Origin of the sequence: Dehalobacter restrictus DSM 9455, from assembly GCF_000512895.1 — a bacterium.
In the GTDB taxonomy this organism is placed as follows: domain Bacteria; phylum Bacillota; class Desulfitobacteriia; order Desulfitobacteriales; family Syntrophobotulaceae; genus Dehalobacter; species Dehalobacter restrictus.
Genome location: NZ_CP007033.1, coordinates 2,603,866 through 2,661,536 on the forward strand (window position 1 = coordinate 2,603,866; position 57,671 = coordinate 2,661,536).

Genomic DNA, 57,671 nt, shown 5'->3' on the forward strand with positions numbered 1-57,671 from the left:
ATTTGAGTATTTGTAGCGCTTAACGAGTTTTTATAGCTTTCTAATTGATTATTAAAAGCAATTACACTACTATTAGTTACGATTCCTAATTTTTTCTGCAGTTCTAAAACTTCTTTCTTTTTGCTATTTGTGTCGATTGAATTCTGTATGTCTTGTTTTTGTATCTGGAGTAAATAATAACTCAAAAAAATATCATCCTGAAAACTCTTTACATTAACGTAATTATTTTTCTCTGTTGTTAATTCTGCACTCTCAATTGTATAATCAACATCATTGTTTGAACTCGTTGAATCATATTGTACTGCTTGAGAGTTATTTGTAAGCCGTAATTGAGTAGCATTATAACTGTATAAATTTTTTATTAAAGTAAGATTATTGTTTAGCAACGCCAAGACGTTTGCTGGAATCCCTGCATCACTATATTGAGGAGTATTTGCGACAGAAGCTAGGTTGTTAATCTGTTGGCCAGTCTGTGCTATTTGATTTTCGAGCTGGTCTGTTGTATCTTCAGAATTTGATTTTAGTAGCTTAGTAATTGCTAACGCTTCATTTTGAATTCGAACACTTGGACTTCTATCAAGGACTTCCTTTTGTATATCTTTAAATTCTATTTTATTAATAGGCATAGGATCAGGGGTTTTCAAATCAGCTCCGAAGCATAGAGCAGGCAACAATAACACAAATGCTAAAGATATATTAAGTACCTTTCTCATGATTAACCTCTTCTTTCTAAAATACATAATGTTAAATTGATATTACCCCCATCTGACTCATCAGTCAATACTAAAAGAATAATTGCTTTACATTATAAATTTTCCATGCATTATCTTCGAATTGAGCATATATTACAATTTGAGATCGATATAGATTATCTAATTTTACTTTGTTATTTTCAAGATATGCTTGGGATGCAGATGAATATTTTAAATCAAACGTATATAATAGCCTACATAATGTCATTTCCTGATTAAACCAAATTTTTGGAGTTATATTTTCCGATTGACCTATATAGTGACTAATTATTTGGTTATCCTGTAACTGTTTGTTAAATTTATCGATAAATTTATTTTCCGTGAATGTTTTTTGTCTTTCCATGGTATATAATTTCAAGCTTTTTTCGCCGTTATTACTTTCTTTATAAGATACATTGTACATGCTTGAAATAAAGGTATCCGCAATTGTGATCAAGGAAGTCACATTATTATCTTCTGCCTTTAGAAATTTTGTTTCCTTTGGCTTCACATAACCATCCGCTACTCTGTCAAAGAATTTATATACTTCTTTAATCTTAGAATCTTTTTCATCTTGGCTATTTTTTTGCGATTGTTGATTTACAGGTTCATTGTCTGTACTATTTTCTTTCATGGGGTCATTTACACCCATTTTACTGTTATCTTCGTCTTTTTGTTTAGATTGACTATTGTCTACATTCCCATCCGTGGTATTTTCCTGGGGTACTATTATCTGAAAGTCTGTCTTGGTTTCTGAAAGTTTCGGAGTATAATTTACCTGGTTTTTAGAGCAAGCCGAAATAGTAATAAGGAAAATAATCAAACTGTATACAGCAAAATATTTTAGCTTTTTTGGTATATTCATCTTGGTTTCCTCCTATCTCAATTTTAAAATATATCAACAGATTACTCTGTCAATTGCAGTATTTCTTAGAATGCAATATAATACATGTTTTTCGCAGGTTCTATCCAAAACTCACCCTATCATAACTCACTGAGTCCATGCCCTTACATTCCTTCGTGATAAAAGCGGAGATAGCGTTTAAGCTTAAATACCGGGTCATGCCCTAATGGAGGAAATCTCCTTATCTCCGCTTTATCAGCGTGTTTCATGTCTCTTGCTTTGCTGCGTCATAGGCACTTTCCTTATCGGAAGTCAATGGCGGCGCAGCCGTTTTATGTACCCTTGACTCCAGCACAAACCAAAACCCTTGTAACAGGCTGCTTAAGCCACATTTAGGCTTAAGCAGCTTAACTGCAAACAGGGGAAATGAATCTTGAGTTTCACAACTTATGCTGCTTCTTTTATCTGATTTTTTCTGTATTCGCCAAGCACTAATTCTGCTTTGTATTCTGTTTGCTTTTTCACCAGGTTATATATCACTGTTATTATTTTCTTGGAAATAACAACTTGTTTCTTCTTGAGGGGATTGTTTTCGCGGTTTTTAGGTATTGGTAAAGCTCTTTCATTTCATTGTTTACTGCAATCATGATCATGGCCATCCGGTATAAAACACTCCTTAAGTTTCTTCTTCCACGCTTTGAAATTAACTGTTGTGCTTTCACTCTTGCGGAGCTATCCTCAACAAGATTGTATCCGGCCATTTTGCTTATTTGACGCGGATGGTCAAATCTCAATGGATCGCCTGTGTCTCCCAGAAAACTCGCTGCACTAACTACTCCTATGCCGGAGATGCCAAGAATTATTCGCCATATTTTGTCTGAGCTAAGGCCAATTCCATAGCGTTTTCCAGCTGCTCAAGCTGTTTTGTTAATAGTTCCAGTTCCTCAATCATTAATTCTAACTTGAGCTTTGCCGATACGCTTCCATATCTAACTCAGATGGAGTTTTCTCTCTACAAGCTGCTACGCCTTTTTCCTGCCTACGGTCTTTTTGACAACCTTCTGTATCTCGGCAAGTACCGCCTTAGTCTCCAATTCAAGTATCAACGATGTGAATGGACAGGATTTTAATACCTGCATGGACGCTTTCCCGTTCATTGAATTTTTGAATACGATTTTAATTCCACGAAAGTTATTCATCCATTACTGCTGTTATCGTGTTTCTTAATGCGTTATACCGCTTCATCAAGCTGATCCTCTCGTTTGTTAACACCCTTAATTCCGTGAATATATCCTGGGGCATATATACTTCATAATACCTACCGTCACGCACAAGTTTTGCTATGGTTAGCACATCTTTTTTGTCGCTTTTAGTCTGGCTGTTGTCATCAAGTTCTTTGGCCCGCTTGGTGTGATACGGGTTAACCATGACCACGCATTATCAGATGGTCTTCCAGTGGTTTCCAATACCACCCTATCGGTTCCATTCCGAGGATTATATCGTTAAGTCTTTTGTTCTTGTAAATTGCTTACATGCTTACTAATATATTTCGAAGCCACTTTTATCGTTCTGGAATTTCAGGGCTTTCCCTAGTTCTATACCGCGATAATCCAGGAACCGTGCCCACTGCGTTTCTTTGGCGATATCTACTCCTACTATCAGTGTTCTTGGTGTTATTGCTTCTAATTTTAGATTGTTACGGTTCTTCATCTGTTTACATCCCCCTGATTTTCTATGATTTTTGTGCGTTTGCTAGGCACACATAAAATCATAGCAGGGGGTTGTTTATTTCTCAAAGATCATTTTCATTCATTACAGGAATGCTTGAATCAGCAAATATTGCATGATTATTTTACCCTATTTTATAAATTAAAAGAATAGTCTGATTCATTTAAATTTTTTTATCCCGTTCGCTTTAGAAATAATGTTTTTCCTTTTTATTTCCCCTATGATATCGACACAGTATTTTATAGACTCAAAAAAGAAACGAAGTAAGCGCTTAACAACAGAGTGCCTTTAAATATCAATTCAAATAAGCTATAATGGCAATCCTCAACCGGAGCGGCGAATCATTTTTTACACTCTTCCTGTACTCGAGGCGACCAAGGCATCAGTTCTTCCAAAGCCTCCGGATTATTTCGATAATCTGTATCCGGCATGTACATGAGCAGATAGCTCAGGTATGTATAGACACTAAGCCCATTCGCCTTAGCGGTCTCCACAATACTGTACACAGCAGCGCTTGCGGAGGCACCCTTTGGGGTATCGGCAAATAGCCAGTTTTTTCTTCCTAGAGTAAAGGGACGGATGCTGTTTTCGGCCGCGTTATTGGAAATGGAACACCTTCCATCAAGTAGGTAGTTCTCCATATACTGTTTCTGGTTCTTTGCATAGGTCACTGCTTTGCCGAGGGCAGAGCTCTGCAGTATATGGAGGGAGTCCAGCCAGCACCAAAAGGCATCTAGAACCGGCCTTTCCAGCTCAAGACGCTTGGCATATTTTTCTTCCGATGTAAGTTCGGACAGCCCATCTTCGATTTTAAACAGCCGATTGCAATAATCCCGACCGATTTCCGCATTTGTTAGCGGAGAATCTTTCGCCCGGTTATCCGGGATGGCCTCTATGAACTTGCGGCGGAGGTGAGCCCAGCAGCCGCATCGAACAATTTCTGCCAGCTTATTGTATCCTGAGTATCCGTCGCTGTGCAGGAACCCGCTGAATCCCTTCAGATATTCGGCGGCATTTTCGCCGCTTCTTGTTGTCCTGTAGTCATACAGGATAATGGGCTCCTTCCCGTCTTCTCTAGTACGGTACAGCCACATGTAAGACTTGGACTGTGGCCTTCGGCCATTCTCCTTCAATACTTGGACCGGTGATTCATCACAATGGAGGACATCTCGCTTCAGGAGCTGTTCCCGAAGGTATCTGGTAACGGGATACAGGTAATCCTGTGAGCACCGGATGATCCAGTTGGCCATCGTCGCCCTTGAGAGGGAAAAACCAAGCTGCTCCCAGTCCTTTTCCTGGCGGTAGAGTGGCATGGCATTCACGTACTTCTGGTACATGACATTTGCTACCGTGCTGGGCGATGCCAGAGAATGATGCATGAGAGAAGATGGTGTCAGTGCTTTTTCTATATAAGGTGTATCCGTATGCTTGCATTTGAGACACTCATAGGACATTCGCACATACCGGATAATCTGCAATTTTGGTGGAATGTATTCCAGTTCCTCACGGACGGTCTCTTTACCAATCGGCTTGAGCGTGACTCCGCAGTTGCCGCAGTAAAGATCTTCCTCGGGAATCTCACATAAGATTTCTTTGACAGGAAGATCCTTAAGTAATACCTCCCGTTTCGTTTTAGCCTTTCGCCGCTTATAGCCGTTTACGTCCTTTACGACGGGTTCAGGGACATGAGGATCGGCTTCTAACTCTGCCTCATTGAACAGGCTAAGTTGGTCACTGATTTCCTCACGCGGCGTTTTTTCACTGGAACTGCCAAATTTCCCTTTGCGGAGAAGGAGCACCATCTCGGTAAGGTTACTTACCTGCTGTTCCAGGCTCTTTATTGTATTTTCCAGCTGCTCGATGTAGGTGTCCTTTGAAACCATAAAACGGCTTTTCTCCCAACGGTTTTTATGGTTTTATTATACCACAAAAATGGGCTAAAATCCAGTAAATACGGCACTTTCAGCCGTTTTAACCTCAGCAAAAAGCGCCTGGTTTCACCTTCTTTATGGCTCTTGGCTGATCTATCTCCAGACCTTCCATCAGCCACTTGAACTCCTGCCATGTAAGAGACCTCACCTGATCTGCAGACCTGGGCCATTTAAAGTTTCCGTTTTCGAGGCGCTTATAAAGAAGTACAAATCCGTCGCCTTCCCAGAGCAAGGCTTTGATACGATTCCGACGCTTGCCACAGAACAGATAGAGACTGGATGCGAAAGGATCAATGCCGAAGGTTTCCTGGACAAGGGCTGCTAGTCCGTCAATAGATTTACGCATATCCGTATAACCGCAAGCGATGTAGATCTCTTTTGCTGCTGTAATGTCTCCTAACATAGAGATTTTAAAGCTAGCAAAACGGCTTCAAGAGTTTTTTGGGATGTTCCTTCCTTGACTTCAACCGTTGCGGATGGAAGATGAATGATGACGGCAGCACCAGTTCTTAATGTATCCACATGAAGTTTTGCAAATTCGACGGGCTTCTTGTTTTCAGGCTGTGTAGTCGGAAGTTGATGTAAATATGCTTTCATGCGGATTTGTTTCAGCCAGTAGTAGTATGCCGATTCACTTATATTATTCTGTTGACACCAAGATTTTACGGTCATACCACTAGCCTGAAATTCCTTAATCAACCGCACCCACTGTTCCATACGGAACTGGATTTTAACTGGGGTTATTTCATCCATTGTGATCCCTCCACTATCGTATTTCAGAGTACTTGAAAAACTTGAAAAACTTTGACTTGAAAAACTCTGAAAACTTTGAAGTCTATTATCACATGGATCACCTTTTTACATAAGGCACTCTGTTGTTAAGCGCTTACGAAACGAATATGTCTAACCTGGCAGTTGGTCTTTTCTTTACTCAAATGCTTAGGATTTGACAATTACATTACAAGAAAAGGAGTATCGCAAATCACTTAAAAAGTAGCTTTGCGACACTCCCTGCTTGTTTTGGTTAGACTCAATACTTAAAAGATACTATTTCCTATTCTGCAGTTTCAGTAATGGAAACTGTTTTTCCAGTTCTACCTGCAAAGTACGGAATGATAGCAGTACCACCAGTACCTTCTGTTGTATGGGTGAAGGACCAATTAGCTGCTGGAGCAAGGTCAATCCGCATCGATGCTCCCTTAGCGTAGTCTTTAACGCCGGCTGCTTGAACTAAGAGGTTAGATCCAAGATAATATGTCTTAGTTGTATTAGCAGCAATCTTAACGCCTTGAGTAGCTGGCGTATCACCAACGACAATAGTACCACCTACAGCAGTACCAACAGTATTTGCAGCAGCACCATCGTCAGTTGCATCCATCGGATCTGTGCCGGTGAATGTTGTGACTGCTGTATCATCGCTAGCATCACGCAGGATCCAAAGTTCATCGCTATCTGCATCGATACTTCCAGCAAGTACAAACATATCGATAAACCCAGCCTGGTTCATGAATACGTCAGTACCTCCATTATTAGTTACTTTGAATTGAATGAGTTTGGTGTTATTGGATCTCAGGCCAGTTAAAGTTGCTTCGCTATCGATTGCAATCGTAACGGCATGAGTACCATAGGTCAGAGCAGCAGGAGAAAGATTAGGTGTTCCTGTACTGGTTACAATGATCTTAGAAGAATCACCCTTACCGGTAATATCGCCAGCTGCTGCAACTGCCAACAGAACTGTACGTCCTGCAGTAGCCCCCGAAAGGATATCAGCTTTTACAGTGAAGGTCTTCTTGTTTGAAGATCCTTTCATAACGCTGCCAGTGATGTCGGTCCACGTAATTGTCCCCGCAGCTGTGGGTTGGACAGAATCACCGACTTGAGTATCACCATCCCACAAAGTTACATTTGCAAGGATTTGATCAAGAGTTTCTGCCCCAGCTCCAGCAAGAGTAGCTGTGAGCTTAACTTTTTTCATGTCTGTGAAATCTTCAGCACCTGCTTCAACAACGACTTTCCCTACAGGAGTCTGGCTTAAAGGTGAAGCAATTGTGTATGCTTCGAGAGATTTAGAGGCAATAGTAGCTGTAACTGTCAATGCTCCGCCGTTAATAAACTCTTTTGCCTGAGCTGAGCCAGGAATAGCAGCAGCTCCGTAGAGTGCTTGACCTGTTAGATTGCTGTCGGGCAGATCATAGACAAAACCTACAGCTGCACCAGTACCATCGATTCTGCAATCAACACCGGTGTTATTTGCAACCCATGTAGCAGCAATCTGTAATTTTTTTGTCTGGCTAGCAGTGATATACCAGTTAACATCAGTAAATGATACTATTGAACCAGAAGCAACTGCTGTAGCAGCAACAGGGCCAGCAATAATATTACCAGTATCCCCATCCTTGAGATAGAACGCACCAAATACAGCGTTCTGGTTACCACCACCAGCAAATGTAACCTGAACATCAACATCGGTTACAGTCATTGGCTCGCCTTTCGACTTAACCAAGTATTCTCTGATAACACCAGCAGTGTTAGCTGTTGCTACAATTTTTGCACCTGTGTTCGGCGAGTTAACACTGGAAACAAGCTCTACGCTGCTGCCAACAACATTGAAAGCAGCTACAGAGAACGCAACATTTGTGCCAGTCACAGGGATGTTAGAATTACTGTTCTTTCCAGTAGCTACTACATCATAGTTATTAGCTACTTTAAACTGAATAGTACCTGTACCATTGGACAAAATATCGCCCTTAAGTGTATAATTTACGGTTTGGCTCTTTGGAATTTCGATCGGAGAAGCACTAAAGTCAAAAAGAACCTTGTTATCTTTAACTGTGCCTAATACTGCTATTTTTTCATCAGTTGCTGATTTGTAGAGATAGAAATTTTCAAAGTTTTTGAGGTCATTTCCTGTAGAAGTTAAAGTGAGTGTTTTGATGAGAGATGCCTCGGTCCCATTTGATGCAAAATTAATATCTCCAAGAACAACTTGATTGGCACCAACATTAACGTTAGTAGCTCCGGCATTAGCACCGGCAGTAACTGTGAATGCACCAAGAGCAGCTCCTTTAATTGTAAAGGTATTGCCTTGGAAAGCAGAGAAAGATGCTAAGCTATTAGCTGTTGCAGTGGCAAATGCATCGGCTTCTAATCCCATTACAACAGTTCTAGTAGCACCAGCAGTATTCCTGATATCTACCGCAATGGAGAAAGTCTTTGTAGTATTGGCAGGAACCGCGATAGATTTATTCAACCTGAATTGTGAATCGATCGGTGCAGCAGATGTCAAGACATCATTGCCCTCCAGGAGGTATGCTCTTGTAATATCAGTATTATCACCAGCAGCAGTCCCATATTCCTTTGCAACAACACTAGTAAAAGTAAAATCACTTGTACCAGCAGTGACCTGGAAGGAAAGGACTTTGTTCAACGGTGAACTCTGATATACATCGCCACCCGCAGGTTGACTTGAAACAACAACTTTGGCAGTTGAACCAGGGGCAACTGTTTCTTTGCCAACACCGGCTTTAACAGTGTCAGAAACAGCACTGGTTCCACCAACTGCAACCACTGTAGTAGCAGAAGTAACTTTGGAAATAAGTGTAGCGTTAGCTGCAACAGAGCTACCATTAGTCAGTGCAACAAAAGCATTAGCTTTAGCAGCTAAAGGAGCTACCGCAAGAGCATCAACAAGGCTCATGCCGTTAGCTACATATACTTTGCTGTAATCAAAGGTGAGCTTGCCAGCAACAGCATTATTTGTAGCAAAACGATCAGCACCGGCAATACGTTCTACACCTGCGATATCTGCTACTTTTGCAGTGCCGCCAACAATGTATTTAGTTGTACCAACAAGATCAGCACTAGCAACAGTGCCATTACCATTGGCAAGTACGATCGCATATTTGTTCTTGGCAGCATAGGATGCAACTGACAGAGCGTCAGGAATAGCATCAAAGCCAACAATAAAAGTACCTGCAGGGCTGGTCAATTTAGCATTGACAGCTTTTGCAGTTTCGATGCGGCCATTGCCCTTGAGTGCTTCAACAGTAACACCTGTCATAGCATCTACTTCAGCAGCGACGTCAGCGGAAATAGCACCGACAACATAAACCTTGGTAGCACCGAGAGCTGCAATTTTAGCTTTTACAGCAGCGTCTAGGGAGCCTTTGAATGTTAAAAGGATCGGGGCGTTTTCCTGGCCTGCCAAAGGTGCAGCAGCCAGAGCGTCAACGAGGTTGGCTTGGTCGGCAGGAGCAAGTACAACTGTAGTACCCCATGTTCCTGCACTGGCGATATCAAGAGCGGTAGCAATGCGGTCTGCACCGGAAAGTCTGGTGCTGTCGGCTGTTGCAGCAAACATAGCAGCAGGCATCAGGGTCAGAACCATAGCAATGATAGCTAATACGGCTATCTTCTTCGTTCTACTCATTTAGTCAAATCTCCTCTCTTTCTTTAAAAAGGGTTTTTTTTGTCTTCGGGAATACTCAATTCAATGTTTGTTTCATTTTTTTATGAATTCAGTCTCCCTTTTACTAGTTGCCGGAATCTCTTTCTTCACCCCCTTCAAAAGTGTCGCTTAGATTATCCTTAGACATTGCGCAATATCTAAAGGCACCACCCAACTCGGGGGCGTCCCCCCTCTGAGCCTCGTTCCTCAGGGGCGGTTATCCCTTTAGACGTTCTATGGGTAAAGAGAAGCTGCGTAATGAGCCTCTCATACCTCCATATATTATTCTTTAAAGAACTCAATATTCCTGCATAAGAACACAACTTTTTTCACAGGAAACATTGGTATTCCTTAAGAAATTGACATAATCACCCAAATTAATCGCGCTATGTTATTCTACAATATTCGCGCAGAAATTTCCAGTGTTTTTTTAGTGACATTCTGTTCACAGTCCCTCTATAAAGACGATTTTTTGGCCATTTAACTGACGCAGGAGCCCAATTGCTTCTTATTTTACAGTAATCCGAGCTGCCGCATCTCCGTCAAGACAGTACTCGGCAATGCTTTTGCCCCGCCGATCGCTATCACCGTTTTACCTTTGTATGATGACAGCAAAACTTTTTGACTGGCAGACAGACCGCTTTGGGAAACGAGCAAAATATTGGATGAGCCTGTCGCTGCCAATATTCCTCCGGTCAGTGCATCGGGAAAATTCATTCCTGTAGCTATATATAGTACCTGTCCTGCAGTTTTATGTTCTTGGAGAACGCCTGCAGACGTTGCATAACGATCCGCACCGCCGATTCTGACCGGGGAAGGCAGCTCTGACAGTACATTTCCGGAGACAGCTCCGCTCCCGCCGATCACTTCCGTAGCGGTAATGGCACTTTTCTTCAGAGCAAGCAGCGTCTCGCTGTTTAATATTCCGGAAGACGTCAATAAAATTGGTTTGCCTTCTACTGCCGCGAAAGAAGCCGCTGCAATTGCATCCGGAAAGTTGGCTCCGCTGACCACGACTGCCTGCCCTTTTGTGCCAAGCATGTCGGCGACAGCCGCAGCAGTGTCATATCGGTTGTTTCCGGCCAGCCGCTTTACAGCGGCAATATTGGTGAGCTTTGCTTCGACGGCAGCTGAAACAGCCCCCGTGCCGCCGAGAATAATAATTTCATTTGGGTTCAAATCCTGAACTGCCTGATAAACTTCCTGCGGCAGCTCGTTAGAGTATGTCAGCAGGATAGGTGCGTGGTATTTGTAAGCGAGCGGTGCTCCGGCCAGCGCATCGGGAAAATCATCAGCCCTGGCAATCACGACGGTATCCGCACCGGTCGGGAACGCTTCCCTTGCAATGGCTAAGGCTGTCATAATCCGGTCCGATCCGGCGATCCTGTCCGTATTAGAATTCGGACTCCAGCCAACTCTGTAAGTACCGGGCTCATAGATGGAGACTTCTACCTCTGCGGCGTTCGTTGAGAACCCTCCGCCAACTCTGATCCATCTCGATCCACTCCATCGATATAAATAGGCAAGATAGCCTGATTCTGATCCGTATGCATATGAGGCGGGCAGTTCTGCTTTGACCGTCAGATTAAGGACTTTTTCAGGCAGTACTTCTCCCCAACTGATTGCAAACGCTTCACTGCCGGAAATGATCCCTTCAGGAAAACTGCCCGGAGATTTTGCTTCAGATATGGAAATGTTGATCTTTTTTTCCGTTCCGGTGCTGTCAACCTCCAGTGCAAAGGCTCCGGTCGGGACGGTCAGCTCGACAGCCGGTTCCTCACCGGCACTGCCCGCAGCTACGATGCCGCCTTCCCAGCCCAGAACGGTTGGGGAGGCATATCTCTGCAAAGTTACAAACGTCTTCAGCGCACGGTAGATATCCAATCTGCCGTACCCGTAGTCATCATCCCTGCCCTCCTGGCCGAGATCATAGGTGGATTCTATCAGGGCCTGCTTAATCTGATCGGCCGTCAATCCTGGATATTTGCTCCAGAGCAGGGCTGCAGCGCCCGTAACAAACGGTGCCGCGATCGAAGTCCCTGTCATATAGGCACAACCCGTCTCTGTATTTGACCAGTAGTCGGTAAGGATCCTTTTTCCCGGAGCGGAAAGCAGCACCTCCGGTCCTGTCAGGGAAAAATCCGTAATCACATCAGAGGAATCCAAAGCCGAGACAGCCAAAACGTTCGGATTCGCCGCAGGATAAGACACCTCGCTGGTTCCCGCAACAGTCTGGTGGCTGTAGACTTGGGAAGTGCTTCCGGAAACATTACCCGAAGCTCCAATCAGCAGGCACCCTTTATCAGCTGCGTACTGCAGCGCGTCGTCAAGAATTTTGGTTTCTTCATCGGAACCGAGGCTCATATTGATGATCTTAGCACCGTTATCGACGGCCCAGATAATACCGTCCGCGATGACGGCGTCCTCTCCTTCGCCGTTTCTATCCATGGCCTTGATCGGCATGATTTTCGCATTATAGGCGACTCCGATAATGCCTTTATTATTATTAAGGGCGGCGATCAGTCCGGCCACAGAAGTGCCGTGTCCGTTGTCGTCCTGTACAGCTGAGGCCGCGGTACTTCGTGTAATCGCGTTATACCCTTTCACAAGATTGCTGCCGTTTGCATCCGCCAGATCCGGATGATCGAGGTCTACGCCGGTGTCAATCACGGCAATCACGACCCCTTGGCCGGTTACACCTTCTTGCCAGGCCTGATCGGCCCTTACCCTTTGCAGCCCCCACTGGTAACTGTATTCGGGATCACTGACAGCTGTAGTGAAAACTTTCGTATCTACAACGCCTTCCGTCTGATATTTTTTACTCCAGGACGCACTTAGAACTCCCGGGACTTGAAGTGTTTTTTGCAGGATATCCGCTGCTTCATTTGTATCTTTGGTTCCTTCGAACTGCAGTGTGCAATAATCAAGCGGCCCGGTCCTTACCAGCTCGCCTCCGACAGCTTCAGCCAGTGTATTGAGATCGGTGTTCTTAGTTGTCTCAACAACCAAACGTACGGCTGCCGGATCGTATTCTTCCATTATAAACAGTTGTTCGCTGTTTTCGCTTAGGGTTTGCTCAGATTGGGCCGGCAGTGTTGAAGAATCAGATATCTCTATAGCAGCTGTGGCCTCCCCCAGGCCGTCTGGTATGCCCTGAAATACCAGAATAAAACAAAGCAAAAGTGCTGAAAAACTTTTTACGCTTAGAAGGGAATTTATTCTCAATCGGACCGTTTTTTGTTTTAGCGGATTTCTAGTGCTTATAAGCGGCATTTTTTGTCCTCACATTTTTGTGTTTTTGTATGTTTTTCACAAATTCGGCAAGATCTTATATTTTCCTGCATTTTGAACAGGACTTTCGAGTCTGATGGCGAAATAAAGAGATATCCAGTTTTTTGCCAGACAGAATATATGGAGGAGAATCTTTATGTCCAAGTTAAAAATGAATAGTCATCAAAAAAAGCAAGCGACAAGCCTGGTTAGAAAAGGAATAGCGACTCTGACCCTGGCTTCTTTCTTTACGTGCAGCCTGTTTATGGGAACGGGAGAAACGCCTAAATCCGCCTATGCTGCAGACAGCAGTACCACTTCCTTTACCCGTTTTGCCGGAGAAACCAGATATGAGACCGCAGTCGAAATATCTTCAAATAATTGGACCAATGCCAGCAGCGTCGTCCTGACCCGCGGAGATGCGTTTCCGGATGCACTGGCCGGTGCCGTTCTGGCCAACAGCGCTGTAGTTGGCGGCGGACCGCTGCTGCTGACCGAATCCAACCGGCTGCGCCCGGAAGTCCTTCAGGAAATCCAGCGGCTGAATGCTTCCTCCATTTTCATCCTTGGCGGGACAGGGGCGATATCGTCGGGCGTAGAAAATGCACTGAAGGCTAACGGCTTGACGACCTATCGGATCCAAGGAAACGACCGCTATGAAACGGCGGCTAATATTTCAACGACATCCGTGGAAAACAGTACCCGGGCTTTTCTAGCTTCAGGCAAAGTCTTTGCCGATGCGCTGAGCATTTCTTCCTACGCAGCAGCCAATGGAATCCCGCTCCTGCTGACCGATACGCAAAAAGTCCCCACGGCAACCCTGAATGCGCTGCAGAAGCTCGGTGTCACTGAAATTACCCTGATTGGTGGTGAGAGTGCCATCAGTGCTTCAGTTGCCGGGCAGCTCAAAACAGCGGGCTATACCGTCAGCAGACTGAGTGACCAGGACCGCTACAAGACCAATGTGGCGATATTAAAAAATCTTTCATATAATATGGACAAAATGGTTGTCGCGACAGGCGGTTCCTTCCCGGATGCATTGGCAGGCTCTGTGCTCGCCGCTAGAAACAATAACCCGATTCTACTGGTTCCGAAGGACGAAAATGCCCTGCTGAATACGCCCACTACAGCTTATCTTGGATCAAACAGAGCCAGTGTGAATAATTTCTTTTTCTTGGGCGGTTTTGATGTAATCAGTACGGCAATACAAAATATTGTCCGGATCGGAAGCACCAGTTCCAAAATATCGCTGCAGTTCTGGGATGGCTATGCCAATAAAACAACCTATGAAAACCAACTGTCCTATGTTCCGGGTGATCTGGCGGACTATATCGATATTCTGGTTCCTAACCTTTGCGGGGCTGTCCAGGCCGACGGCAGCTTTGCCTATCGGTTCAGCAGTGCCGAAACCCCAAAATATCTGGTATCTTTGGGCCAGAGCAAAGGTGCCCAGGTCGTACCGATGGTCATGAGCAGCGGCAGTACGGCGGATTCCGTTCTTCAGAACGCGACCAAACGCAGTGCGTTTGTCAACAGCGCCACAAAAATGATTGCTGAAACCAATGCGGACGGCATTCTCGTCGACATGGAAGCACTCTCCGAAAGTTCAGAGGAAGGCCTGACTGCCCTGATGCAAAGCCTGTATACGCAGCTTCATCCACAGGGAAAACTGGTCATGGTCTCCGTGATGTCCAAAACCTCCGCAACCGCTCAACCCTGGTACGACGAGTACGATTACAGCGACCTCGCTCAGTATGTAGATTATATTCAGATTATGTCTTATGACAAACATTATTCGACCTCCGCTCCCGGCCCGATCGCGCCATTGGATTGGGTCAGAGAAGTTATCGCTTATGCCGTGACTGAAATTCCTTCGGAGAAGATCCTGATGGGCGTTCCTTACTACGGAAGGGCCTGGAGAACGGAAGGAAGCGGGTGGGTATCCAAGGTTTTTGGCTGGGCAGTCGCAACGCAGACCGCTGACCAGTTCTGTGCTACAATCACCCGAGAGACCACGTTGACAGACCCGATCGGCGTACCAACCTTTAAGTATGTCGATGAAAGCGACTACAGCAGGACAGCCTATTTTGACGACAGGCTCAGCTGGGGAAAAAAACTGGATATCATGGATGAATATAACCTCGGCGGCATTGGCGGCTGGTCGATGGGCTGGATAAATGAAGTCAGCGCTCCGGAGCTATACCCGCTACTAAAAGAGCGGATTAACTAATTTTTAACAGACTCCATGACGTTGATCTTAATTATCTGGCATGCTGAATTTACTTAACCAACCTTTGATTAGTCTGCATGCCACAGTTCCAGCGTCAAGCGGAGCAAGGAAGCGAAGCGCGGCCTTTTGACGGCCACGGATGGCCTAATGTCGCGATGCCATGGATGGCAAGGAGCGACGTGTCAAGGATGACACAACGGCCGAAAGCGGAATTGTGGCATGCAGACAGGCCCGATATACTTAAGTCTGACTGTAATTTACCTATTTGGTATTAGAGGGTGTTCACGCACCCTCTTTTTTCTTACTGAATATTCATATCAGAAGATAAGAAACTAAGAAGTGGGGTTTCAAGATGACAACTAACCTTCAGTTCTGGGATGGATACGGCAGTAAGGCAGCTTACGAGAAACAATTGGCCTGCGTTTCCGGCAATCTTCTGAAATCGATTGATATCCTGGTCCCAAATTTTGCAGGGCCGCTGCAAGCGGATGGTAGTTTTGGCTATGTCTTCACCGATCCTGAAATACCGAAGTACCTGGTCGCTCTCGGACAGCGCAGCGGCGCCAAAGTGGTTCCGATGGTGCTGGGCAGCGGCAAGACTGCCGGGGATATGCTGCGTGATCCTCTGAAACGCAGTATTTTCAAGGAAAGCTGCCTGAAGCTCATCCGGGATACCGGAGCGGACGGGATTCTGGTCGATCTTGAAGCGCTCTCGTCCGATACCGGACCGGGACTTACCGCTTTAATGAAAGCCCTCTATGCGCAGTTATCCGCCGAAGGAAAGCTCACGCTCGTCTCTGTGATGTCCCGGACTTCCGACACAGCAGAGCCCTGGTGCGTTCAGTATAACTACGCCGAGCTATCCGGATATGCCGACTACGTACAGATCATGTCCTACGACCTGCATTATGCAACCTCTGCACCGGGTCCGATCGCACCGCTGGATTGGGTGCGCAGGGTCATGGCTTATGCCGTTACGCGGATTCCTCCCTCGAAGATCCTGATGGGTATACCGTTTTACGGTAGAACCTGGCGGCAGGACGGTACGCGCTGGTTATCCAAAGCGCTAGGTCTTTCCGCTGCCACGCGGACTGCTGAACACTTTCGTGCAGTAAGCACGAGAAAGACCTCTTCCTCCGATCCCATCGGTACACCAACTTTTTGCTATACAGATGAACACGGTCATCGCTGGACCGTGTATTACGATGATAGCCGGAGCTGGGCAGGTAAACTCTGCCTGCTTAACGAATTCAGCCTCGGAGGGATAGGCTGCTGGTCCCTGGCCTGGCTCGACCAGACAAGCGCCGGACAATTTGCGGCACTGCTGGAATAGATATTAGTATGCGCCCTTCCCCTTTATAACAATAAAAAGGGTCTTCCAAAGTATCTTCAGATCAAGGCCTAAACGCCAATTCTGGACGTATTCCACGTCATATTTCAGGGTTTCCGTAAGGGTCAGCTCACTGCGGCCGTTGACTTGGGCTAGACCGGTCACACCCGGCGGCATGTCCAGACGATGACGCTGTTCGTGCGTATACTGATCCACGATTTCCGGAACTTCCGGCCTCGGACCGACGATGCTCATCGTACCGTTGATAATATTCAAAAGCTGGGGCAGTTCATCCAGGCTGCTTTTCCTTAAGAATCTGCCGCTCTTCGTAATCCGCGGATCATCCTTATCCTGAAAGATGAAGTTGTCGGGATCAAACTTGCCTTCTTTTTTCAACTGCTCAATTTTTTCTTTCATCACAGCATCGGCATTCGGAACCATGGTCCGGAATTTATAGATCGTGAAGAGCGCTCCATTCCGTCCGACTCTTTCCTGCCGGAAGACTGCGGGGCCTTTGGAATCGGCTTTGATCCAAAGGACAATCATCAGCCACAATGGGGATAACACAATGAGCAGCGGGATGGAAATCAACAGGTCTAAAACCCTTTTCGCTAACAAATTACCACTCCTTGGGATTTTACTCCTTCACATCTTACAAATATTCTTACTATCTTTCGTAGGTGATTTCGAATAATTTCCTAAATTCTATAAGAAACGGAGGAGAAAGTCTGTTCTTCCTTCTTATAACCTGATCTTTTCAATAACACACTGTACGGCTTCAATGACATCCTGAACATCGGCATCGCTCATTCTGGGATAGAGCGGCAGGGAAATAATTCTCTCGTAGAGCGCTTCCGTCTTTGGAAAATCTCCGGGTTTGTAGCCAAAGGTATCCCGGTAGTACGGATGATACGGAAGCGGAATATAGTGAACGCTGGTGCCGATATTTTCTTCCTTAAGCAATTCAATAAACGCAGCCCGATCCACCGTAAGTTTATCGAGATTCAGCCTAATCATATACAAATGGCGGGCATGACGGGCATATGCGAAATCAGTCGGAACCTCTATTTCGGGAAGCTTGCTGAAAGCAGCGTTATAACGCTGCCAGATGACTTCTCTTCTAGCCTGCATCGATTCCAGTTTGGCTAGCTGGGTCATCCCCATCGCAGCCTGAATATCCGTCATATTGTACTTGTATCCCGGGTATTCAATCTCATAGTACCAGGAGCCTTTTTCAGAAAATCTGTTCCAGGCATTCCGGCTCATGCCGTGGAGGCTCAGGACCCTCATCTTGTTGGCAAGCTCATCATCGTTGGTCGTCACCATGCCGCCTTCACCAGTCGCCAGATTCTTCGTCGCATAGAACGAAAAGGCTGCCGTATCACCAATCGTGCCGACCATTCTGTCTTTATACTTCGTATACGTGCCATGAGCCGCATCTTCCAAAACAAATAGGCTGTATTTTTTCGCAATCACCATTATCTCATCCATCTCGCAAGGCAGCCCGGCAAGATGAACCGGGATAATTGCCTTGGTCTTAGATGTTATCTTCTCTTCGATTTTTGCCGGATCGATATTCATCGTTTGCGGGTCAATATCCACCAGAACCGGAGTTGCCCCGCAGTGAATGATCACATTCGCTGAGGCTGCAAACGTCATCACCGTGGTGATCACCTCATCGCCCGCTCCGACTCCGGCAGCAAGCAGGGCGATATGCAGGCCTGCGGTGCAGGAATTCAGCGCAATGGCATGTTTGACACCGATATATTCGGCAAACCGCTTCTCAAATTCTCCGGTCTTTGGACCCTTGGAAATCCAATTTGATTTCAGGCTGTCAACAACAGCTTCAATATCATCATCTTCAATCAGCGGTAGCGCATAGGGAAGGAACTGTTCGCGTCGTGGACTCATAAACTTACGCCTCTTTCTTAGTTTCAGTGTCTGTTATTATGTTATCGTGTTGTTCTTATTAGATTTTTTTGATTTATCAAATAAATTGTTTTTATACTTCGCTTATTCTTCAATACTTTTAATTCCTTGTTCATTGGCTAATTTTTTATTGACTACTTTATTTTACTACGCTTTGGCCAAAAAACAACTTCAGGCTTTCTTCAAATGAAGCTGTTCAAGCCAGTCCCTGACGATGCTGTCCCAGGAATAGTGCCGGATGACATATTCCCGGCCCTTTTCGGAGAGTACCCTGCAGGTTTCCAGATCTGCCTTTAGGCGCAAGACCGTCTCGGCAAGAATTTTGGGATTCTCGGGTTCGAGCACCACTCCGCCGCCGCTTTCTTTGACAATCTCGGCACCTTCACCCTCTCCGACATAGATCAACGGCTGACCGCTGGCCATTGCCGGGAATACTTTGGAAGGCCTTACCCCTTCCGACAGCTTATAGCGTCTGAGGGTCGAAAGACTGATACTGCTCAGCGAATAATAACGTGGAATCTCTTCGAGCGGCTGGAAATCGATGAAGCGGACATTGGGCAGATCCTTTTCCCGGGCAATCTGTTCAAGCCGCGGTCTTTCGGACCCGTCGCCGACAAACAGAAAAAATATTTCCGGCTCGGCACGCAGCAGATCGGCAGCCTCAAGCGCTGTCTCAATCCCATGGGCGTACCCCATCGTCCCGGCATACAGGATCACGTATTTTCCCTGCAGACCAAGCTGCTGTTCCAGCACTTGGTCTTTGGGTCTCGGTTTAAAAAGTTCGGTATCGACGCCGTTAGGCAGGAATAAGATATCTTCAGCTTTGACCCCTTTCTTTTTCAACCCTTCCACAATCCCCTGGGTCTGCGCCGAAAGCTTAAATGCCTTGCGGTAAAAACAGCGTTCCAGCCACTCACACATGCCGATAAGCTGTTTATTCGTGACAAGTCCGAGCTGCACCGCGGATTCCGGCCACAGATCGGAGACATTGAAGATATAGGGTGCTCTTTTGAAGAAAGAAGTAATGACAGCTGTAAAACCGATAAAAAGCGGCGGAGATTCCACAACGATCAGGTCTTGGGGACCGCTGCGGCAAATTCCCAAAAAAGCAGAAAAGACAAAAGAAAAATAGTTCAGCAAACGCAGCCAGAATCTGCCCCGCTTCACCGGATAGATGCAGGTTCTCAGAATAACAATCCCTTCCATATCCTCACGCGCAAACACTTTCCCCCGGTATTCATCTGGGATGATCCCGGTGGGATGGTTCGGAAAGGCTGTCACGACCGTAACGGTATTCCCCTGGTTCCGCAGACCTTTGGCCAGCTCCCAGAGCCTTACCTGAGCCGCCCCCTTCTCCGGCGGAAAATACTGCGTCAAAAGCAAAATACGCATATTTATCTTTACTCCTAGATTAAACTTACTTTACTAAACCTATTTTGGCTGCTTCTTCTAGTACATTGATCTTTAAATAGTTTGAGAAATATGTTCATTTGGGTCTGGTCTGCGTGCCACATTCCGCTCTCGGCTGTTGCGCCATCCGTGGCTTGTCGCTCCTTGCCCTCCATAGCACCGCGACATTAGTCCATCCATGGACGTTAACAGCCGCGCTCCGCCTCCATGCTCCGCTTAACGCTGGAACTGTGGCACACAGACCTAATTTAGGGTAATCAAGCCTGTATGAATGATTCGAGCAGGGAATTTGAGAACGTTGTGCTAGTAAAAAAGATGTACTAAGCGCTTCCAGCTGGACTGCTGATGCGGAACGCGGCGATGTCCATGGATAACTTAATGCCGTGATACCATGAACGCAACCCATAGATGGCCTAATACATGCCGACTTACATAAACGACCTTATAATCAGTCTGTGGGCCACAGAACAATTATAATGAACCTATGATCAGTCTGCGTGCCACGGTTCCGCGAAAAGCGGAGCAAGGAGTGCGGAGCGCGGCATTTGCGCCATGGATGGCGCAATTCGCCGAAAAGCGGAATTGTGGCACGCAGACAGGCCTAAAAATGCAATCAATCTGTGGCCCACAGACAAGCCCAAAAAATCGGATTAATCTGAGTCAACGAACTAGCCCTAACAAATTAGTCAAGCTCGAGCCGGTACTTCCGCGAAAGCTTCAACACAACAAGCATCGCGCAGCTGAGCCAGAATATCGGATCCTCGAAGAAGCGTCCCTCAGCTTGAGAGCTGATAAATACGGTTGCAGCCCACAGCACATAGCCTGTGCCGGCAAAGTATTGGTTTTGCTCCTGAAACATACCGAGATAGTCATGTCCGAGGCTGAACAATTTGGCCAGCCTGTACAGGATCGCTGCCCAGATCGCCGTGAGTACAGTTAGCCCCACGGCCCCCAGTTCCGAAGCAATCGTCAGAATGGTGGTGTGGGAGCGTGTCGCTCCGCCGGGGATATTCATGAGATCAAAATAACTCTGTTTAAACACAGTCTCGAAAGTGCCAAGGCCGGTGCCAATCAGCGGATGGTCCTTGAATATTGCAATTGCGGCCTTCCAGAGGTATAAGCGCTGCTCACTCGAGTATGCGAAACCCTTCGTTATCGTCAGCATCCTCTCCCAGATTTCCGGACGAAGGAAAATCACGATCGCCCCGCAAAGGGCACCTAAACCAAGAACCCAGAGAACAGCCTTTTTGTTCGGCAAGAAGATCAGCGTGGCAATCAGAATCGCCAGAAGCGTCAGAAATCCACCGCGCGAACCGGTCAGTACTAATTCTGCCAGCAGGACAGCGAGACACGCCATATAAATCATTTTATGGCTTCTTTCCCGGGTATAAATCTGCAGAACAAAATTCGACGCAACCCCCAGAATGATGTAACGTGCAAAAATATTGGGGTCGACAAAGGTAGCATTGACACGCAGCGTCTGCTCAACCAGCAATTTGTCTCCCTGCCAGATCAGGTTCCCCGTAATTCCTTCATAGAAACTGACCAGCGCAAGCAGGAGTGCCATGATATGTACGGCTTTGAAAGGCAGCAGGGCGCGTTCTTTATCCATCAAAAGTGCGGCAGAGATAAACACAGCAAATAAAATCAGCAGCCGGATGGTTTCAGTAACAGTGTTGCCAAAGTTGGCGGAGTATACAACACTTATCCCACCGAGAATGATAAAAGCCAATAAAACAAGCGTCAGTGGATCTTTTAGAACCGCCCTAAGCTTTTTGCGCATCTCCTCCGAAAAAAACACGCGGGAAAATGCCGCCAGGATCAGAACGATACTGGTAAGCCTGGTCAGGGAGACCTCTCCCAAAATTTTTTCCAGAAAGCCAAGGTTCGGATACCAGTTAATCGATATTTCCAACGCAACTGCCACTGCCAGAGACGGCACAAGCCATAGCGGCTTTTTGACAGCCAGGTAACCAAGAAGTATGATGGTCAACACGAATACCGGCCACTGAAGCATGTTCGATTCCTCCCAGTTCTTATTTTCGAAGACCCTTCTGAATAACAAATCCACCGATCTTCCGGAAATCCTTGTCCAATATCACGAGCGCCAGGCAATAAATGACTCCAGCCGTTACAGCAGATAGCAGCGGATGAAAGCTGTTTGTCAACCAGGCGGTCCCTGCCATCAGCAAGGAAGCAAATACGATTGACGGGAGCTGGCGCCAGATCCGAATCTTATAAACCCCTTTTCGGACCAACAGGTAGTATCCGCAAAAGATAAAGATCTCGACAATGATCAGCGCATACGCAGTACCGCTGATCCCGTACAGCGGATTCAAGACCATAATCAGAATAAACATCAGGACTAGCGCAGAACCCTGCACGATGGTTCTCTGCCACTGGTGGTTGGTGGTCGTCAGGACATCGCCGAGGGAAAAACTCATGCATTCCAGTGCAAAGAACCAGGATACAATCATCAGGATCGGAATCGATTCATCAAATTTTCCGGCATAGAGCCATGTTGTCAGCGGTCCTGCTAAAACAAAAATCAGGATGCTGCCTGGAATCCCAATCCCGGAAAGCAGCTTGAAGACCTTTTCAGTCGTATTCCGATGACCGTCCTTATCCGTTTCCCCAAGCTGATACAGCACAGGATAAAGCGCGCTGGTCATCAGGCTCGGCAGGAAAATCAGCATCAGGACAAGCTTGTACGCCGCAGAGTAAATCCCTACCTCGACATTGCTGGCCGTCAGTGACAAAACCAGAATACTGAGCTGGAAAAAGACGTTATAGAATATCCGGTGGATCCCAAACGGCAATCCGTTCCTGACCATCAGCATCAGGCTGCTCCGTTCAACGCGCGGCCTGATTTCCCTTCTGAGGGCGAAAAACAGGAGTACACTAATCAGTATATACGTAAACAAATGGGTAAACGTAATTGCGACGACTCCCATCCCGGCAAAGATCACCGCAATGGTCAGTCCTCCGATCAGAAAGGTGGTCAAAAACTGGAAGGCTGCAGCCAGGTAGAGCTTCTGAACGGCTTGATAATAGTTATAGACCGACTGATTCAGCGCATTGAAAGACACAGCCACGCCCAAAACGACAACCATTTCTTTGGTCGACGTATTGTATCCGGCTGGGAACATAAAGATGACCATTAATAGAAAACACCCAATGGAGATTACGGACTTGACAAACAGCGTGTTGCCGAAATACCGCGGCAATTCGGCCAGGTTCCTCGAACAATCCTGCACCATGAGCTGGCTGATTCCAAGCTCCGCAAACAGAATAAACGTTCCGACGAACGCGTACGCTGTGGAGTAATCTCCAAATGGTCCCGGGCCAAGGTAGCGGGTAACAAATATACCCACCACGGCGGCAATGGCCTTGGCAAGTACTCCTGATATTCCCAGGGCCGCAGCATTTTTAGCGATCAGGCGGGTATCCAAACTCTATCACTTCTTCTTTAGCTTTTCTTTATTAGACTTTACGGTTTCTCTTGGATGCTTCGATCTATTTCCATCTTTTCAGTCATGTTTTTAAGCCTTAATTCTCAAATCTGCTGTAAATCTTCAGCAGCTTTTCCTCCATTTTGCCCCAGTTGTACTCTTCTCTGACAGCCTTGATGCCGTTATCGCCCATCTCTTTGCAGAGCTGCGGATCGGCCAGCAGGATGCCCAGACCTTTGGCAATATCCTCAGGCTTGGTCGGATCAACAATGATCCCGCTGTTATAACTGGTCAGAAAATGCTGGATCGGAGGAAGATTGCTGCCGACAATAGGGATGCCGCAGCTCATGTATTCAAACTGTTTAATCGGTATGTTCTTAAAATATTTGGGCAGCGGCAGCAGCGTAACAATGCCAACCCTAGACTTTCGGATATACTCCTGAACCTCGATATGGGGCACCCGTCCTGTGAAAAGGATATTTTTGCTCAGATCATTTTCTTCAATGTATTGGGTGACGATTTCTTTGCCTTCTACGTCATTAAAAGGCCCCACAAAAATCATCCGAATGTCCGGATACTTCTCCTTCAGCAGCTTGATAGCCTGGACAGTCATATATACGCCGCGCTCCAGGGTAATATCCCCCTGGTAAATGGCATCGTATTCCTTTTCCGGGAGTTCCGTTTCTTTTGGCGAAGCGTCAGCTTCCGGCGGTATAAATTCCGTAAAATTATAGACCACATCAACTCTGGGATTTTTGCCGGCAAACCGGTCTTTGACCGCATCATCTGCCGTGATAATCTGGTCAAATTTTCCAGCATAATACCGTTCACTTTTATCGACCAAAAAAGTAGCCAGGGGCCTCAAAATCCGCGGAATCTTCCTGGACATGCGCATCATATCCGGGTAATGCTCGTGGACATCGTAAATCAGCTTGCATGCAGGCAGCGCTTTTTTAATCTTTAACACTTTGTAGATTAGTTCAAAGTCGTGGAAATGGCAGATATCCGGTTGAAGTTCGATCGCTTTGGCAACGACGGTATCCCCGAGCTTAAAACGGCCGTAAAGAGATCCCGCTCTTGGCACGCCAATGATCCGGATCCCCTGTTCCATATATTCAGTTCTCTCATCAGGTACAATCAGGGTAATGTCGTCATATTTTTTCTTAAGAGACAAAGCCTGCTTGTAAAATATTCGGTTATCGAGGGTCGGATGACCCGTTGTGAGAATGCATATTTTCAAACTGTCCTGCCTCCTGTTAAAGTTTGATAGACGCGGGCCGTTTGGGCCGCATTATTTGACCAGGTAAACTGATCTAGCACCGTTTGCCTGCCTGCCTCACCGAGCCTCCGGCAGTAAGCAGGGTCTCTGAGCAGCGCATCGAGGGCTCCGGAAAGATCTTCGACATTCCGGGGGGCGACAAGCAGACCGTTTTGGCCATGGATCAGCGCATCTTCGATTCCTTCGCCGCGGACACCGATAGCCGGCAACCCCTGGGCCATCGCTTCAATATAGACGACGCCGAAGCCTTCCTGCCAGCTTGGCAGACAGAAAATATCGGCCTCTGCCATCTCTTTCATCACTTCAGGATGGGTAAGCTTTCCGAGAAAAACAACCTTATCTTTGAGGTTCAGACTTTCCGTCAAATCCTCCAGGGCTTTTCGCTCTTCCCCGTCACCTGCAATAAAATATTTGAGTGAAGGATATTTTTTGGTCAGAGATGAAACCGCCCGGAGATTCAGATCGATGCCCTTGGTTTTCTTAAGATTCGAAACACTCAGGATCCTGATTTCTTTTCGGGTATTACCGGAAATATCCGGCGGCGGTACACAGTCATTCAAGTCGATACCATTATTGATAACCTCTGTCTTCGAGAAAAAAGCCTGGTCCCTGATGATATTCTTCAGTTTGGAGCTGACTGCAATGATTCTGTCTGTGCCCTCCAGTACCTCAAAAAGTCTCCGGCGGCATTTTTCATTTTTGGTCAGAGTTGACTGAAAGTCCTGCCCGTGGATGGTAACCACAAGCGGTATATCATCGTCTTTCTTCAGTAAAAATGCCGCGTGGCCGTCGGGAAGGGCCACGTGGGCATGGATCAGATCAAATGGAAAGTCCCGGCGGATCTGGGCGATCTGCCTGCGGATTCCCTGGTACATGAAATAGCCCGACTGCTCCAGGAAATAGGAGCGCGGAAACTCGGGATAACACGGATAGTATACTTCAACTCCGTCCACCACATCGTGATCGGGTATGGACGCATAGGCCCGCCACTTCGGCTGGAGTGCCGGCAGGGGCCAGGGCGCATACGGCACAGGCGATACGACTTTAATCTCGCAGCCTTGATCCTGCAGCGCTTTAACCTGCTTATGAATGAAAATGCCGTAAGCCGGATTCTGAGATGAAGGATACATATGAGAGATCACCAATATCTTCACCGTTAAACCACCTTACTCGAGGGAACTGAGGGGTCTTAAGGACGTATCGTTTATCCCCCTTTGCTCCGCAAACGAATTATAAGCCAGACCCATACAAATTGCAAAAAAAGTCATCAGCTGCAGATTGTAAAATATCCCCGCCATGATGTTAAACACAAAGATGGACGGCAGTACTGCGGCATACGCTGCCATAAACTGCATCGGCTGGCTGAATGCGATCCCCCGTCCAGAGGCAGCAATCTTAGCGCGAAGGTTTCTGATACCAAGAATAAACGGGAGCAAAAAGAAGCTCAGATAGAGCGCCAGCCCGAAAAAACCGTACCTTCTGGCATACAGCGCATATTCATTGTCTACAAGTGTTGTCATTACGTATTTCTGCGTACCCCAGCCAAAGACCGGAGAATCCCAAATGCTGCCGATTGCCTTTCCCCAGCGGTCCAGGTGCCCCTGGAAAGAAGTGCTGTTGGAAAAATCCAACCCTTCCTGCAGCCTGTAGAAGAAATCACCTGAAGCCGTCAGGAAAAGAACTGCTGTCAGCACAAACAACGCCGCTATTTTAATCAGGACCTTTTTATTATGCCGGTGATAGACAAAAGCCCAAATGCTTAAAATCAGAAAAAGCAGCCCAATGCCGGCCAGAGCCGTCCGGGATATCGTCAGGAATTCCAGTTTGATCACAAAGCCGACCAAAATAAACAGCAGGACCGTAAATTTTCCGTGATCTTCACCGAAATAATAGCGTACTGTCAGATAAGCTAGCGTCATCACAGTAAATATCCCGAAGAAATTCGGGTTGTCAAAGGTGCCCTGCACCCTGGCCGGATTGCCGACCAAAAGCAGCTGCCAATGCTGCTGGTCAAAATAGGGCGACAGCCAGGTATTCATATTCAGCACGTTGAAATGCTGCCCCCAGCCGAAAATAATCAGAAAAGCTAGGCCTCCGAGGAAAGCCTTGCCCAGGAAGTCAAATTCCTCTGTACGCAGATCGATGGATAAGGCCAGCGTTACGGCCAGATAATATTTACAGAATGTCACCAGTTCCATGACATCCCGGAGACCATAATAACCTGCTCCTTTGATGATCACACCATAGATGTTGGAAATGGCGTAAGAGAATACGAGCAAGATAAAGATCAGCAGAATCCACTTATGTTCTTGTTTGCGTTTTAACAACTGCTGTTTTTCTTCAGGGCTGAAGCGGAATCCTTTCGCTGCAAACAGCAGGATGTTCAGGCCAAAGGTACCGAAGAGCAGCAGCTCGTCCAATCGAATATTAGGAAGAGAAGGATGAATAGGAAATGAAGGCAGGATCATTGCTGAGAGCATGGTCATCGCCAAAATAAAAAGCCTGGTATCATTCCTTCTCGTAATGCCGTTATTCCAAAACATTATGCCTCCTGTTTTACGTTCACTTTTTGGGGTTAGTCTGTTAGCCACACCACCGCTTTTCGGCTGTTGTGCCATCCATGGCACAAAAAGCCGCGCTACGCAATCCTGCTCCGCTTACAGCGGAACTGTGGCTCCCAGACTGATTTCAAGAATATTAAGTCTGCATGCCAGTTTAGCTCTGTATTAAACAGTCGTTGATAACATGTACGATTTCTTCTTGCTGCTGCAGGGTCAGTTCGGGATAGCACGGGATCGCCAGTGCATGTTCGCTGGCCTTTTCGGCCTCAGGGAAATCACCGGCCTTATAGCCCAAATACGCAAAAGCTTTCTGCAGATGAAGCGGAAGCGGATAATAGACCGCTGAAGCAATGCCTGCTTCCTTCAATTTCTCCATGACTTTTTCTCTCTGCTGGACTCTCATGACATACAGATGGAACACCTGGTAGGCCTCCGGGTCTTTGCCGGGAAGAATTAGTTTCTGCTGATCTGCCAGCGGTTTAAGCAGACTGTCGTACAGTTCGGCTTTTTGCCTGCGGGCTTTGTTCCATTCATCCAGATACTGAAACTTGACGCGGAGAATAGCAGCCTGGATCTCGTCCAGTCTGCTGTTATAGCCAATCTCTTCATGGAAATATTTTGTCTTGGAGCCATGGAAACGGAACAGTCTGACCTTTTCCGCAATTTCATCACAGTTGGTCACCACCATGCCGCCATCGCCATAGCCGCCGAGATTCTTGGTTGGAAAAAAGCTGAATGTTCCTGCCGTTCCGTAGGCTCCGGCTCTTTTGCCCTTGTATTCGGCCCCGATCGCCTGTGCGGCATCCTCTATAATCTTAAGCTCATATTTTTGGGCCAGGTCCATGACCTTATCCATATTGACCATCTGGCCAAAAATATGAACAGGAATAATCGCCTTTGTCCTGGAGGTAATTTTGCTTTCCAATTGGTCAATATCCATATTCAGCGTGACCGGATCAATATCTACGAATACAGGTGTTGCCCCGAGACTCGCAACTGCCTCTGCCGAAGCAAAAAAAGTAAACGGCGTCGTGATGACTTCATCCCCCTGTGCAATGCCGCAGGCTTTGAGAGCCAGTACAAGCGCATCCGTACCATTGGCAACAGCAACAGCGTGCTTTGTCCCGCAGTACGCTGCTGTTTTTTCCTCCATTGCTTTCACATTCGGTCCGAGAATGAAATGACAGGAGTCCAGAACCCCGAGTACCGCCTGATCAATCTCTTCTTTTATCGATAAGTACTGCGCCTTTAAATCCAAAAGTGGAATTGACACATGCATCCTCCCTTTCTGACGACCACAAATGGCCTAATGTCGAACAAAAATCCTATGAATACAAATTGTCTTGTTTAGAGTTCATCATACCGTGTAAGCGTTGGATAGAGTTGGCGCTTCGCTTATTCCATGGATGGCATGGAGCAACTGCAGACAATAATATATTTAGGGTACACCCTGCACGAGTTAATTTCAAGAATTAATATATTGTTTATCCTGGTAGGTCTCGGTAATACATTAGCTAGATCAGCTCATCTTCCGGGACATCCCGGACAGCCTTGGCTGGGAATCCTTTGTAGACTTTCCCGGCAACTGTATCTTTTGTGATGAGCGAACCTGCCGCGACAAATGTCTCTTCCGCCACCTCGATGCCCGGAAGCAGGATCGCTCCTCCTCCGATCCGCGCTGCCCTGCGGATTACGGCTCCCTTGATATGTTTAAAACGTTTTTCGGTCCGCCCCATATAATTGTCATTCGTCGTTGTCACCATCGGCGCAATGAAGACATTTTCTTCAATCTCCATATATGCGGTAATGTAGGAGCCGGTCTGAATCTTCGTAAAAGATCCGATCCTGGTATTATTCTCCACAGCACTGCCGCTGCCGACAACAACTTTCTCACCAAGTGTGCAACGCTCCCGGACCAAGGCCCTGTCTCCGATAAAGACCCCGTCGCCGAGCTCCGTACCGGAATAAATCACTGAGGAGCAGCCAATGGTACACTTTCTGCCAATTGTAAGCGGTGGCAGATCTTCCGTGTTTTTGACCGTACTGGTTGCCGCTGCGCGCGGCGGGCGTCCTATTGACGAATTGCTGCCGACAAACGCACCTTCTCCAATCACTGTCCCCGGATATACCACGGTATGATCCCCTGCGACGACCCCGGCTTCCAAAACTGCCTGATTTCCCAAGGTGACATGGCATCCAAGTTTGACATCTTTACCAACCTTCACTCCATCCGCCAGTACACACCCCGGCTCCAGTATTGCCCCGTCTTCAATCACGACATTCTCCCCTATTACGCAAAAAGGAGCGATACTTACCTGTTTCCCAATCATAGCGCTAGCCGCGATAACCGCTCCGGAATGAATTTCAGCTGCCAAATCAAACCCTTCTTTCTATACAATTTAATTTATCAATATTCTAAGAACAAGCTGTCACTAAGAATACTTAGCTTGCACCAAGCCTTAGTCTCCTTTAGGTGTATTAGAAAGTCCTTATACTTTCTGAAACAAATAAATGAGGACGCTTTGCTATAAACATCCTCACATGTAGTGACTTCCACCTTGATAAATAACATTTACATAGGGAAAGTTTCATTCCGTTCCCAGGATTCTACGATCCGGACTGCCTGATAATAGTCAAAGCCTTTGCCTAGCAGGTAAGCAACAAGGGCTGTTTCCATAACACCATGTCTCACATTCACAGTCCCCACTTCTCTCATTCCATGCCTGACGGCAAGCTCGACCTGCATCATTGTCTGGTGATAATCCGGCATCATCGAATATGTTCCCGGTCCCGGTCCATCATAAGGAGGTCTCATTTTTCTGTCTCCTTTCCGGTTTTAGTGTACAATACAAATATGTGCCAACCGAAAAGGAAGTGCATGGTTTTTTCTAATCTTCAATTAACGGAAGTTTAACCGGTACCCCGGTTTCCTGGCATTTATAGATGGATAAAATGATTTCAAGTGCTTTTCGTCCCTCTTCGCCGGGTACAGCGGGAGTCCCATTGGTTTGAACGGCCTGGATCATATCCTCAATGATCTCCCGGTGGCCAAATCCGTATACGTTAGGCGGATCAGTCTCCTGGGCAGCAAATATCTGCTCTTTTTCTGCTTCACTATCGGGGAATTCCCAAACCTCGACGCGGTTCACTGCAATCCCGCCGATCACAGCTGAGCCTGTTTCCCCAAAAACGTTCAGCGTTTCCTCGATATTCTTTGGATAAATCGTGGAAGCAGCCTCAATCAGCCCGATTGCGCCGTTCTTAAACTTCAGTACCGCTCCGGCGACATCTTCCATTTCAATATTTCTTAACGCGGTATGGGTATAGCCAAAAACGGATTCTACAGGACCGAACATCCACTGTAATAAATCAATGTTATGAATGGACTGATTCATCAGGACGCCGCCGTCCTGCAGTTTGGTCCCTCTCCAAGGTGCCTGCAGATAATAGTCCATGCCCCGGTTCCAGCGGACAGTCGCCTGGCCATGTGTCAGTTTCCCAAAACGTCCTGCTTCCAAAGCGTTTTTCAGTAATTTAATTGATTGATTAAAACGATTCTGATGAATGACCGCCAGTTTGACACCGTTCTCCCTGCAGGCCCTGATCAGCAGATCTGCTTCGCGGAGCGTCATGGACATAGGCTTCTCGACCATCACATGCTTGCCGGCCCTGGCCGCTGCAATCCCGATTTCCGCGTGGCTTCCACTCGGGGTTGCGATCGTGACAATATCGATATCTTCTCTCTTCAAAAGATCGTGATAATCCAGATATGGCTTTGCCTTGTACTTGCTGGCAAAATCTTCAGCCCTTTCCGGCACAATGTCACAGACAGCAGCCAGCTCTGCGCCGGGAATAGCCATAATCGATTCCGTATGTTTCGGGGCAATTCTTCCGCACCCGATTACGCCAAATACTATTTTGTCTCCTGTCAAATTTCCACACGCTCCAATCATAAAGGAAGGATAAAAGAAGCGTCTCTTTTGTCCCCGCTACCTTACTTAGATTTTGAATATTTTTTCACGCATCTGCCGAACGTCTTTGGTTGCATTGCGTGTATCGACAACTAACGGTGCATATTGGACGATTTGATCATAGTCTATAGCACTGTGATCGGTGATAATCAGGACACAGTCGGCCTCCTGCAATACATTCGGGGTTAGCTGGATGCTTTCCAGATGCATGGTGCTGCCGCCATGCGGCTCGATCACCGGTACGTAAGGGTCATGGTAGCTTAAGATGGCCCCTTCCTTGCGCAGAAGTTCCATGATGATCAGGGCCGGTGATTCGCGGACATCCTCAATATCCTTTTTATAAGCGACACCTACGACCAGGAGTTTGGCATCCTTAACGCTCTTATTCATGGAATTTAAAGCCCGGTATACTTTATTGACGACATAAGAAGAGACTTCAACATTGATCTCGCCGGCCAGTTCAATAAAGCGGGTATGAAAGTCATACTCTCTGGCCTTCCAGGTAAGGTAGAACGGATCAATCGGAATGCAGTGGCCGCCAACACCCGGTCCCGGATAAAACGTATGGATACCAAAAGGTTTCGTCGAAGCAGCCTCGACGATCTCCCAAACATCAAGCCCCATCCGATCGCATAATAGCATCATTTCATTCACGAGTGCGATATTGACTGCGCGGTAGGTATTTTCAAATACTTTGGTAAGTTCCGCTGCCGCCGGTGAACTGACCGGTACGACATTTACAATGGTCTGTGCATATAAGGTATAAGCAATCTCCAGGCAGTAAGGCGTTACGCCGCCGACAACTTTGGAGGTGTTCTTCGTTGAAAAACGCTTGTTACCGGGATCAACTCTTTCCGGCGAAAAGGCCAAGAAAAAGTCTTGCCCGACTTTAAGCCCCGACTGTTCCAGAATCGGCAGGATCACTTCTTGCGTGGTTCCAGGATATGTCGTACTCTCAAGTGTGACAAGCTGTCCCTGACGAATGGTTTTTCCGACTTCCTCAGCGGAAGCCTTCATATAAGAAATATCAGGATCCCTGGTAATGGTCAGCGGTGTCGGTACACAAATGATCACCACATCACAGTCGGCAAGTTTGGTAAAATCAGTGGTTGCCTGAAGGATCTTTTTATCGACAAGTTCTTTAAGCTCCTCGTTCTTGACGTCTCCGATATAGTTTTCTCCGGCTGATACCATGGCAACTTTCTCTGCATTAATATCAAATCCGAGAACTGGGAAACCAACCTTACCTTTCTCAACTGCCAGTGGCAGGCCAACATAACCAAGACCGATCACGCCGATCCGGGCGGTATGGTTTTCAATTTTCTTTTTGAGTTCCAGGGCAACAGGATGATTCTGCGTAATGACATTTTTAACTTCCAACATAGAAGTTCCTCCTTATATCTGTGGTGCAAGCGTTTATCTGTGATGCAAGCGTTCATGATGGTCAAGACTGCGCTGCCTAAGTTTTTATGGTCTTCCCAAAGTCAGGAAGAAGTGTCCTGATGGAAGTGTTGATTTCCTCCCTGTTCATATAGCTGCCACGCTCGCGTATTTTCTGCACCAGTCCTTCGATCGCCTCGTGATCAATATGGTTGGGCCTTGCTACGAAAATACGTTTATGTTTCGTTGCCGTCGTGCCTTCTTCCGAAGTCAGAATCTCTTCAAAAAGTTTCTCTCCGGGTCTCACGCCGGTAAACTCAACTTGAATATCTTTACCCGGTTCAAAACCTGATAAACGGATAAGGTCCTTGGCCAGATCAACGATCTTCACAGGCTTGCCCATATCAAGAATAAAGATTTCTCCGCCTGAGGCCATCGCGCCGGCCTGAATGACCAGTTGGCTTGCTTCGGGGATGGTCATAAAGTAACGGGTCATCCTAGGATCCGTTACCGTTACCGGTCCCCCCGCCATAATCTGCTTTTTAAATGTCGGGATGACGCTTCCACGGCTTCCGAGAACATTGCCAAAGCGAACGGCGACAAACTTGGTCTCAGATCTCTTGTCATAGTCCTGGATGACCATCTCGGCCATCCTTTTAGATGCGCCCATGATACTGGTCGGATTAACCGCCTTATCGGTGGAGATCAGTACAAATGTCCTGACTCCGGTTTTGTCAGCCGCTGCGGCCAGATTGCTCGTGCCCATCACATTATTTTTCAATGCTTCCTCAGGATTTACCTCCATCAGTGGCACATGCTTGTGCGCAGCTGCATGGAAAACCACGTAAGGCTTGTACTTTTCAAAAACAAGGTTAACCTTGCCGGCATCCTTAATATCAAAAATTTCCGTCACTATCGGGGAATTCTTCAACTCCTGCTCAATATCAAAAATACAGTTTTCCCCGTGTCCGGCCAGAATAAGCTTTGAGGGGAAAAACTTGACAATCTGCCTGCAAAGTTCCGATCCGATGGAACCTCCGGCACCGGTCACCAGAACAACCTGGTTTTTCAGGTAACCTGCCACCTCTTCCAAATCCACCGATACCTGTTCGCGCCCGAGCAGGTCTTCGACCTGTACTTCCCTTAAAGAACTCACCGTAATCTTGCCGCTCAGGATGTCGTATACGCCGGGCATAATCTTTAAGACCGCCCGTGTCTCCTTGCATATTTCCACGATCTCCCTGACAGTCTCTCCATCGGCAGAAGGGATCGCGATGATAATCTCATCAACAGCATAGTCCTCAACAATCCGCCGGATGTCGTCACGGGAACCCAACACCGGAAATCCTTGAACATGAAGATTAATTTTGCTTTTGCTGTCGTCAATAAAACCGACGGGTACACCTTCTTGAAAATCTCTTTTCTTGAGTTCACGCAAAGCAAGAACGCCTGCGTCACCGGCTCCGATAATGAGTACTTTTCGCTGCGATTTGTTGGACACGGCAAAAATAGTATTCTCCTGGCGCATCCTCTGGCTGAACCGGAGTCCGCCGATCAAAACAATCAGCATCAGCCAAAAGTAAATGCTGACCGAATGCGGAAGTCTGAGCGGGGAAATAAAATAGACCGCCATAACTGTAAACGCTGCACCGACGGTTACAGCGTAGACGATAGAAAGAAGCTCTCTGACACTGGCATATCGCCAAATATTTTTATACAACCCAAAAAAGTGGAACGTTACGATCAGCACGAAGGTTGATACGATCGCGGCATTCAAATAAGTACCCAAATATTTAACAAACTCCACCTGCAGATCAGCCTCTTCGGAAAGGCGCAGGTAGAAGCTTAAAAAAAGGGCAAGATTAATCAATAAAGCATCGGTAAGCATAAAAAATAGGGTACGTTTGGGATGTGCCACGCTATCAGTTCCGACCTTTCAGGACATAATTCGTTTTCACCGTTTATCAGTTTACTACAGTTTTCCTCATTTTACAATTCAAAAGGGGGACAAAGATCCGTCTCCTTGTCCCCCCTCCTGCTATATTTTAACCATCTGGTATTTGATCCGGATAATCGCATTGTCACTGATGACGGATTTGCCTCCGAAAACCACCAGTTCCACATCCGGCGAGATACTCTGAAAATATTTCTCGGTATCGGAACCGGCTGCAGGCCCTTCCGTCGGAATCAGCAACAGCGGCGCATCCGTATTAGCAGCAAGCGCTGCTCCCGCCAAAGCATCCGGGAAACCCTCCCCGGTCGCCAGGTAGATCTTCTGGGCATCGGGATACAGGGACTGCACGACTGTAAGCGAAGTATTGTAGCGGTTATTACCGGCAAAACGCCGGACTTTGTCCGCAGAGAGACCTGCGATACCGGTGATGCTGCCGGCGACCCCGGCAGATACCGCACCCTCCCCACCGGCAATATATAGCTCAGACGGTTTCAGGGTCTGTAGAAGTTCTGCGGTGGCCTGCGGCAGGCTGTCTTTTGCCGTCAATAGCAGCGGATATCCTTTGGCTGCGGCAGCTGAAGCAATACCTAAAGCATCCGGGAAATTTGATCCGGTCGCCACAGCAACTCCGCTGCCCTCAGGAAAATGAGACGCAATGAGCGCTGCGGTCTCATATCTGTCCTGACCCGCTATTCGCTCAAAATCTTCTGTCCAGGAAACAACTTCCTTCAGCCTGTTCTCCACCCGGGATGATAACGCAGTCTCACCGCCAAGAATAATCACTTTCAGTGGTTTCAGAACGGTTAAAGCGACTTCCACCCGCTGGTCAAGCTGATCCTTTGAAGTAAGAAGAATTGGCGCATGATTCTGTTTCGCCAGGGATACCCCGGCTAAGGCGTCTGCGAAAGCATCGGATCTCGCGATGACGACCGTCTCACAGCCGTAAGGCCACCCTTCATAAGCAATTTTTACAGCTGTGTCAATCCGGTCTATGCCGGAAATTCTTTTCACAGTTGAAAGCAGCAAATTGTTTTGACTCCTGGAGATCATGGGAAGGCCCAGCGTGTAACCGGCATAGTGAACCGGTTCGGGCGTTTTCCAGACAGAATTCTTTGACGGCAGTGTACCCGCCGGCAGCAGTGACTTCGACACCGGTGTGATACTGACGGGATCAGTCAGGCCCTCATAATAATCAGTGGCAATCAGTTTCAAGATTTTATCCTGATAGGCTACCCTGCCTGAAGCAGCCGCAGTATTCGGATTATTGGTGATGGACCAGCTGTTGTAAGCCCAAATCGCAAAATACCAGTTTTCCAGTTTTCCGGGGTCGCCGTCTCCGATGGTCGGCGTCATATTCCACTTGGATTTCAGGACTTCAGCCCCGTAGGCAATATTATAGGCAATATCCGTTTTCAGGTGGTTAATCGTCTCCGAATCGGAAGGATCATATACCCCAATCTGCATAATGCCGAGGTAAGGCCTGCTGCCTGAGCCCCCCGTCACAACATTGCCCGAACTGTTCCATTGACGCCAGCCTGATTCTTTGAACGCAATCGCTTTGAGGATCTCCGCAGGGACTTTCTCCTCCAGGGCCACCTGGTCAAAGATCCGGGATATCTCCTCGGGAGTAGGATTCTGGTTTGCTGCCTGAACAGGCAGCGGCCTGGCCGGGATCAGCAGCAAAATGCTGAAAAGCACGGCCAGGAATAACCGGATATATTTTTTCGAACGCATTAATTACCTCCTAATCAGAAACACAGAAACCGCCGCTCCTTACCATCCATGGCCCCGGCAGCTCTTTGCCGTCCGTGGCAACGCTGCACCAGTCTATCCTTGGACATCGCGGCATTAGACCAGTCAAATGCTTTGTCATCCTGACGCATTCGACACCAGGCACATCGTATGCCATCTTCGTAGCCGTCACAAAACTTGAAAGAAGTTTAGAGTAAATAAGTTCGTCTTAGAGACAGATTTTCCTTCCCCAAAATTTTTCCAAATGGCTGAAAGCCGCATAAACGCTCATAAACAAAATTCCGACAAGAAGTGCTGCTTGCCGGAAAAGGTCAATATTATTCCATTTAATGGATGATCTTGCTTGCAAACCTTCTCATCAAATTGACTGGTTATGGACTGATTATTAACAGATTCTTGACGAATCTATCATTGATTTATGGATTGAATCACATCTGTCTGAGTAAATATTTTACGCGGGTAACCGTATATTCCGAAATGGAAGCTTCCGGGCCGATCACTTTAACATTTGTAGAAGAAGCCATCTTTTTTAGATAATTTTCTGTTGGCCCGTTTGTCGTGAATCCCTGCGGAGAAATCAGCAATAGACAGGCATTCTTCGTTGCAGCCAGGGCGCCAGCGGCGAGAGGATCTGCAAAATCGAGTCCGGTAGCCATATAAATCTCCTGCGTACTGGGAAAGAACGCTTCCGCAATCATCACCGAAGTCTCATAACGGTTGCTCCCGGCAAAACGAACAATATTCCCCGCAGACAATCCGGTTGTCTGGGTCAGGGCTGTCACTACTTCAGCAGTAATGACTTTTTCCCCGCCGCCAATATAGATCTTTCCCGGTGAACGTTTGCTTAAGTCCTGTCTTGTAACCTCAGGCAGGCTCCGGGTTGAAGTCAGCAGCAGAGGCATTTCGTTGGCAGCTGCAGCTGTGGCCAGACTTAACGCATCCGGGAAATCCAGACCCGTAGCAATAGCCACGCTGGCATCTTTGGGAAAATCAGCGGCAATCCGTACCGCTGTCTGATAACGGTCCGCCCCGGCAATCCGAGAAACATCAGAGGTCCAGGTCAAAACGGCCTTGAGTCTAGTCTCAACTGGTTTGCTGACAGCCGTCTCTCCACCCAGAATAATCACTTTTGCCGGCTTTAAGGTATTCAACACCTCAATGACACCTTGATCAAGTTGATCCGGGCTCGTAAGCAAAATCGGTGCGTTATATTTTTTAGCCAGAGGTACGCCGGCCAGAGCATCAGGAAATGCATCTGAACGGGTAAGAATGACGGTCTGGGCACCACTCGCCCATCCGTTCAAGGCAATTTGATTGACCGTGTCTATCCTGTTCTGACCTGAGATTCGGGTGGTTGTGCCAACTGTGCTGGAAGTCAAGTCTCCCAGGGTATACGGTTCAGGTGTATTCCAGATCTGACTGCTGCTCGGAAGCGTGCCAAGCGGCAGAAGTTCGGCGGGAACCGGCGTAATTTGGACAGGTACGACAATACCCGGAAAATATGCTGTTGCGGCTTTGCGAATGATCGCGTCCTGATAAGCTACCTCGCCTCTGGCAGCAGCATTATTCGGGTTGTTGTACGCCAACCAGCCATGATAGGCCCAAAGCGCAAAATACCAATTCTCCAGCTTGTTACGGTCCCCATCACCAATCTTCGGCGTCATCTGCCATTTTTCATTCAGCAGTTCCGCACCGCGGGAAATATTATAGTCGATATCATATTTAAGTTTATTAACTTTTTCGGTATCTCCAGGATCATAACTGGTAACCTGCATGATTCCGAGGGCAGGATTCGAGGTGCCGTCTGTGCTGCCGGTTACCACTTCACCATTTTGATCGAATTGTCTCCAACCCGATTCACAATAGGCAATTGTTTTTAGCAGTACGCTCGGAATTCCTTTGCTTCTGGAAATCGTCTCAAGCTTCTGAGCAACGACCTCCCGGGAAGGATTCTGGTACGTCTGAATCTCTGCCCCAGATGCCCCGGAACTATAGACCGGCAAAAACAATATTACGATCAGCAGAACCGCAAGCGCTCCCGGCTTTCTCTTGAACATCCGTTTCTCTCCCCGTCTTAATCTTTTTAAGACTTATCTTCTCAGCTCCTAGAATTCGCCATCGTTCAGTTAAATCCTGCAATATTTTGCCGGCTATATTGCCGTTTCGCCCGTAATCAGCCAGCTCTGACCAATTTTAATCAGATTCGCCCTGACATGCACCTGATGTTCCTGCTCTTCCCCCAAAGGATACTGCTCGTCCAAGTCGTAATCTCTGGCCGTGTAACGGTAAACAGCATTAACTGTCGCCGAAAGCTTGTCGGCAGATTCGATTTGCACGTCATCAAAAATAATATTGCCTACATCCAGTCCGATTCCTCTGGAAATAAATCCTTCCGCTTTCTGGATATGCTTCTCCATCAGTTCTCCAGTGTAGGCATTGGCAATCGCAATTCTGAACGCAGTCATATCTTTGGCCTTCCAGGCATCAAAGAGTATTCCCAGACCCTGTTTATACTGTGCAATAACCGCTTCCTGTTCTGCCTCAGTCAAGGCGCTTGTGCTTTCGTCAGTACTGTTATTTGTACTGTCATTTGTACCATCAGCTATGCCGTCAACAATGCCATTTCCTTCGATAGACAAGTCCGGAAGAGCATTCTGAACAGCATCACCGTTCTGAACGGTGCCTACCTTGGCCGCGTTGTCCTTTTCAGCCGGAGAATTTACTTCCGGGTTCAAAGTCGTTGACCATAAAAAGTACCCCCCTGCGCCGAGGCACACCCCCAGAACAAATACCAGTACTGTGATCAACCAAAATTTTTTACGCATAAAATCACAATCCCCTCAATAATGGATAGAATGGTAACTATTTCCATTCTATCCGTTCTACGGGGATTTTAAACATGGTTCAGCCTATTTTTATTACAGGACTGTGGACCTATTCTTCCTTATCCAATCTCTTCATAATTACGGACAAGGCTCCGACCCCCAATTGAATCAGGGAAGGGAAGCTCTCAAAATACCCCAGCGCCGTGCCCAGAGAGCCAAAATGAATCAACAGAATAAACAGCATAATGACAAGGTTAAAAATCAAAAAAAGTTATCCTAATCTCATGGAGGTTTGAGACAGGATAACTTTTTTAGAAGCGCTTCAAATGTTGTTTCAGGCGCCCATCAATGCATTAGGAATGCTATTCAGAACGTTTCGTGGCAAAAGGAGTTGCCCCGTAAACCTTGGAACTCATATCATCCCGCAGCAGATGCGCGTCCAAATCATGAATCTCGAGATGGAATTGTTCAATTCTTACTTTGTCCTTACTGTCAAAGGCATCGATCCCTCTATTCAGAAGATTTCTGAAATATACATCAAAGGTTGACGCCTGACTGGAATTGACCTCATTTTCCATTTGCTTTTCCCATAAGGTCTTATGGAAAACAATGTACTTCTTAATATCCTGTTCGTTCATCTGAGGCCCTGCGGTGACACCGTACAGATAACCATCCGTGTACTGGTGGATGTTCCAGGCGGCTCCGAAGGCAAGAGTCCTGGATGCATCGCTGAGCGCTCTCTCGCCAAAATACTCCTCAAGCGAAGGCGCAATATTCAAAAGACTCAGATCCGGTTCCCTGTACTTTTTGACTTCATTCGTGCTGCTGGCAGAATCGTCTGTGCCGTCAGCCTGATTGGGTGCTGTAACGGTATCTCCTGCAGTACCTTCTGCAGCCGGTGTTCCCCCGGTATTGGGTGAAACCGTACTTTCTTCACCCTGAGCAATGGTCTGATCAGCATCCGTCTCTCCACCGGCATAATTGACCGGGGGCGTCTGGATAACCACTTGGTCCTCTGGTCCAACTACCTGGCCACGAAATACTTTCCAGGCAGTGGGCCCATAAATTCCGCCAATAATGATTACCCCCGCCAGAACAACAGCCCCTGCAAGAGTTAGGATGCTTTTGCGGCTGAAATTCATCCTTTTTCCTCCTTACTATAGGTATTTTCTGTATAATATTACCAATAGCAAAGAGAAAAGCTTGTCACATTGAGGATAGTAAACAACCTATTTTCTGTGAAAGTACTTTATTTTCCGCCGTTTTTTCCGGGCAGCATCCATTTACTTACCCGGTTAACTGTAATTCTTCTTAATATCATAAAGTTTGTCCAAATTATTGCCTGCTGAAAGCAGGCGAAGCTCCTGACCTTCTTTCTGATACCGGCTGACAATATCGGTCAGATAATCCATCAGGCTTTCGCCAATTTCTTCATGTCTTAACGCAAATTCAATGGTTGCTCTGACAAAACCAAGTTTGTCCCCGACATCATATCTTTTCCCTTCAAAATTGTAGGCATACACATCCTGAACCTTGCTCAACTGCGCAATTGCATCCGTCAGCTGAATTTCTCCATTTCTTCCCGGAGGCAATTCCGCGAGGATATCAAAAATTTCCGGATTAAGAATATACCGGCCCATGATCGCAAGCGGAATATCAGGCGCTTCCTCCGGGGTCGGCTTTTCAAACATGGCTTCCGCCTTGTACAGTCTCGGAGATATTCTGCTGCCATCAATAATCCCGTATTTGGACACTTCTGCCGGCAGTACTTCCTGTACGCCAATCAGATTGCTGTTATAAAGCTCGTAGTACCTAATCATTTGTTTCAGACAAGGCTCTTCCGAATAGATCACGTCGTCTCCCAAAAGAACGGCAAACGGCTCATTGCCAATAAATCTTCTGGCACTGTAGACGGCATGACCAAGCCCCAGAGCTTCTTTTTGGCGGACATAATGGATATCGACCATCTCAGCAATATGTTTGACCATATCGAGCAATTCGGACTTTTCTCCGTTTTTTAGAAATAGTTCAAGTTCTACAGAACGGTCAAAATGATCCTCAATGGCTCTTTTGTTTCTTCCTGTGACAATAATGACATCTTCAATACCGGATTGAACCGCTTCTTCAATGATGTACTGAATGGTCGGTTTGTCTACGATTGGCAGCATTTCTTTGGGTTGAGCTTTGGTCGCAGGAAGAAATCTTGTACCCAATCCAGCCGCGGGTATGACTGCTTTACGAATTTTCTGCAAGATTTTTCCTCCTTTTTTTTATTGTTGCTTTGGTTGTTTTTGAACAATCCGAGTTTAGTATGCCGAATTTATCTTACTTTTATGTTTTTTTCTGAATGGACGTCAAACGCCTCAAATGATTACTCAATGAGGCGTTTCCGATATCCAGGATTTTCTTCAGGGTTTTTTATGAAATTTTTTTAAGAGATTCTATTTTAGCGGGTTTTTCTTCTTTTGCTCAAGCAGTGCTGCTTTTTCCAGTACCCGGTCAACAATTCCGTATTCTTTAGCTTCTTCAGCGGACATATAGTAGTCACGGTCCGTATCCTGCTCGACTTTGTCCAAAGGCTGGCCGGTTCTTTCGGCAAGAATCCTGTTCATTTTGTTTTTCGTTTTCAGCAACTGTTTGGCGTGAATTTCAATTTCTGTAGCCTGCCCCGATAAACCTCCCCCAGCAATTAACGGCTGGTGAATCAGGATCTCAGCATTCGGCAGGGCAGTACGCTTACCTTTCGTGCCGGCAGCAAGCAGGAAGGCACCCATACTGGCAGCCATTCCAATACAAATGGTCTGTACATCAGGCCTGATGTACTGCATCGTGTCGTAGATGGCCATCCCGGAAGTAATGGACCCTCCGGGACTGTTGATATAGACAAAAACGTCCTTTTCAGGATCTTCCGCCTCGAGGAAAAGCAATTGCGCAACTACAACATTGGCAACGTTATCATCGATTGCTCCGCCCAGGAAGATAATACGGTCTTTGAGGAGCCTAGAATAGATGTCGTAAGAACGTTCACCGCGATTCGTTTGTTCAACTACCATCGGGATAAGATAACTCATATTTGTTCCCTCCATCATTGATTGTTAATTTTGATATGTCTCTATTTTATTACAAAGGTCAATAAAGGTCAAATAATTTGGACAACTTTTGGTCATTTTTTTGTTCGAATTATTTCATTCATATTATTTGATTAATTGCCAATAGTACGTTCGTCTAAACATTGAGACGGTATATAAATCATCTGTCAGGTTAAGATAATCCTAGTACGATTGATAAAAGCATTTGATACAAATCCAAAAATATTGGGGGCTGGAAATATGAATCTTATACCATTCCATCCAATGCGCAATGCAGATCAGATACGCCGTGAAATCAATAGGCTTTATAGTTTTCCATATACTTTTTTCGAAGACGAGTTCGCTCCGCGCTTGGCCGTTCCATTTACCGACATCTATGAAACCGACGAAGAGATCATTGTTTCCTGCGATCTGCCAGGACTGCAAAGAAGAGAAGATGTAGGCATTCAGATTGAAAACAACATGATAACCATCAGCGGTACTTTAAACCGCGAACAGCATGTGATTCAGGAAGATCGCCTACACAAAAAAGAAAGGTATACCGGTCAATTCCGCCGCTCCGTCTCTCTTCCGGCGACCGTTTCCATTGATAATGTCAGGGCAATTTATAAAAATGGTGTTTTGAATGTATTCCTGCCCAAAACAGACAGCAGGGAGAAAAAGTCTGTGCAGATTGAGTTTCAGTATTAGTAGATCGCGAAACTGTGGCCCATAGACTATTATAAGGTCGTTTAAGTATGTCTTCCTGCCAGAAGATTGCTTGTGTAGTTATTCCTATTTGCCAAAAAATAATAAATAAATTTATGTTGGTTATCGACCATAAACTGTTATAATGTATAAGGATAACTTTCAGCATCTTATGCTTTTAATTGAAGGGAGAATATTCGTGCCTAAAGTAATGATTTTCTCTGCGTCTACAGGACATGGACATAATCAGGCCGCAGACTGTCTGAAAAAGGAGCTTGAAGCTTCAGGCTATTCCGTCCGGATTGTAGAACCCTTAAAAAAAGAAGAAAGCTGGATCATGGAAGCTCTTATCGATGACGGTTATCATATACTCGCAACAAGATTACCGAAAATGTACGGTAAACTATATAAGATTACCTATAACGAGTTCTTAAATAAAAATGTCAAAAGAATTTTAAACAGGGCCATGGATAGTGTCATCGAACAGCTGATTCAAGAGTACAAGCCAGACCTGCTTATTACCACCCATCCTCTTCATGTCGGTGTTGTTTCCTATTTAAAAGCATCCGGACGCTTAAATCTGCCTTTTATTTCGCTGGTTACAGATTATATGGCTCATCAGTTTTATGTGAATAGTTTTGTTGATGCCTACATTGTTGGTTCATGTTACACCAAGGATACGCTTACGGAAAAAGGTGTTCCTGAAAATAAAATACACATTTTCGGCATTCCGGTACGGGAAGAATTCCGTCAGCCCCGCCTTGTCAGAAACAATGATGTATTTACACTGCTGATCATGGGCGGGAGCATGGGCATCCCCTATATCAAAAAATGCCTGAAAACGCTTATGGAAAACCGGCATCATCTTCGCATCCTGGTAGTATGCGGAAGCAATCGCAAGCTTTGGACTGATCTTGCAAAAAAGTACACAGGTACCTTTAACGCCAAAGATGTTGTCATTTATGGTTTCACATCGAACATCTATGACCTGATGGACCAGTCCGATGTGATTATCACAAAACCCGGCGGTCTGACTGTCTCGGAAGCGATCAACAAAAATATCCCCATCATTATTCCATTTTTTATTCCGGGACAAGAAGAAGAAAACACCGAGATTCTAGTTAAAGCAGGTGTTGCTGTCAGAACCTCAAAGATCTCCGAACTTAATCCTCTGATCGACAGTTTCTGTCTAAATCCCGGTTTACTTGAAGAAATGCGTAAGAATGCTGCGGACTTGGCCCGACAGCTTTCTCCGGGTAGTATCGTAGGGTTGGCTGATCAGCTGCTGTATGAAGGCCCTCAAGTCAAAGAATATCTGAGAGCGCATCAAAGTTAATATTTCTACGCAAAAAGCAAAGCGGTGCTGCAAAACTACTAAAGTAGTTGGCGACACCGCTTTCTTAATGTTAAAAGACAAAGAAACCAAAGAAGGTAGGGCTACGCAATGTACAACCGCTTTCGGCTGTTGTCTTCATCCGCGTATTTATTTAAAATCTCTATCTAATTCCTGCCGGAAAGCGGAATATATTCCCGCCTTGGAGCAACGCTTTTATAGGCCGGTCTAACAATCTTACCATTATTCACAATCTCTTCGATCCGGTGGGCGCTCCATCCTGACATTCTGGAGATCGCAAAGATCGGGGTAAACAGTTCCAGCGGAAGCCCCAGCATTTTATAGACAAAACCGGAATAAAAGTCCACATTAGCGCTGATGACCTTGCCTGACTTGTTATGGCCCAGGACAATATCGGGAGCAAGTTTTTCCACTCTGCTGAATAAATCATACTCTTCGGCTAGACCTTTCTCTTGAGCGAGCTTCCCGGCGTATTCTTTAAGCAGGACTTCCCTCGGATCAGAAATCGAGTAGACGGCATGGCCAATCCCGTAAATAAGGCCAGACCTGTCAAAAGCCTGTTTATTCATAATCTTCATCAAATAAGCCTTGATTTCATCCTCATCCTGCCAGTCTGTGACATTTTGTTTAATGTCTTCAAGCATATTGTAGGTTTTAATATTGGCGCCTCCATGCTTGGGACCTTTTAAGGCGCCAATAGCAGCAGCCATGACCGAATAAGTGTCCGAACCGGTCGAGGTAATGACATGCGTAACAAAGGTCGAATTATTCCCGCCGCCGTGTTCGGAATGCAGGACCAGGGAAATATCCAGCAGGGCAGCCTCAAGCTTCGTGTATTTACTGTCCGGCCGGAGCATGTGAAGAATATTTTCCGCTGTGCTGAGATGAGGCAGTGGACTGTGCAGAAATAGGCTCTTGTTTCCATGATAGTGCGCACAGGAGTGATAGCCATACACGGCCAGCAAAGGCATCCAGGCAATCAGTTTCATGCATTGTTTCAGGACATTTTCGATGGAATTGTCATCGGGGTTGTCATCATAGGAATATAGGCTCAGGATGCTCCTGGCCAGCATATTCATGATATCCTTGCCCGGGCTTTTCAGGATAGTACCCCGGACAAAGTCCTCGGGCAGTTTTTGATATGCCGTCAGCACCTGTTCAAAATCCTTCAGCTCCTCGGCGTTCGGAAGATGCCCGAACAGAAGCAAATAGCTCGTTTCTTCAAAGCCGTATCTTTCGTCTTTGATAAAGCCGTCGACGATGTCATTAATATCGATACCTCTATAGGTTAATCTTCCCGGAACAGGAATCTTTTCTCCTTCGTCTATAATATAGGAGTGCACTTCACCAATCTCGGTCAGACCGACGAGTACGCCCTTGCCTTCAAGATCACGCAAGCCCCTCATTACTTGATATTTACTATATAGCTCAGGATTGATTTTACTGCTGTCTATCGCTTTCTGCGTCAGTTCTTTAAACATTTTTGTTTCAAATTGTTCGAATTGTACGGACTCTGTTTGTTCCATTTCCCTACCTCCTCTGGATCATAAAGAAAGCTCGGCTGGCACCAAGCCTTCAGCGATAACATTCACCATTTATTCTTCCTGTCATTATAATTCGTTTTCGCTTTGAAGTAAATGTATTATAATGACTAAGAGCGACCATCCTATTCGCAGACAAGTCTAACAAAGCCAGACTATAAATCAAAAATTCTATGATCAAAAAATTATTATATCATTATCATTTGAGGTCAAGCTTATGAAAAGAAGACTCCTGATTATCCTCCTCTGCACAGTCGCTGTCCTATTCATTGCGGGCGGTCTGATCGCCTACCAATATACCAACCAGATTTCTTTTCAAAATCCTCCGGATCCTTCTTCGCTTCCGGAATCCGAGCCGCAGCCTTCCTATGTGGATATCTCTATCGCTTCCGTCGGCGACATCCTGATTCATAACACGGTCTATATGGCCGCTTACGATTCTTCAACAGGTCTGTATGATTTCAGCAGCCAGTTTCAGTATGTTAAATCCTATCTTGGAAATGCCGATATTACCGTAGCCAACCTGGAAACCTCGCTTGCCGGGCCTGAGCAGGGCTATTCCGGTTATCCCAAATTCAATACCCCTGATTCGATCGTTGATGCTCTGAAGGAATCGGGCATTGACATTGTTACCGCAGCCAACAACCACCGTTTAGATCAGGATATCACCGGATTCTACCGGACGATCGACGTTGTCAAAAACAAGGGACTGGATATTATCGGCGTCAAGGCTACCGAGAAGGAAACCACCTATGTCGTCAAGGACATCAAAGGTGTTAAAGTGGCGTTTGTCAATTTTGGCTACGGCTATCCGCAATATGACGGCAGCCTGAGCATCAATGGTCTTATCCTTCCCGTCAACATGACCGGACTGATGGATACCTTTGACCCGCAGGATTTTGACAGTTCTGCGCAAACCATTAAGGCGAGAATCACCGAAGCGAGACAGGCCGGAGCGGAAATCGTCATTTTGTGTATGCACTGGGGAGATGAATATCATCGACTGCCTAGTACCTTTCAGCAGGACTTGGCCTCCGTACTGGCTGACTGCGGCGCAGATGTGATTTTTGGAGGCCATCCGCATGTGCTCCAGCCCTTCGTATTTTTGGCCACAGACAACAATGGAACTGTTCCGGTTTTTTATTCTCAGGGAAATTTCATCTCAGATCAGCGTCAGGAAACCGTCGATAACATTTATACCGAACAGGGAATCATCGCCAATGTGACGATCAGGGTATATCCAGATCACACCCATCAAGTTCTCCAGGCGGACGCCGTTCCTACTTGGGTGAATAAAAAACGCCTGAATAATCAATTGATTTATGAGGTTATACCCGCCAAAGCTGCTCTGGACAATCCGGGACTGTATCCCCTTCTGAAGGATGCAGATCTGGAACGGATCCGGTTCTGCAGGGACACTGTGCAGAAACTAATGCCTGAAGCAGGAAAAGAACTCGAATCCCAATCCAACTGAAATAAAAGGGTTAGAACCGTAAAAATAAACCTATGCGCATATGTTCATATGTCCATAGGTTTATTTCTTTATCACCTTGCCTCCCCGGACTTCATAGAATAAAATAAAACAAATCAAATATCTTACAAATCAGCCTGCGGGGGGGATCCGGCATGTACGCCTATACATTTAAATATGGTCAGCGTGCAGCGTTCTTTGTTGTCATTATTCTGGTACTTATTACTCTTGAAGTGCTGCTTTAGTCCAATATTAACCCAAATCGATGCTGTGCTAGTATTTTTCCATCGGGACAATGGCTTTGGCAGCTGCTGCTCCGACGAGTGACTTCAGAATATCTCCGACAATAAAGGGTATATAGCCCATAAAGAGGACTCCGGCCAGGGTAACTGTCTGTCCGGTCGACCAAAGCCATATGGCCAGGGATATTAACCCCGGAACATAGACAAGGACAAGCTGGGCAAAAAGGATAATGCCGGTCAGCGGCAAAGCTTTACGGTTTTGGGTTCTGGAATCAATCATACCGCCGATAAACAGTGCTGCAAGGATAAAACCAAACACATAACCAATTGTCGGTCCGGCAAGCGCCGCCGCTCCGCCTTTGAAACCCGCAAACCACGGAATTCCTGCCAAACCGCCGACAGCATAGATTGCCATACTGATACCGCCCCATTTTCTACCCAGCAGCACAGCAGCCAGGATCACCCCAATCTGGGAAGCCACCAAAGGCACGGGAGTAAATGGCAGGTAGATTTTCACCTGGGCAAGCAGGCCGGTCAGGCAGGCCAGACTTACTGCCAGAGCAATTTTGGCAAACGTCGTTGACTGCGTGCGCCATTGGAAATAGGACAAACGTTTTTGACGGTAAACTTCGAGCGTATGCGAATTTTGAATCATCATCATTCCTCCGTTCTGTTCTTTCATGTAATAAACTATATTCTCAGTACTATATCATTAGGACGCTTCGTTTTCAATGCCATTTTCCATGTAAATACTGTATTCATTTTGGGAACCGCGACCGTACTTCTCGTTTAATCGTGTAGGGCCACAGAAATTTCTCCCGAAATGATCGCTTTGATCTCCCCTGTCTGCGCCAGCCTTACGACTAGTTCCCCTTTAGGCCCGAGGTCGATTACCTCAGCGGTCTGCACCGGCCCCTCCCTGTTTTCGAGAACCACTTTTCTGCCTATGACTTCGGAACGCTCCCTGCAGATGGTTAAGGTCCTGCCTAGATCAACCGTGCTGAGGTATTCCAGGTAAAGCGGTTCAAATCCATTTAGGATTCCGGCTGTCAGCCTGGTCCTGTCGTGTTCCCTGCCCGTCTCGAGACGTAAAGAAGTCGCTGTGGATTTCAGTTCATCAGGAAAATCCGTTTCAGCAAGGTTCACATTCAGACCGATGCCGATCACCACTACCGGGGTCCGCCTGCTGCTGACCGACATTTCCGTCAGAATCCCTCCGGCCTTCTTTCCGTTCAGGAATAGATCATTTGGCCATTTGATGGTGATTCCTCTTCCAGGGAAAGAAATAGCTGCTTCGTCCACTGCCAGACATACTGCCGCTGCGCCGGCCAGCGTCAGCTGGGGTATCACATCCGGCGGAAGTTGAGGTTTCAAAATGATTGACATCCAGATCCCCTTGCCTCCCGGTGACTGCCACTTTCGGCCAAAACGTCCCCGGCCGGTCGTCTGCTGTTCACTGATGATCACAGTTCCTTCTTCTTCAGCCAAAGCTCTGCGGGCTGCTTCACAGTTGGTGGAGTCCAGCACGTCAAAACAGAGGATCTTTCTTCCCAGAAAAGTTGTCCGGAGGTATTGTGTTATTTTTTCAGGGCTGAGAGATTCGTTCATTACTCGGTATAAGCCCCTATCCTGCGGTATTTCTGATAACGCCTTTCAAGAACATCATCGAGTTGTTCCAGCATGGTTCTGAACGGGACCTTTAACAAATGTTCCTTGATCACGGCAGCCATCGCCTCGGGATCATGGTGGGCACCGCCCAAAGGCTCCGGCAGAACCTTGTCGATCAGGCCCATTTGCTGCAAATCCTGAGCAGTAATCTTCATGATCTGGGCTGCCTCTTTTGCTCTGGAGGAATCCTTCCAAAGGATACTGGCAAAACCTTCAGGAGACAGTATGGAATAGATCGAATGCTCCAGCATCCAGATCTCGTCTGCGATCGACAGGGCCAACGCCCCGCCGCTGCCTCCTTCTCCCAGAACAATGGAAATGACAGGCGTCCGCAAACTGACCATTTCCATCAGGTTGCGTGCAATCGCTTCCCCCTGGCCCCGTTCCTCCGCTCCGATACCGGGATCAGCCCCTGGTGTATCAATAAAGCAAACCACGGGCCGGTGAAATTTTTCCGCCTGCTTCATGAGCCTTAACGCTTTACGGTAACCTTCGGGATTTGTCATCCCGAAATTTCTTTTGACATTTTCTTTGGTATTTCTGCCTTTTTGCTGGCCAATGACCGTTATCGGCAAATCGCCCAGTCTGGCAACGCCGCCGACAATGCAGGGGTCATCCCGGTACATCCGGTCTCCATGCAGCTCAATAAAGGAGTGAAAAATTCTCTCGATATAATCGAGCGTGGTGGGTCTTTCCACCATTCGGGACAGGGCCAGCTTATCCATCGCCGTCAAATTCAAGAATGCTTCCTTTTTCATCCTGGTAAGCTTCTCTTCTAATCCCTCAATCTCTGATGAAAAGTCGGCTTGCTTATCTTCAGCAAGCTTCCTTAAATCACTGAGCTTATTATTCAGTTCCGCTAATTCTTTTTCCCGCTCGAGCATAGCCACACTCCGTCTTTTTGCTTAACGCCTGTAATGAAGCTTAATCAGGCGAGACAAGGTTAGTTTGAGGTCCTCTCTGGCCACGATTTTATCAATAAAACCGTGTTCCAGCAGAAATTCTGCTTTCTGAAAACCTTCCGGCAACTCCTGCCTGATGGTCTGTTGAATGACCCGCTTGCCGGCAAAGCCGATCAGCGCGTCGGGTTCCGCCAAAATGATATCTCCCAGCATTGGGAAGCTGGCCGTGACGCCGCCCGTTGTCGGGTCGGTCAAAACCGCGATATACAGTCCTCCCTGCCGGCTGTGTCTGCCAACGGCTGCAGATGTTTTCGCCATCTGCATCAGGGAAAACATTCCTTCCTGCATCCTGGCCCCACCTGAAGCAGTAAAAGCAATGATCGGCATTTTCCTTTCAGCAGCAAATTCAAAAGCCCGGGTCACTTTCTCGCCAACGACCGAACCCATGCTGCCCATCATAAAGTTACTGTCCATCACCGTAATCACAGCATCCTGGCCATGAATCTTGCCATACCCTGTCAGTACAGCTTCCGAAAGGCCCGTTTTCTCCTGGCCAGCGCTGACTTTCTCTGCATAGCCTTCAAAGTCCAGCGGATTGACGCTTTTCATCTCCTGATTAATTTCTTTAAATGTACCGGTGTCCATGATCAGATCGACTCTTTCCCAGGCTCCCATCCTGAAATGGTAGCCGCAGCGAACACAGACCTTGTTATTATTACTGAGATCCTTCGTGTAAACTGTCTCTCCGCAATTCTGGCATTTTGTCCACAGCCCGTTCGGAATGGCAGGCAAAACATTCTTTTCCCCCTGCCCCTCTATCTCTGCCGGCAACGGCTGACTATTATTCTGTTGTATGGTTAGATAACGCGGTTTCTTAAAAACCCTGTTTAATTTAAACATGAGCACCAACCGTAATCATTTTTTTATTGGTTGTCATTACGCTCCATAGTCAAATTCTTTGGCAATGAAGGATGTGTCAATTTCTGCGCACCTAAATTTCGGGTTATTCAAAATCTGAAACAGAAATTCAATATTGGTGTCAATGCCTTCAATGATAAACTCATCAAGAGCCCTGCGCATTTTACTGATGGCTTCATTCCTGTCCTGGCCGTGCGTAATCAGTTTCGCGATCATCGAATCATAGGTCGGCGGGATATCATAGCCGCTGTAGAGCGCGCTGTCCAGTCTTACGCCATTTCCTCCGGGCCAGAGAAGGATATTCACTTTGCCGGGAGACGGCCTGAACCCAAGTGCGGGATTTTCCGCATTGATTCGGCATTCTATGGCATGGCCTTGAATATGCACGTCGTCCTGCCGGATGTTTAGCTGTTCTCCCGAGGCAATTTTCAGTTGTTCCTTCACAATATCAATTCCTGTAACCAGTTCGGTTACGGGATGCTCGACCTGGATACGGGTATTCATTTCCATAAAGTAATAGCCGCCGTTGTTGTCAACTAAAAATTCGATGGTCCCGGCGCTCTTATAACCTACCGCTTGAGCAGCTCGAACAGCTGTATCCCCCATTTTCCACCTAAGCTCGTCACTCAGGACGGTTGAAGGAGCCTCTTCAATGACTTTTTGATTTCTGCGCTGGATTGAACAGTCTCTTTCTCCGAGGTGAATGACATTTCCATAGTGGTCGGCCAGGATCTGAAATTCGATATGTCTCGGCTCCACCAGATATTTCTCCAAATACATTGAATCATCATCAAAGGCAGCCTGCGCTTCTTTTTTGGCCATATCATAAGCTTTCTTCAGTTCATCCCGGCTCCAGACAATCCGGATACCCTTGCCTCCGCCGCCTGCCGATGCCTTCAGCATGATCGGATAGCCAATACGCTCCGCAGAAGCCTCTGCCTGTTTAAAATTAGCCAACACACCTTCGATACCGGGAACGATAGGGACACCCGCCTGGCCCATGATCTGCCGGGCCTTAGCTTTATTCCCCATCATTTCAATCACTTCCGGGTCAGGACCGATAAATGCGATATGGCACGCTTTGCACATCTCGGCAAATTTGCTGTTTTCCGCCAAAAAGCCAAATCCCGGATGAATGGCTTCCGCGCCCGTCAGAACCGTTGCACTGATAATATTCTTGGTATTCAGATAGCTGTCCCTTGCTCTGGCCGGTCCGATACAAACCGTCTCATCAGCAAGATCCACATGCAGGGAGTTCCGGTCGGCTTCCGAATAAACTGCAACTGTTGCAACTCCGATTTCCCGGCAGGCCCGAATAATCCGGACCGCTATTTCGCCTCTGTTGGCAATGAGTATTTTTTTGAACAAGTTTTCACCCACCAACTTTATTAACTGATAAAAAACTTGATTTCGGCTTCGGCAGCTTTTTCCCCGTCAACCGTAGCAAGGGCTTTGCCGATGCCGGCAGGGCCTTTGATTTTTATGATCTCTACTTCCAGCCTCAGCACATCACCAGGAAATACCTTCCTTCGGAACTTGGCCTTGTCAATTCCGGTAAAGTAAGCGAGCTTACCCTGATATTTTTCCATTTTTAATAAAGCTACCGCACCGGCCTGAGCCAGCGCTTCAATAATGAGTACACCGGGCATTACCGGTTCTTGCGGAAAATGTCCCTGAAAAAAGTACTCATTGATCGTAACATTTTTATAAGCAACAACCCTTTTACCTTCTTCAAGCTCTTCGACTCGGTCCAGAAGAAGGAATGGGTACCGATGCGGAATGATTTCCTGAATCTCTTTGATGTTCAGCATCTTTACCTCCACAATAGTTCCGCTTGCATCCTTGCCGCTACTTGGTATTAATTTCAAACAGCGGTTGGCCAAATTCGACCATTTGCCCGTCATTAACCAAAATGCTGAGAATTTGCAGGTCTTCTTCAGCTTCAATCTCATTCATCAGCTTCATCGCCTCGACAATACAAAGCGTATCCCCTTTTTTGACTTTGCTACCCGCGTTGACAAAGGGTTTCTCTCCGGGCGACGGTGCCAGGTAAAAGGTTCCGACAATCGGGGCATTGATTGTCTGCGGCGCTTCAGTTTTAGAACTTGGATGTTCCGGAGTCACCGCCTCTTTTCCGGCTGCAGCCCCAGGCATAAAGCTCTGTATGGGTTGAAGTGCAGGCTGAAACATGGGCTGAAGCTTTTCTTTCTTCAAAATAATTTTATAATCCTCTTGCTTAAGCTCAAATTCAGTCAGCCCGGACTCATCCACCATTTTTATCAGTTCTTGAATTTCTTTTAAATCCATCACTTTATCCCTCTAACCATTTTTTTAAGATAATGGTAGCATTATGGCCGCCAAATCCAAGCGAATTGGATAGGGCGTAGGTCAAATCCATGTTACGCCCGCAATTTGGTACATAATCCAGGTCACATTCCTCATCTTTAACCTGATAGCCAATCGTTGGTGGTACAAAGCCCTCCTGAAGTGCTTTGGCGCAGATAATCGCCTCTATAGCTCCTGCTGCTCCCAGTAGATGACCGGTCATTGATTTAGTCGAACTCACCGGTATTTGATAAGCTTTTTCTCCAAATATGGCTTTGATCGCTTCCGTCTCAAACTTGTCGTTGTACGGTGTACCTGTTCCATGCGGATTGATATAGGATATTTCGTCCGAACCAATTCCGGCATCAGCTAAGGCAAGCTTCATCGCCCTGGCCGCGCCTTCCCCTCCCGGTGCAGGTGCGGTCATATGGTAGGCATCGCAGCTAGCTCCATAACCAACTACTTCGCCATAGATTCTTGCATTCCTCTTTCTAGCATGCTCCAAAGATTCCAGAACCAAAATACCCGCACCTTCACCAATCACGAACCCGTCCCGCTCCTTGTCAAACGGGATGGAAGCCCTGTTGACATCATTGCTGTTGCTCAAAGCGGTCATGGAAGTAAATCCGGCTACCGCCAGAGGCGTAATCGGGGCTTCAGCGCCACCGGTAACAATCATATCCGCCTGACCGTCTCTGATCTTCCAGAAAGCTTCACCCATGGAATGCGTTGCTGAAGCGCAGGCTGTGACAATACTATAGTTAATTCCTTTGGCACCAAGCTTGATCGCAATATTCCCTGAAGCCATATTACTGATCGCCATCGGAATAAAGAAAGGGGAAACCCTGCCGGGCCCTTTCTCGGTCAGTCTGCTGTGCTGTTCTTCGATCGTTAGCAGACCGCCTATCCCCGATCCAACCAAAACACCTAATCTTTCCGGGTCGATCTCGGCTTCTTTCAGACCCGCATCTTCATAAGCCTGCTGTGCCGCCACCACTGCCAGCTGGCAGTAGCGGTCCATACGTTTGGCTTCTTTCTTATCCAAAAGCGTTTCAGGATCAAAATCTTTGATCTCGGCACCAATTTTTACTTTATGGTCCGTCGTATCAAAGGCTGTGATCGGACCTATCCCGCATTTTCCTTCTTTGATGCCCTGCCAGAATGTGGCTGCATCGTTGCCAAGCGGAGTAACCGCCCCAATTCCAGTAATAACTACGCGTGTTCTCATATTGTTGGTCTCCTCCTAAAATGCCATTCCGCCGTCAACGCTTATAACCTGGCCGGTAATGTATTCACCGGCGTCTGAAGCTAGAAATAAAACCGTATCGGCGATATTCTCCGGTTTACCAAACCGCTTTAAAGCAATGCTCTCTTTGGTCAGTTCTCTCACTTTATCCGATAACCCTGACGTCATATCCGTCTCAATAAAGCCAGGGGCTACAGCATTCACCGTGATGTTTCTGCTGCCGATTTCCTTGGCCAGTGATTTAGTAAGTCCAATAACACCGGCTTTGGCCGCTGCATAATTAACCTGCCCTGCATTTCCAAGAATTCCAACAACAGAAGTGATATTGACGATCCTGCCACTTCTTTGTTTGACCATGATAGGAACGGCATGCCGGGTACAATTGAACACCCCTTTAAGGTCTACTTCTACGACTCGGTCAAAATCGTCTTCCGACATCCTCATGAGTAAACCGTCGCGGGTTATCCCTGCGTTATTGACCAGAATGTCTATGGTTCCAAATTCTGCTTTGGCCATCGCAATCAATTGTTCCGCTTCACTGAATACACTGACGTCCGCTTTTAAGACCAAGGCCCGCCCTCCGAGATTTTCGATTTCCTGGGCAAGCTTTAACCCTTCCTGCTCGCTGCTTGCATAATTCACCGCGATATTCGCGCCTTGTTCAGCAAGCTTTAAAGCGATGGCTCTGCCAATACCCCTGCTGGCACCTGTAACAACTGCTGTTTTCCCCTTTAGCATATCCTACCTCCTTCTGGAACTCAATATTGATAGAAACCATGACATGCACTCTAGATTTCAAGTACGTTCTTAATCGTTAAAGTATTTCACCACAGCTTCGAGAGATGTCGGGTCTTCGACATTCAGAACCTTCACGTTCTTGTCAATCTTTCTCGCAAAGCCCTTTAAGACACTTCCAGGTCCCAGTTCCACAAAGGTATCTACGCCGTCGGCAAGCATCCTTCTGAAGGACATCTCCCAAAGGACGGAACGCATAACTTGTTGTGGCAATAGTTCCTTGACCGCCGACTTATCCGCCATATAATCTGCAGTAACATTGGAAATCACCGGAATCCGGGGATCAGAAAATTCAATGCCTGCCAGCTCGTCAGCCAATTTCCGGGCGGCCGGTTCGAGTAAGCCCGTATGAAACGGTCCGCTGACTTCAAGCGGGATCACCCTTTTAGCTCCGAGCTCAATAGCCCTAGCCGAAGCAGCTTCCAAGGCCTTGTTTTCCCCGGATATCACAACCTGACCTGGGCAGTTATAATTGGCAATCCGTACAACCCCGAGACTTTCAGCCCCAAGACAAGCCTGTTCGACCCCGGATGTTTCCAAACCGAGGACTGCAGCCATTCCTCCAACACCCTGAGACACAGCCTCCTGCATATACCTGCCTCTGTTCCGGACCAGTTTCACAGCCGCCTCAAATGGCAATACACCGCTCAAGACCAAGGCAGAATATTCACCCAGACTGAATCCGGCTGTCAGATCAGGATTGATCCCCTGATCCATCAGCGCCCTTGCGGCTGCCACACTGACCGTAAGAATGGCCGGCTGTGTATGTTCAGTTTTATCCAGTTCCTCTTTGGGTCCGTTAAAACACAGGCCACTCAGCGAATATCCAAGTTCCTGATCCGCCAGGTCAAAAACTGCCCACGAAACATCGTTATGCTGATAAAGTTCTTTTCCCATGCCAACATACTGTGAACCCTGGCCCGCAAAAATAAACGCTGTCTTTCTATCCATTCTTTCCGTATCCTCCAATAATCATCCGATAATCATCCGAATATGGGGGACAAAGGGATGGTTCTTTCGTCCCCCATACGTATCCCTTTAGCGGGTAATACTGTCAAGCTTAATAGCTTTCAGACGTTCCTCTGCCTGGGCAAACATTTCTTCAATAATCTCTTTGCAGGTCTGTTCTTTTTTAATCAGACCTGCAATTTGCCCAGCCATTACCGATCCGTAATCCGTATCTCCCTCTTTTACAGCCTTGCGCAGCGCACCGGCGCCAAGCGTCTCATACTGCTCCAGAGGTGCCCCCGTCCTTTCCAGCTCTTCAAACTGCCGGGTAAGTTTATTTCTGAGGACTCTGACCGGATGACCAGTTGGCCTGCCTGTAACGACTGAATCGATATCTTTAGCTTTCAGGATTCTATCCTTATAGTTTTGATGCACGGTACATTCTTCGGCAGTTAGGAACCTTGTGCCAACCTGGACACCACTTGCACCCAACATAAAAGCTGCGGCAATCCCTCTGCCGTCACCGATTCCCCCAGCAGCAATCACCGGAATATTTACAGCGTCAATCACCTGAGGAAGCAAGGCCATGGTCGTAAGTTCACCGACATGTCCGCCGGACTCTCCCCCTTCCGCCACAACGGCATCTGCCCCCTCCTTCTCCATCCTGCGGGCCAGCGCAACGGAAGGAACTACGGGAATGACCGTAATGCCGTTTTCTTTCCACATTTTAATATATTTCCCGGGACTTCCGGCGCCTGTCGTCACTACTTTTACCCCTTCTTCACAGACGAGGTGGGCAATGGCTCCGGCATTTTCACTTAACAGCATGATATTTACGCCAAAAGGCTTGTCTGTCAGAGCTTTGGCCTTCCTAATCTCTTCTTTGACATATTCGACAGGTGCATTGGCCCCCGCAATGATACCGATTCCGCCGGCGTTTGATACAGCCGATGCAAGTGAGCTGTCCGAAATCCAGGCCATACCGCCTTGAATCAGCGGGTATTTTACGCCCAGCTTATAAAAAAAATCAAAGTTATTCATGCCACTCTCTCCTTCAATTCGTTCGCTTACTCATATAGTCAACCAGATCTGCTACGCTGATTAATTCTTCAAGATCTTCAGTCGGAATTTCAATCCTGTATACATCTTCCAGCTCCATAACAATTTCAAAAATGCTTAGAGAGTCAATCCCGAGGTCTTGCTGGAACTTGGTGGACAGCTGTATTTTCTCCGGTTCAATCTCAATCTGGGAGGCAATAATCCTGCAGATCGTGTCAAAAGGCATCACTTACCCCCTATGGTCCATTTAATCAGCATCGCGCCATAGGTGAGTCCTCCTCCAAATCCGACAAGAACGAGCAGATCCTCTTTATGGATTAACTTCCCTTTGGCCATTTCATCCAAGGCAATTGGGATACTCGCACTCGAGGTATTTCCATAACTGGGAAGGTTGACATAAAA

Annotated in this window: 52 protein-coding genes (2 of these 52 only partly in view); 5 read left to right on the forward strand and 47 right to left on the reverse strand. The window is 46.9% G+C overall.

The features are described 5' to 3' along the window. From DEHRE_RS12510 to DEHRE_RS12550, 11 genes are all read right to left on the reverse strand, one after another. A protein-coding gene (locus DEHRE_RS12510) for a TolC family protein (RefSeq protein ID WP_025206166.1) crosses the window boundary here: on the reverse strand, nucleotides 1-713 show its 5' portion. 571 nt of this gene lie to the left of the window's left edge; 713 of the gene's 1,284 nt are visible here — the first part of the coding sequence; it begins with the start codon at nucleotides 711-713; its stop codon lies beyond the left edge, outside the window. 70 nt (nucleotides 714-783) lie between these two features. Next, on the reverse strand, nucleotides 784-1,596 hold the full coding sequence (locus tag DEHRE_RS12515) for a hypothetical protein (RefSeq protein WP_025206167.1): 813 nt from the start codon (nucleotides 1,594-1,596) through the stop codon (nucleotides 784-786). 524 nt (nucleotides 1,597-2,120) lie between these two features. Next, nucleotides 2,121-2,468, reverse strand: a complete 348-nt coding sequence (locus tag DEHRE_RS15385) for a transposase (RefSeq protein ID WP_345787675.1) — start codon at nucleotides 2,466-2,468, stop codon at nucleotides 2,121-2,123. A gap of 129 nt (nucleotides 2,469-2,597) precedes the next feature. Next, nucleotides 2,598-2,774, reverse strand: a complete 177-nt coding sequence (locus tag DEHRE_RS15390; RefSeq protein ID WP_242836959.1) for a hypothetical protein — start codon at nucleotides 2,772-2,774, stop codon at nucleotides 2,598-2,600. Next, entirely contained in the window at nucleotides 2,767-3,003 is a 237-nt protein-coding gene (locus DEHRE_RS15395; RefSeq protein ID WP_025206169.1) for an IS110 family transposase, read from the reverse strand. Before DEHRE_RS15395 ends, DEHRE_RS15390 begins: the two co-directional genes overlap by 8 nt. A 111-nt stretch (nucleotides 3,004-3,114) precedes the next feature. Beyond that, nucleotides 3,115-3,285, reverse strand: a complete 171-nt coding sequence (locus tag DEHRE_RS15400; protein WP_242836961.1) for an IS110 family transposase — start codon at nucleotides 3,283-3,285, stop codon at nucleotides 3,115-3,117. Nucleotides 3,286-3,644: 359 nt separating this feature from the next. Next, complete coding sequence (gene tnpC, locus DEHRE_RS12530; RefSeq protein ID WP_025206000.1) at nucleotides 3,645-5,186, reverse strand: IS66 family transposase; 1,542 nt, start codon at nucleotides 5,184-5,186, stop codon at nucleotides 3,645-3,647. Between the two features lie 94 nt (nucleotides 5,187-5,280). Then, entirely contained in the window at nucleotides 5,281-5,637 is a 357-nt protein-coding gene (gene tnpB / locus DEHRE_RS12535) for an IS66 family insertion sequence element accessory protein TnpB (protein ID WP_025206001.1), read from the reverse strand. Then, the gene (gene tnpA / locus DEHRE_RS12540) at nucleotides 5,631-5,987 is read right to left on the reverse strand and encodes an IS66 family insertion sequence element accessory protein TnpA (protein WP_025206002.1); all 357 of its coding nucleotides are present in this window, start codon (nucleotides 5,985-5,987) and stop codon (nucleotides 5,631-5,633) included. The genes tnpB and tnpA overlap by 7 nt, the downstream gene beginning before the upstream one ends. A gap of 301 nt (nucleotides 5,988-6,288) precedes the next feature. Then, entirely contained in the window at nucleotides 6,289-9,663 is a 3,375-nt protein-coding gene (locus tag DEHRE_RS14200; protein WP_025206170.1) for a cell wall-binding repeat-containing protein, read from the reverse strand. 531 nt (nucleotides 9,664-10,194) lie between these two features. After that, nucleotides 10,195-12,906, reverse strand: coding sequence for a S8 family serine peptidase (locus DEHRE_RS12550; protein ID WP_242836962.1), 2,712 nt, complete (start codon nucleotides 12,904-12,906; stop codon nucleotides 10,195-10,197). A 202-nt stretch (nucleotides 12,907-13,108) separates the two neighbouring features. Between DEHRE_RS12550 and DEHRE_RS12555 the strand changes: the two genes are divergently transcribed. Then, a complete protein-coding gene (locus DEHRE_RS12555; RefSeq protein ID WP_025206172.1) occupies nucleotides 13,109-15,181 on the forward strand; it encodes a cell wall-binding repeat-containing protein in 2,073 nt (690 codons plus the stop codon). A gap of 352 nt (nucleotides 15,182-15,533) precedes the next feature. Then, nucleotides 15,534-16,514 (forward strand): glycosyl hydrolase family 18 protein, encoded by a 981-nt coding sequence (locus DEHRE_RS12560; protein WP_025206173.1) that lies wholly within the window; start codon nucleotides 15,534-15,536, stop codon nucleotides 16,512-16,514. 3 nt (nucleotides 16,515-16,517) lie between these two features. Here DEHRE_RS12560 and DEHRE_RS12565 read toward each other — a convergent pair whose 3' ends face one another. The 22 genes from DEHRE_RS12565 to clpP all read right to left on the reverse strand — a co-directional run bounded on the left by DEHRE_RS12565 (nucleotide 16,518) and on the right by clpP (nucleotide 42,095). Continuing rightward, complete coding sequence (locus DEHRE_RS12565; RefSeq protein ID WP_025206174.1) at nucleotides 16,518-17,129, reverse strand: sugar transferase; 612 nt, start codon at nucleotides 17,127-17,129, stop codon at nucleotides 16,518-16,520. A gap of 123 nt (nucleotides 17,130-17,252) precedes the next feature. Next, complete coding sequence (locus DEHRE_RS12570; protein WP_025206175.1) at nucleotides 17,253-18,422, reverse strand: DegT/DnrJ/EryC1/StrS family aminotransferase; 1,170 nt, start codon at nucleotides 18,420-18,422, stop codon at nucleotides 17,253-17,255. A gap of 189 nt (nucleotides 18,423-18,611) precedes the next feature. Continuing rightward, the gene (locus DEHRE_RS12575; protein WP_025206176.1) at nucleotides 18,612-19,832 is read right to left on the reverse strand and encodes a glycosyltransferase family 4 protein; all 1,221 of its coding nucleotides are present in this window, start codon (nucleotides 19,830-19,832) and stop codon (nucleotides 18,612-18,614) included. Nucleotides 19,833-20,532: 700 nt separating this feature from the next. Further along, nucleotides 20,533-21,867, reverse strand: a complete 1,335-nt coding sequence (locus DEHRE_RS12580) for an O-antigen ligase family protein (RefSeq protein ID WP_025206177.1) — start codon at nucleotides 21,865-21,867, stop codon at nucleotides 20,533-20,535. Between the two features lie 19 nt (nucleotides 21,868-21,886). Next, on the reverse strand, nucleotides 21,887-23,302 hold the full coding sequence (locus DEHRE_RS12585; protein ID WP_025206178.1) for a flippase: 1,416 nt from the start codon (nucleotides 23,300-23,302) through the stop codon (nucleotides 21,887-21,889). Nucleotides 23,303-23,399: 97 nt separating this feature from the next. Then, nucleotides 23,400-24,542, reverse strand: a complete 1,143-nt coding sequence (locus DEHRE_RS12590) for a glycosyltransferase family 4 protein (protein WP_025206179.1) — start codon at nucleotides 24,540-24,542, stop codon at nucleotides 23,400-23,402. Further along, nucleotides 24,539-25,735: a glycosyltransferase family 4 protein gene (locus tag DEHRE_RS12595; RefSeq protein WP_025206180.1), complete on the reverse strand. Its 1,197-nt coding sequence runs from the start codon at nucleotides 25,733-25,735 to the stop codon at nucleotides 24,539-24,541. The genes DEHRE_RS12590 and DEHRE_RS12595 overlap by 4 nt, the downstream gene beginning before the upstream one ends. Before the next feature lie 12 nt (nucleotides 25,736-25,747). Beyond that, nucleotides 25,748-27,124, reverse strand: a complete 1,377-nt coding sequence (locus DEHRE_RS12600) for an O-antigen ligase family protein (RefSeq protein WP_025206181.1) — start codon at nucleotides 27,122-27,124, stop codon at nucleotides 25,748-25,750. Between the two features lie 172 nt (nucleotides 27,125-27,296). Beyond that, nucleotides 27,297-28,415: a DegT/DnrJ/EryC1/StrS family aminotransferase gene (locus DEHRE_RS12605; protein WP_019224702.1), complete on the reverse strand. Its 1,119-nt coding sequence runs from the start codon at nucleotides 28,413-28,415 to the stop codon at nucleotides 27,297-27,299. Nucleotides 28,416-28,656: 241 nt separating this feature from the next. Next, entirely contained in the window at nucleotides 28,657-29,517 is an 861-nt protein-coding gene (locus DEHRE_RS12610) for an N-acetyltransferase (protein ID WP_025206182.1), read from the reverse strand. Nucleotides 29,518-29,714: 197 nt separating this feature from the next. Further along, the gene (locus tag DEHRE_RS12615; protein WP_025206183.1) at nucleotides 29,715-29,957 is read right to left on the reverse strand and encodes a hypothetical protein; all 243 of its coding nucleotides are present in this window, start codon (nucleotides 29,955-29,957) and stop codon (nucleotides 29,715-29,717) included. A 73-nt stretch (nucleotides 29,958-30,030) separates the two neighbouring features. Further along, the gene (locus tag DEHRE_RS12620; RefSeq protein ID WP_025206184.1) at nucleotides 30,031-31,074 is read right to left on the reverse strand and encodes a Gfo/Idh/MocA family protein; all 1,044 of its coding nucleotides are present in this window, start codon (nucleotides 31,072-31,074) and stop codon (nucleotides 30,031-30,033) included. Between the two features lie 66 nt (nucleotides 31,075-31,140). After that, nucleotides 31,141-32,496: a nucleotide sugar dehydrogenase gene (locus DEHRE_RS12625; protein WP_025206185.1), complete on the reverse strand. Its 1,356-nt coding sequence runs from the start codon at nucleotides 32,494-32,496 to the stop codon at nucleotides 31,141-31,143. Nucleotides 32,497-32,572: 76 nt separating this feature from the next. Further along, the gene (locus tag DEHRE_RS12630) at nucleotides 32,573-34,411 is read right to left on the reverse strand and encodes a polysaccharide biosynthesis protein (RefSeq protein ID WP_176714431.1); all 1,839 of its coding nucleotides are present in this window, start codon (nucleotides 34,409-34,411) and stop codon (nucleotides 32,573-32,575) included. A 120-nt stretch (nucleotides 34,412-34,531) separates the two neighbouring features. Then, complete coding sequence (locus DEHRE_RS12635; protein ID WP_025206186.1) at nucleotides 34,532-36,181, reverse strand: cell wall-binding repeat-containing protein; 1,650 nt, start codon at nucleotides 36,179-36,181, stop codon at nucleotides 34,532-34,534. A 10-nt stretch (nucleotides 36,182-36,191) separates the two neighbouring features. Further along, nucleotides 36,192-36,371, reverse strand: a complete 180-nt coding sequence (locus DEHRE_RS14925; RefSeq protein WP_162147879.1) for a hypothetical protein — start codon at nucleotides 36,369-36,371, stop codon at nucleotides 36,192-36,194. A gap of 256 nt (nucleotides 36,372-36,627) precedes the next feature. After that, nucleotides 36,628-38,256 (reverse strand): cell wall-binding repeat-containing protein, encoded by a 1,629-nt coding sequence (locus DEHRE_RS12640; protein ID WP_025206187.1) that lies wholly within the window; start codon nucleotides 38,254-38,256, stop codon nucleotides 36,628-36,630. A gap of 93 nt (nucleotides 38,257-38,349) precedes the next feature. Next, nucleotides 38,350-39,024: a hypothetical protein gene (locus tag DEHRE_RS12645; protein WP_025206188.1), complete on the reverse strand. Its 675-nt coding sequence runs from the start codon at nucleotides 39,022-39,024 to the stop codon at nucleotides 38,350-38,352. 109 nt (nucleotides 39,025-39,133) lie between these two features. After that, on the reverse strand, nucleotides 39,134-39,289 hold the full coding sequence (locus DEHRE_RS14865; protein ID WP_158208571.1) for a hypothetical protein: 156 nt from the start codon (nucleotides 39,287-39,289) through the stop codon (nucleotides 39,134-39,136). 97 nt (nucleotides 39,290-39,386) lie between these two features. Then, a complete protein-coding gene (locus DEHRE_RS12650) occupies nucleotides 39,387-40,166 on the reverse strand; it encodes a hypothetical protein (RefSeq protein WP_019224695.1) in 780 nt (259 codons plus the stop codon). A gap of 153 nt (nucleotides 40,167-40,319) precedes the next feature. Next, entirely contained in the window at nucleotides 40,320-41,276 is a 957-nt protein-coding gene (galU, locus tag DEHRE_RS12655; RefSeq protein ID WP_025206189.1) for a UTP--glucose-1-phosphate uridylyltransferase GalU, read from the reverse strand. A gap of 189 nt (nucleotides 41,277-41,465) precedes the next feature. Further along, the gene (gene clpP / locus DEHRE_RS12660) at nucleotides 41,466-42,095 is read right to left on the reverse strand and encodes an ATP-dependent Clp endopeptidase proteolytic subunit ClpP (protein WP_019224693.1); all 630 of its coding nucleotides are present in this window, start codon (nucleotides 42,093-42,095) and stop codon (nucleotides 41,466-41,468) included. A gap of 258 nt (nucleotides 42,096-42,353) precedes the next feature. On the opposite strand from clpP, the gene DEHRE_RS12665 reads away from it, so the two are divergent. Both DEHRE_RS12665 and DEHRE_RS12670 read left to right on the forward strand, forming a co-directional pair. Continuing rightward, complete coding sequence (locus tag DEHRE_RS12665) at nucleotides 42,354-42,803, forward strand: Hsp20/alpha crystallin family protein (protein ID WP_019224692.1); 450 nt, start codon at nucleotides 42,354-42,356, stop codon at nucleotides 42,801-42,803. Nucleotides 42,804-42,999: 196 nt separating this feature from the next. Continuing rightward, nucleotides 43,000-44,136: an MGDG synthase family glycosyltransferase gene (locus DEHRE_RS12670; RefSeq protein ID WP_019224691.1), complete on the forward strand. Its 1,137-nt coding sequence runs from the start codon at nucleotides 43,000-43,002 to the stop codon at nucleotides 44,134-44,136. A gap of 164 nt (nucleotides 44,137-44,300) precedes the next feature. Here DEHRE_RS12670 and DEHRE_RS12675 read toward each other — a convergent pair whose 3' ends face one another. Next, nucleotides 44,301-45,680, reverse strand: a complete 1,380-nt coding sequence (locus DEHRE_RS12675; protein ID WP_019224690.1) for a citrate/2-methylcitrate synthase — start codon at nucleotides 45,678-45,680, stop codon at nucleotides 44,301-44,303. A 232-nt stretch (nucleotides 45,681-45,912) separates the two neighbouring features. Here DEHRE_RS12675 and DEHRE_RS12680 point away from each other — a divergent pair, with 232 nt between their 5' ends. Beyond that, complete coding sequence (locus tag DEHRE_RS12680) at nucleotides 45,913-47,169, forward strand: CapA family protein (RefSeq protein ID WP_019224689.1); 1,257 nt, start codon at nucleotides 45,913-45,915, stop codon at nucleotides 47,167-47,169. A 270-nt stretch (nucleotides 47,170-47,439) separates the two neighbouring features. On the opposite strand, the gene DEHRE_RS12685 is transcribed toward DEHRE_RS12680, so the two are convergent. The 13 genes from DEHRE_RS12685 to DEHRE_RS12745 all read right to left on the reverse strand — a co-directional run. Next, on the reverse strand, nucleotides 47,440-48,090 hold the full coding sequence (locus tag DEHRE_RS12685) for a biotin transporter BioY (RefSeq protein ID WP_242836963.1): 651 nt from the start codon (nucleotides 48,088-48,090) through the stop codon (nucleotides 47,440-47,442). A gap of 107 nt (nucleotides 48,091-48,197) precedes the next feature. Then, the gene (locus DEHRE_RS12690; protein ID WP_019224686.1) at nucleotides 48,198-49,016 is read right to left on the reverse strand and encodes a biotin--[acetyl-CoA-carboxylase] ligase; all 819 of its coding nucleotides are present in this window, start codon (nucleotides 49,014-49,016) and stop codon (nucleotides 48,198-48,200) included. Further along, nucleotides 49,016-49,960 carry an acetyl-CoA carboxylase carboxyltransferase subunit alpha gene (locus tag DEHRE_RS12695; protein WP_019224685.1) on the reverse strand — a complete coding sequence of 315 codons (945 nt, stop codon included), beginning with the start codon at nucleotides 49,958-49,960 and terminating at the stop codon, nucleotides 49,016-49,018. Before DEHRE_RS12695 ends, DEHRE_RS12690 begins: the two co-directional genes overlap by 1 nt. Nucleotides 49,961-49,981: 21 nt before the next feature. Beyond that, nucleotides 49,982-50,878 carry an acetyl-CoA carboxylase, carboxyltransferase subunit beta gene (gene accD, locus DEHRE_RS12700; protein ID WP_019224684.1) on the reverse strand — a complete coding sequence of 299 codons (897 nt, stop codon included), beginning with the start codon at nucleotides 50,876-50,878 and terminating at the stop codon, nucleotides 49,982-49,984. Nucleotides 50,879-50,914: 36 nt separating this feature from the next. Continuing rightward, a complete protein-coding gene (locus DEHRE_RS12705; RefSeq protein ID WP_019224683.1) occupies nucleotides 50,915-52,264 on the reverse strand; it encodes an acetyl-CoA carboxylase biotin carboxylase subunit in 1,350 nt (449 codons plus the stop codon). 20 nt (nucleotides 52,265-52,284) lie between these two features. Next, nucleotides 52,285-52,707 (reverse strand): 3-hydroxyacyl-ACP dehydratase FabZ, encoded by a 423-nt coding sequence (gene fabZ / locus DEHRE_RS12710; RefSeq protein WP_019224682.1) that lies wholly within the window; start codon nucleotides 52,705-52,707, stop codon nucleotides 52,285-52,287. A 37-nt stretch (nucleotides 52,708-52,744) separates the two neighbouring features. Further along, complete coding sequence (gene accB, locus DEHRE_RS12715) at nucleotides 52,745-53,203, reverse strand: acetyl-CoA carboxylase biotin carboxyl carrier protein (protein WP_019224681.1); 459 nt, start codon at nucleotides 53,201-53,203, stop codon at nucleotides 52,745-52,747. Between the two features lie 4 nt (nucleotides 53,204-53,207). Continuing rightward, complete coding sequence (gene fabF, locus DEHRE_RS12720; protein WP_019224680.1) at nucleotides 53,208-54,449, reverse strand: beta-ketoacyl-ACP synthase II; 1,242 nt, start codon at nucleotides 54,447-54,449, stop codon at nucleotides 53,208-53,210. 15 nt (nucleotides 54,450-54,464) lie between these two features. Beyond that, on the reverse strand, nucleotides 54,465-55,205 hold the full coding sequence (gene fabG, locus DEHRE_RS12725; protein WP_019224679.1) for a 3-oxoacyl-[acyl-carrier-protein] reductase: 741 nt from the start codon (nucleotides 55,203-55,205) through the stop codon (nucleotides 54,465-54,467). A 69-nt stretch (nucleotides 55,206-55,274) separates the two neighbouring features. Beyond that, nucleotides 55,275-56,213 carry an ACP S-malonyltransferase gene (gene fabD, locus DEHRE_RS12730; protein WP_025206191.1) on the reverse strand — a complete coding sequence of 313 codons (939 nt, stop codon included), beginning with the start codon at nucleotides 56,211-56,213 and terminating at the stop codon, nucleotides 55,275-55,277. 87 nt (nucleotides 56,214-56,300) lie between these two features. After that, complete coding sequence (fabK, locus tag DEHRE_RS12735; protein ID WP_019224677.1) at nucleotides 56,301-57,251, reverse strand: enoyl-[acyl-carrier-protein] reductase FabK; 951 nt, start codon at nucleotides 57,249-57,251, stop codon at nucleotides 56,301-56,303. Between the two features lie 13 nt (nucleotides 57,252-57,264). Continuing rightward, the gene (locus DEHRE_RS12740; RefSeq protein WP_019224676.1) at nucleotides 57,265-57,495 is read right to left on the reverse strand and encodes an acyl carrier protein; all 231 of its coding nucleotides are present in this window, start codon (nucleotides 57,493-57,495) and stop codon (nucleotides 57,265-57,267) included. Next, a protein-coding gene (locus DEHRE_RS12745) for a beta-ketoacyl-ACP synthase III (RefSeq protein WP_019224675.1) crosses the window boundary here: on the reverse strand, nucleotides 57,495-57,671 show its 3' portion. Its footprint extends 807 nt past the window's final position; only the last 177 of its 984 coding nucleotides appear in the window; its start codon lies off the right edge, out of view; it ends in the stop codon at nucleotides 57,495-57,497. The genes DEHRE_RS12740 and DEHRE_RS12745 overlap by 1 nt, the downstream gene beginning before the upstream one ends.

What these genes read in the sequence shown, in the direction of transcription:
- DEHRE_RS15395 (WP_025206169.1), bottom strand. Translation starts at nt 3,003, where the DNA reads ATGGTTAACCCGTATCACACCAAGCGGGCCAAAGAACTTGATGACAAC.
- DEHRE_RS12685 (WP_242836963.1), bottom strand. Translation starts at nt 48,090, where the DNA reads ATGAAAGAACAGAACGGAGGAATGATGATGATTCAAAATTCGCATACG.
- fabK (WP_019224677.1), bottom strand. Translation starts at nt 57,251, where the DNA reads ATGAATAACTTTGATTTTTTTTATAAGCTGGGCGTAAAATACCCGCTG.
- fabD (WP_025206191.1), bottom strand. Translation starts at nt 56,213, where the DNA reads ATGGATAGAAAGACAGCGTTTATTTTTGCGGGCCAGGGTTCACAGTAT.
- DEHRE_RS12665 (WP_019224692.1), top strand. Translation starts at nt 42,354, where the DNA reads ATGAATCTTATACCATTCCATCCAATGCGCAATGCAGATCAGATACGC.
- DEHRE_RS12600 (WP_025206181.1), bottom strand. Translation starts at nt 27,124, where the DNA reads ATGTTTTGGAATAACGGCATTACGAGAAGGAATGATACCAGGCTTTTT.
- DEHRE_RS12515 (WP_025206167.1), bottom strand. Translation starts at nt 1,596, where the DNA reads ATGAATATACCAAAAAAGCTAAAATATTTTGCTGTATACAGTTTGATT.
- DEHRE_RS15400 (WP_242836961.1), bottom strand. Translation starts at nt 3,285, where the DNA reads ATGAAGAACCGTAACAATCTAAAATTAGAAGCAATAACACCAAGAACA.
- DEHRE_RS14200 (WP_025206170.1), bottom strand. Translation starts at nt 9,663, where the DNA reads ATGAGTAGAACGAAGAAGATAGCCGTATTAGCTATCATTGCTATGGTT.
- fabG (WP_019224679.1), bottom strand. Translation starts at nt 55,205, where the DNA reads ATGCTAAAGGGGAAAACAGCAGTTGTTACAGGTGCCAGCAGGGGTATT.
- DEHRE_RS12690 (WP_019224686.1), bottom strand. Translation starts at nt 49,016, where the DNA reads ATGAACGAATCTCTCAGCCCTGAAAAAATAACACAATACCTCCGGACA.
- DEHRE_RS12555 (WP_025206172.1), top strand. Translation starts at nt 13,109, where the DNA reads ATGTCCAAGTTAAAAATGAATAGTCATCAAAAAAAGCAAGCGACAAGC.
- DEHRE_RS12625 (WP_025206185.1), bottom strand. Translation starts at nt 32,496, where the DNA reads ATGTTGGAAGTTAAAAATGTCATTACGCAGAATCATCCTGTTGCCCTG.
- fabF (WP_019224680.1), bottom strand. Translation starts at nt 54,449, where the DNA reads ATGAGAACACGCGTAGTTATTACTGGAATTGGGGCGGTTACTCCGCTT.
- clpP (WP_019224693.1), bottom strand. Translation starts at nt 42,095, where the DNA reads ATGAGTTATCTTATCCCGATGGTAGTTGAACAAACGAATCGCGGTGAA.
- fabZ (WP_019224682.1), bottom strand. Translation starts at nt 52,707, where the DNA reads ATGCTGAACATCAAAGAGATTCAGGAAATCATTCCGCATCGGTACCCA.
- DEHRE_RS12640 (WP_025206187.1), bottom strand. Translation starts at nt 38,256, where the DNA reads ATGTTCAAGAGAAAGCCGGGAGCGCTTGCGGTTCTGCTGATCGTAATA.
- accB (WP_019224681.1), bottom strand. Translation starts at nt 53,203, where the DNA reads ATGGATTTAAAAGAAATTCAAGAACTGATAAAAATGGTGGATGAGTCC.
- DEHRE_RS12615 (WP_025206183.1), bottom strand. Translation starts at nt 29,957, where the DNA reads ATGAGACCTCCTTATGATGGACCGGGACCGGGAACATATTCGATGATG.
- tnpB (WP_025206001.1), bottom strand. Translation starts at nt 5,637, where the DNA reads ATGTTAGGAGACATTACAGCAGCAAAAGAGATCTACATCGCTTGCGGT.
- DEHRE_RS12675 (WP_019224690.1), bottom strand. Translation starts at nt 45,680, where the DNA reads ATGGAACAAACAGAGTCCGTACAATTCGAACAATTTGAAACAAAAATG.
- accD (WP_019224684.1), bottom strand. Translation starts at nt 50,878, where the DNA reads ATGTTTAAATTAAACAGGGTTTTTAAGAAACCGCGTTATCTAACCATA.
- DEHRE_RS12580 (WP_025206177.1), bottom strand. Translation starts at nt 21,867, where the DNA reads ATGCTTCAGTGGCCGGTATTCGTGTTGACCATCATACTTCTTGGTTAC.
- DEHRE_RS12575 (WP_025206176.1), bottom strand. Translation starts at nt 19,832, where the DNA reads ATGCGTATTTTGCTTTTGACGCAGTATTTTCCGCCGGAGAAGGGGGCG.
- tnpC (WP_025206000.1), bottom strand. Translation starts at nt 5,186, where the DNA reads ATGGTTTCAAAGGACACCTACATCGAGCAGCTGGAAAATACAATAAAG.
- DEHRE_RS12740 (WP_019224676.1), bottom strand. Translation starts at nt 57,495, where the DNA reads ATGCCTTTTGACACGATCTGCAGGATTATTGCCTCCCAGATTGAGATT.
- DEHRE_RS15390 (WP_242836959.1), bottom strand. Translation starts at nt 2,774, where the DNA reads ATGAATAACTTTCGTGGAATTAAAATCGTATTCAAAAATTCAATGAAC.
- DEHRE_RS12645 (WP_025206188.1), bottom strand. Translation starts at nt 39,024, where the DNA reads ATGCGTAAAAAATTTTGGTTGATCACAGTACTGGTATTTGTTCTGGGG.
- DEHRE_RS12695 (WP_019224685.1), bottom strand. Translation starts at nt 49,960, where the DNA reads ATGCTCGAGCGGGAAAAAGAATTAGCGGAACTGAATAATAAGCTCAGT.
- tnpA (WP_025206002.1), bottom strand. Translation starts at nt 5,987, where the DNA reads ATGGATGAAATAACCCCAGTTAAAATCCAGTTCCGTATGGAACAGTGG.
- DEHRE_RS12570 (WP_025206175.1), bottom strand. Translation starts at nt 18,422, where the DNA reads ATGAGTCCACGACGCGAACAGTTCCTTCCCTATGCGCTACCGCTGATT.
- DEHRE_RS12680 (WP_019224689.1), top strand. Translation starts at nt 45,913, where the DNA reads ATGAAAAGAAGACTCCTGATTATCCTCCTCTGCACAGTCGCTGTCCTA.
- DEHRE_RS12635 (WP_025206186.1), bottom strand. Translation starts at nt 36,181, where the DNA reads ATGCGTTCGAAAAAATATATCCGGTTATTCCTGGCCGTGCTTTTCAGC.
- DEHRE_RS12650 (WP_019224695.1), bottom strand. Translation starts at nt 40,166, where the DNA reads ATGAATTTCAGCCGCAAAAGCATCCTAACTCTTGCAGGGGCTGTTGTT.
- DEHRE_RS12560 (WP_025206173.1), top strand. Translation starts at nt 15,534, where the DNA reads ATGACAACTAACCTTCAGTTCTGGGATGGATACGGCAGTAAGGCAGCT.